The organism is Sphingobium sp. AP49 (assembly GCF_000281715.2).
GTDB lineage: Bacteria > Pseudomonadota > Alphaproteobacteria > Sphingomonadales > Sphingomonadaceae > Sphingobium.
Window position 1 is genome coordinate 625,937 of the sequence record NZ_CP124576.1, and the last position, 54,892, is coordinate 680,828.

Annotated in this window: 62 protein-coding genes, 1 tRNA gene and 1 pseudogene (2 of these 64 cut by a window edge); 47 read left to right on the plus strand and 17 right to left on the minus strand. The window is 63.6% G+C overall.

Annotation, left to right across the window (positions count from 1 at the left end; genetic code table 11):
* Positions 1-60, minus strand: partial view of a 30S ribosomal protein S13 gene (rpsM, locus tag PMI04_RS03015; protein WP_007707977.1) — the beginning only. The gene continues 309 nt to the left of window position 1, outside the view; the window shows 60 of its 369 coding nt (coding positions 1-60); it begins with the start codon at positions 58-60; its stop codon lies off the left edge, out of view.
* A 348-nt stretch (positions 61-408) separates the two neighbouring features.
* Between rpsM and PMI04_RS03020 the strand changes: the two genes are divergently transcribed.
* The gene (locus PMI04_RS03020) at positions 409-972 is read left to right on the plus strand and encodes a hypothetical protein (protein WP_007707973.1); all 564 of its coding nucleotides are present in this window, start codon (positions 409-411) and stop codon (positions 970-972) included.
* Between the two features lie 444 nt (positions 973-1,416).
* Here PMI04_RS03020 and PMI04_RS03025 read toward each other — a convergent pair whose 3' ends face one another.
* A complete protein-coding gene (locus PMI04_RS03025; RefSeq protein WP_007707971.1) occupies positions 1,417-2,088 on the minus strand; it encodes a spermidine synthase in 672 nt (223 codons plus the stop codon).
* A 142-nt stretch (positions 2,089-2,230) separates the two neighbouring features.
* Between PMI04_RS03025 and PMI04_RS03030 the strand changes: the two genes are divergently transcribed.
* Positions 2,231-2,680, plus strand: a complete 450-nt coding sequence (locus PMI04_RS03030) for a hypothetical protein (protein WP_037485919.1) — start codon at positions 2,231-2,233, stop codon at positions 2,678-2,680.
* Between the two features lie 27 nt (positions 2,681-2,707).
* Here PMI04_RS03030 and PMI04_RS03035 read toward each other — a convergent pair whose 3' ends face one another.
* Positions 2,708-2,989 (minus strand): 3TM-type holin, encoded by a 282-nt coding sequence (locus PMI04_RS03035; RefSeq protein WP_007707965.1) that lies wholly within the window; start codon positions 2,987-2,989, stop codon positions 2,708-2,710.
* A 15-nt stretch (positions 2,990-3,004) separates the two neighbouring features.
* Positions 3,005-3,544 carry an N-acetylmuramidase gene (locus PMI04_RS03040; protein ID WP_007707962.1) on the minus strand — a complete coding sequence of 180 codons (540 nt, stop codon included), beginning with the start codon at positions 3,542-3,544 and terminating at the stop codon, positions 3,005-3,007.
* Between the two features lie 372 nt (positions 3,545-3,916).
* On the opposite strand from PMI04_RS03040, the gene PMI04_RS03045 reads away from it, so the two are divergent.
* From PMI04_RS03045 to PMI04_RS03055, 3 genes are all read left to right on the plus strand, one after another.
* Entirely contained in the window at positions 3,917-4,333 is a 417-nt protein-coding gene (locus tag PMI04_RS03045) for a hypothetical protein (RefSeq protein WP_007707960.1), read from the plus strand.
* 306 nt (positions 4,334-4,639) lie between these two features.
* Positions 4,640-5,089 (plus strand): DUF1003 domain-containing protein, encoded by a 450-nt coding sequence (locus tag PMI04_RS03050; protein ID WP_007707958.1) that lies wholly within the window; start codon positions 4,640-4,642, stop codon positions 5,087-5,089.
* A 221-nt stretch (positions 5,090-5,310) separates the two neighbouring features.
* Positions 5,311-6,345, plus strand: coding sequence for a hypothetical protein (locus PMI04_RS03055; protein WP_037485894.1), 1,035 nt, complete (start codon positions 5,311-5,313; stop codon positions 6,343-6,345).
* Positions 6,346-6,493: 148 nt separating this feature from the next.
* Here the strand turns inward: PMI04_RS03055 and PMI04_RS03060 are convergent.
* Positions 6,494-6,570, minus strand: a tRNA-Pro gene (locus PMI04_RS03060).
* A 244-nt stretch (positions 6,571-6,814) separates the two neighbouring features.
* Here PMI04_RS03060 and yajC point away from each other — a divergent pair.
* Genes yajC through PMI04_RS03080 form a run of 4 tightly spaced genes read left to right on the plus strand, consistent with a single transcriptional unit; the run spans position 6,815 to position 10,161 of the window.
* Positions 6,815-7,150, plus strand: a complete 336-nt coding sequence (yajC, locus tag PMI04_RS03065; RefSeq protein ID WP_007707954.1) for a preprotein translocase subunit YajC — start codon at positions 6,815-6,817, stop codon at positions 7,148-7,150.
* Between the two features lie 7 nt (positions 7,151-7,157).
* A complete protein-coding gene (gene secD / locus PMI04_RS03070) occupies positions 7,158-8,759 on the plus strand; it encodes a protein translocase subunit SecD (protein ID WP_007707950.1) in 1,602 nt (533 codons plus the stop codon).
* A gap of 20 nt (positions 8,760-8,779) precedes the next feature.
* Positions 8,780-9,763 (plus strand): protein translocase subunit SecF, encoded by a 984-nt coding sequence (gene secF / locus PMI04_RS03075; protein ID WP_007707946.1) that lies wholly within the window; start codon positions 8,780-8,782, stop codon positions 9,761-9,763.
* A gap of 53 nt (positions 9,764-9,816) precedes the next feature.
* Positions 9,817-10,161 (plus strand): MTH938/NDUFAF3 family protein, encoded by a 345-nt coding sequence (locus PMI04_RS03080; protein WP_081490997.1) that lies wholly within the window; start codon positions 9,817-9,819, stop codon positions 10,159-10,161.
* Here the strand turns inward: PMI04_RS03080 and PMI04_RS03085 are convergent, their stop codons facing one another.
* The 3 genes from PMI04_RS03085 to PMI04_RS03095 all read right to left on the minus strand — a co-directional run bounded on the left by PMI04_RS03085 (position 10,162) and on the right by PMI04_RS03095 (position 16,116).
* Positions 10,162-10,707 (minus strand): nucleotidyltransferase family protein, encoded by a 546-nt coding sequence (locus PMI04_RS03085; RefSeq protein WP_007707939.1) that lies wholly within the window; start codon positions 10,705-10,707, stop codon positions 10,162-10,164.
* Between the two features lie 5 nt (positions 10,708-10,712).
* On the minus strand, positions 10,713-12,296 hold the full coding sequence (locus PMI04_RS03090; protein WP_007707935.1) for a Na+/H+ antiporter: 1,584 nt from the start codon (positions 12,294-12,296) through the stop codon (positions 10,713-10,715).
* A 340-nt stretch (positions 12,297-12,636) separates the two neighbouring features.
* A complete protein-coding gene (locus PMI04_RS03095; RefSeq protein ID WP_007707932.1) occupies positions 12,637-16,116 on the minus strand; it encodes an autotransporter domain-containing protein in 3,480 nt (1,159 codons plus the stop codon).
* A gap of 334 nt (positions 16,117-16,450) precedes the next feature.
* Here PMI04_RS03095 and PMI04_RS03100 point away from each other — a divergent pair, with 334 nt between their 5' ends.
* Genes PMI04_RS03100 through PMI04_RS03110 form a run of 3 tightly spaced genes read left to right on the plus strand, consistent with a single transcriptional unit; the run spans position 16,451 to position 19,793 of the window.
* Positions 16,451-17,569, plus strand: a complete 1,119-nt coding sequence (locus PMI04_RS03100; protein WP_007707930.1) for a Ppx/GppA phosphatase family protein — start codon at positions 16,451-16,453, stop codon at positions 17,567-17,569.
* Positions 17,566-18,240, plus strand: coding sequence for an RlmE family RNA methyltransferase (locus tag PMI04_RS03105; RefSeq protein ID WP_004208734.1), 675 nt, complete (start codon positions 17,566-17,568; stop codon positions 18,238-18,240). Before PMI04_RS03100 ends, PMI04_RS03105 begins: the two co-directional genes overlap by 4 nt.
* A 44-nt stretch (positions 18,241-18,284) precedes the next feature.
* Positions 18,285-19,793 carry a YifB family Mg chelatase-like AAA ATPase gene (locus PMI04_RS03110; RefSeq protein WP_007707926.1) on the plus strand — a complete coding sequence of 503 codons (1,509 nt, stop codon included), beginning with the start codon at positions 18,285-18,287 and terminating at the stop codon, positions 19,791-19,793.
* Positions 19,794-19,796: 3 nt separating this feature from the next.
* On the opposite strand, the gene PMI04_RS03115 is transcribed toward PMI04_RS03110, so the two are convergent.
* The 3 genes from PMI04_RS03115 to PMI04_RS03125 all read right to left on the minus strand — a co-directional run bounded on the left by PMI04_RS03115 (position 19,797) and on the right by PMI04_RS03125 (position 23,800).
* The gene (locus PMI04_RS03115) at positions 19,797-20,183 is read right to left on the minus strand and encodes a polymer-forming cytoskeletal protein (RefSeq protein WP_193378293.1); all 387 of its coding nucleotides are present in this window, start codon (positions 20,181-20,183) and stop codon (positions 19,797-19,799) included.
* Positions 20,164-21,354, minus strand: a complete 1,191-nt coding sequence (locus tag PMI04_RS03120) for a M23 family metallopeptidase (protein ID WP_007707919.1) — start codon at positions 21,352-21,354, stop codon at positions 20,164-20,166. Before PMI04_RS03120 ends, PMI04_RS03115 begins: the two co-directional genes overlap by 20 nt.
* Positions 21,355-21,520: 166 nt before the next feature.
* Complete coding sequence (locus PMI04_RS03125; protein ID WP_037485916.1) at positions 21,521-23,800, minus strand: EAL domain-containing protein; 2,280 nt, start codon at positions 23,798-23,800, stop codon at positions 21,521-21,523.
* A gap of 370 nt (positions 23,801-24,170) precedes the next feature.
* Between PMI04_RS03125 and rpsL the strand changes: the two genes are divergently transcribed.
* The 29 genes from rpsL to PMI04_RS03270 all read left to right on the plus strand — a co-directional run bounded on the left by rpsL (position 24,171) and on the right by PMI04_RS03270 (position 42,849).
* Positions 24,171-24,542 carry a 30S ribosomal protein S12 gene (gene rpsL, locus PMI04_RS03130; protein ID WP_007707915.1) on the plus strand — a complete coding sequence of 124 codons (372 nt, stop codon included), beginning with the start codon at positions 24,171-24,173 and terminating at the stop codon, positions 24,540-24,542.
* Between the two features lie 13 nt (positions 24,543-24,555).
* Positions 24,556-25,026 carry a 30S ribosomal protein S7 gene (rpsG, locus tag PMI04_RS03135; protein WP_007707914.1) on the plus strand — a complete coding sequence of 157 codons (471 nt, stop codon included), beginning with the start codon at positions 24,556-24,558 and terminating at the stop codon, positions 25,024-25,026.
* 164 nt (positions 25,027-25,190) lie between these two features.
* Positions 25,191-27,284: an elongation factor G gene (fusA, locus tag PMI04_RS03140; protein ID WP_007707913.1), complete on the plus strand. Its 2,094-nt coding sequence runs from the start codon at positions 25,191-25,193 to the stop codon at positions 27,282-27,284.
* A 137-nt stretch (positions 27,285-27,421) separates the two neighbouring features.
* Complete coding sequence (gene tuf / locus PMI04_RS03145; protein ID WP_007707911.1) at positions 27,422-28,612, plus strand: elongation factor Tu; 1,191 nt, start codon at positions 27,422-27,424, stop codon at positions 28,610-28,612.
* 144 nt (positions 28,613-28,756) lie between these two features.
* Positions 28,757-29,065 (plus strand): 30S ribosomal protein S10, encoded by a 309-nt coding sequence (rpsJ, locus tag PMI04_RS03150; protein WP_004208724.1) that lies wholly within the window; start codon positions 28,757-28,759, stop codon positions 29,063-29,065.
* 273 nt (positions 29,066-29,338) lie between these two features.
* A complete protein-coding gene (rplC, locus tag PMI04_RS03155) occupies positions 29,339-30,094 on the plus strand; it encodes a 50S ribosomal protein L3 (RefSeq protein WP_007707908.1) in 756 nt (251 codons plus the stop codon).
* A gap of 2 nt (positions 30,095-30,096) precedes the next feature.
* Positions 30,097-30,720, plus strand: coding sequence for a 50S ribosomal protein L4 (gene rplD / locus PMI04_RS03160; RefSeq protein WP_007707906.1), 624 nt, complete (start codon positions 30,097-30,099; stop codon positions 30,718-30,720).
* Entirely contained in the window at positions 30,713-31,027 is a 315-nt protein-coding gene (locus PMI04_RS03165) for a 50S ribosomal protein L23 (protein WP_007707903.1), read from the plus strand. Before rplD ends, PMI04_RS03165 begins: the two co-directional genes overlap by 8 nt.
* A 10-nt stretch (positions 31,028-31,037) precedes the next feature.
* The gene (rplB, locus tag PMI04_RS03170) at positions 31,038-31,874 is read left to right on the plus strand and encodes a 50S ribosomal protein L2 (RefSeq protein WP_007707901.1); all 837 of its coding nucleotides are present in this window, start codon (positions 31,038-31,040) and stop codon (positions 31,872-31,874) included.
* Between the two features lie 5 nt (positions 31,875-31,879).
* Entirely contained in the window at positions 31,880-32,155 is a 276-nt protein-coding gene (gene rpsS, locus PMI04_RS03175) for a 30S ribosomal protein S19 (protein WP_007707899.1), read from the plus strand.
* Positions 32,155-32,541: a 50S ribosomal protein L22 gene (rplV, locus tag PMI04_RS03180; RefSeq protein ID WP_004208717.1), complete on the plus strand. Its 387-nt coding sequence runs from the start codon at positions 32,155-32,157 to the stop codon at positions 32,539-32,541. Before rpsS ends, rplV begins: the two co-directional genes overlap by 1 nt.
* Positions 32,542-32,545: 4 nt before the next feature.
* Positions 32,546-33,241: a 30S ribosomal protein S3 gene (rpsC, locus tag PMI04_RS03185; protein ID WP_007707898.1), complete on the plus strand. Its 696-nt coding sequence runs from the start codon at positions 32,546-32,548 to the stop codon at positions 33,239-33,241.
* A gap of 23 nt (positions 33,242-33,264) precedes the next feature.
* Positions 33,265-33,696, plus strand: coding sequence for a 50S ribosomal protein L16 (rplP, locus tag PMI04_RS03190; protein ID WP_007707896.1), 432 nt, complete (start codon positions 33,265-33,267; stop codon positions 33,694-33,696).
* Between the two features lie 3 nt (positions 33,697-33,699).
* Entirely contained in the window at positions 33,700-33,903 is a 204-nt protein-coding gene (gene rpmC / locus PMI04_RS03195; RefSeq protein WP_007707894.1) for a 50S ribosomal protein L29, read from the plus strand.
* A gap of 12 nt (positions 33,904-33,915) precedes the next feature.
* A complete protein-coding gene (rpsQ, locus tag PMI04_RS03200) occupies positions 33,916-34,179 on the plus strand; it encodes a 30S ribosomal protein S17 (RefSeq protein WP_007707892.1) in 264 nt (87 codons plus the stop codon).
* Positions 34,180-34,347: 168 nt separating this feature from the next.
* On the plus strand, positions 34,348-34,716 hold the full coding sequence (rplN, locus tag PMI04_RS03205) for a 50S ribosomal protein L14 (protein ID WP_007707889.1): 369 nt from the start codon (positions 34,348-34,350) through the stop codon (positions 34,714-34,716).
* Positions 34,716-35,027 carry a 50S ribosomal protein L24 gene (gene rplX, locus PMI04_RS03210; RefSeq protein WP_007707886.1) on the plus strand — a complete coding sequence of 104 codons (312 nt, stop codon included), beginning with the start codon at positions 34,716-34,718 and terminating at the stop codon, positions 35,025-35,027. Before rplN ends, rplX begins: the two co-directional genes overlap by 1 nt.
* Entirely contained in the window at positions 35,027-35,602 is a 576-nt protein-coding gene (rplE, locus tag PMI04_RS03215) for a 50S ribosomal protein L5 (RefSeq protein ID WP_007707884.1), read from the plus strand. The genes rplX and rplE overlap by 1 nt, the downstream gene beginning before the upstream one ends.
* 53 nt (positions 35,603-35,655) lie before the next feature.
* The gene (gene rpsN, locus PMI04_RS03220) at positions 35,656-35,961 is read left to right on the plus strand and encodes a 30S ribosomal protein S14 (RefSeq protein ID WP_007707881.1); all 306 of its coding nucleotides are present in this window, start codon (positions 35,656-35,658) and stop codon (positions 35,959-35,961) included.
* Positions 35,962-35,973: 12 nt separating this feature from the next.
* On the plus strand, positions 35,974-36,369 hold the full coding sequence (rpsH, locus tag PMI04_RS03225) for a 30S ribosomal protein S8 (RefSeq protein ID WP_007707877.1): 396 nt from the start codon (positions 35,974-35,976) through the stop codon (positions 36,367-36,369).
* Positions 36,369-36,902: a 50S ribosomal protein L6 gene (rplF, locus tag PMI04_RS03230; RefSeq protein ID WP_007707874.1), complete on the plus strand. Its 534-nt coding sequence runs from the start codon at positions 36,369-36,371 to the stop codon at positions 36,900-36,902. Before rpsH ends, rplF begins: the two co-directional genes overlap by 1 nt.
* 1 nt (position 36,903) lies before the next feature.
* Complete coding sequence (rplR, locus tag PMI04_RS03235; RefSeq protein WP_007707869.1) at positions 36,904-37,269, plus strand: 50S ribosomal protein L18; 366 nt, start codon at positions 36,904-36,906, stop codon at positions 37,267-37,269.
* A 2-nt stretch (positions 37,270-37,271) separates the two neighbouring features.
* Positions 37,272-37,988, plus strand: a complete 717-nt coding sequence (rpsE, locus tag PMI04_RS03240) for a 30S ribosomal protein S5 (protein WP_007707866.1) — start codon at positions 37,272-37,274, stop codon at positions 37,986-37,988.
* A gap of 5 nt (positions 37,989-37,993) precedes the next feature.
* A complete protein-coding gene (gene rpmD, locus PMI04_RS03245) occupies positions 37,994-38,173 on the plus strand; it encodes a 50S ribosomal protein L30 (RefSeq protein WP_007707864.1) in 180 nt (59 codons plus the stop codon).
* A 137-nt stretch (positions 38,174-38,310) separates the two neighbouring features.
* Positions 38,311-38,844 (plus strand): 50S ribosomal protein L15, encoded by a 534-nt coding sequence (rplO, locus tag PMI04_RS03250; RefSeq protein ID WP_007707861.1) that lies wholly within the window; start codon positions 38,311-38,313, stop codon positions 38,842-38,844.
* 191 nt (positions 38,845-39,035) lie between these two features.
* Positions 39,036-40,382, plus strand: coding sequence for a preprotein translocase subunit SecY (secY, locus tag PMI04_RS03255; RefSeq protein ID WP_007707857.1), 1,347 nt, complete (start codon positions 39,036-39,038; stop codon positions 40,380-40,382).
* Positions 40,383-40,429: 47 nt separating this feature from the next.
* On the plus strand, positions 40,430-41,086 hold the full coding sequence (locus PMI04_RS03260) for an adenylate kinase (protein ID WP_007707855.1): 657 nt from the start codon (positions 40,430-40,432) through the stop codon (positions 41,084-41,086).
* Positions 41,087-41,120: 34 nt separating this feature from the next.
* Positions 41,121-41,669: an SRPBCC family protein gene (locus PMI04_RS03265; protein WP_007707850.1), complete on the plus strand. Its 549-nt coding sequence runs from the start codon at positions 41,121-41,123 to the stop codon at positions 41,667-41,669.
* A gap of 133 nt (positions 41,670-41,802) precedes the next feature.
* Complete coding sequence (locus PMI04_RS03270; protein WP_007707847.1) at positions 41,803-42,849, plus strand: acyltransferase; 1,047 nt, start codon at positions 41,803-41,805, stop codon at positions 42,847-42,849.
* A gap of 49 nt (positions 42,850-42,898) precedes the next feature.
* On the opposite strand, the gene PMI04_RS03275 is transcribed toward PMI04_RS03270, so the two are convergent.
* On the minus strand, positions 42,899-43,666 hold the full coding sequence (locus PMI04_RS03275) for a CsgG/HfaB family protein (RefSeq protein WP_007707844.1): 768 nt from the start codon (positions 43,664-43,666) through the stop codon (positions 42,899-42,901).
* Positions 43,667-43,827: 161 nt separating this feature from the next.
* Here PMI04_RS03275 and lepA point away from each other — a divergent pair, with 161 nt between their 5' ends.
* The 3 genes from lepA to PMI04_RS03290 all read left to right on the plus strand — a co-directional run bounded on the left by lepA (position 43,828) and on the right by PMI04_RS03290 (position 48,306).
* The gene (lepA, locus tag PMI04_RS03280) at positions 43,828-45,636 is read left to right on the plus strand and encodes a translation elongation factor 4 (protein WP_007707842.1); all 1,809 of its coding nucleotides are present in this window, start codon (positions 43,828-43,830) and stop codon (positions 45,634-45,636) included.
* 4 nt (positions 45,637-45,640) lie between these two features.
* The gene (locus PMI04_RS03285) at positions 45,641-46,126 is read left to right on the plus strand and encodes a hypothetical protein (RefSeq protein ID WP_238535892.1); all 486 of its coding nucleotides are present in this window, start codon (positions 45,641-45,643) and stop codon (positions 46,124-46,126) included.
* A gap of 197 nt (positions 46,127-46,323) precedes the next feature.
* The gene (locus PMI04_RS03290) at positions 46,324-48,306 is read left to right on the plus strand and encodes an oleate hydratase (RefSeq protein ID WP_007707836.1); all 1,983 of its coding nucleotides are present in this window, start codon (positions 46,324-46,326) and stop codon (positions 48,304-48,306) included.
* A 13-nt stretch (positions 48,307-48,319) separates the two neighbouring features.
* On the opposite strand, the gene PMI04_RS03295 is transcribed toward PMI04_RS03290, so the two are convergent.
* Positions 48,320-48,880, minus strand: a complete 561-nt coding sequence (locus tag PMI04_RS03295; protein ID WP_007707833.1) for a hypothetical protein — start codon at positions 48,878-48,880, stop codon at positions 48,320-48,322.
* 157 nt (positions 48,881-49,037) lie between these two features.
* Between PMI04_RS03295 and PMI04_RS03300 the strand changes: the two genes are divergently transcribed.
* The 3 genes and pseudogenes from PMI04_RS03300 (at position 49,038) to PMI04_RS03310 (ending at position 50,936) form a co-directional block, all read left to right on the plus strand.
* Positions 49,038-49,424 carry a PH domain-containing protein gene (locus PMI04_RS03300; protein ID WP_007707829.1) on the plus strand — a complete coding sequence of 129 codons (387 nt, stop codon included), beginning with the start codon at positions 49,038-49,040 and terminating at the stop codon, positions 49,422-49,424.
* Between the two features lie 213 nt (positions 49,425-49,637).
* Positions 49,638-50,320 (plus strand): annotated as a pseudogene (locus PMI04_RS21260) (hypothetical protein).
* A 61-nt stretch (positions 50,321-50,381) separates the two neighbouring features.
* Entirely contained in the window at positions 50,382-50,936 is a 555-nt protein-coding gene (locus PMI04_RS03310) for a hypothetical protein (RefSeq protein WP_283184847.1), read from the plus strand.
* A gap of 112 nt (positions 50,937-51,048) precedes the next feature.
* Here the strand turns inward: PMI04_RS03310 and PMI04_RS03315 are convergent, their stop codons facing one another.
* The 4 genes from PMI04_RS03315 to rnd all read right to left on the minus strand — a co-directional run.
* Positions 51,049-52,161, minus strand: coding sequence for a glycoside hydrolase family 43 protein (locus PMI04_RS03315; RefSeq protein WP_157178195.1), 1,113 nt, complete (start codon positions 52,159-52,161; stop codon positions 51,049-51,051).
* A 20-nt stretch (positions 52,162-52,181) separates the two neighbouring features.
* Positions 52,182-53,732, minus strand: coding sequence for an alpha-L-arabinofuranosidase C-terminal domain-containing protein (locus PMI04_RS03320; protein WP_007715147.1), 1,551 nt, complete (start codon positions 53,730-53,732; stop codon positions 52,182-52,184).
* A gap of 147 nt (positions 53,733-53,879) precedes the next feature.
* A complete protein-coding gene (locus PMI04_RS03325; RefSeq protein ID WP_037487461.1) occupies positions 53,880-54,176 on the minus strand; it encodes an I78 family peptidase inhibitor in 297 nt (98 codons plus the stop codon).
* A 34-nt stretch (positions 54,177-54,210) separates the two neighbouring features.
* Positions 54,211-54,892, minus strand: partial view of a ribonuclease D gene (gene rnd / locus PMI04_RS03330; RefSeq protein ID WP_037487458.1) — the 3' portion only. The gene runs 485 nt beyond the window's last position; 682 of the gene's 1,167 nt are visible here — the last part of the coding sequence; its start codon lies off the right edge, out of view; the stop codon is at positions 54,211-54,213.

Genomic DNA, 54,892 nt, shown 5'->3' on the forward strand with positions numbered 1-54,892 from the left:
GGTGAGCGCGATGATTACGCGCTTGTTGGTCGGGATGTTAACACCCGCAATACGTGCCATGGTAATTAAATCTCCTGCTCCACGGGGTAGTTGGCGCCACCCCATCTCAAAGCGTCCGGGCCACTTTCCTGGCATGGAAAAGTAGGCCATGATGTTGCCTCCCCAGACGCAAAAAAGACGGCCAGTGCAGGAAGCACTGCCGCTGTTACGCGTGTAGGGAACGGCGGCCTTTATCGATTCGCCCCAAAACTGTCAATATCCGGCGCTTTTTTGGCGCCGTCCGTGCGATGAACGGAGCTGTCGCCCGTCGGCGCTGGCGGGCGATGGCCGTGGCCGGCCATCTGCCTCTACTGTCGCCTTGCCCCTTTTCGGGTTGAGCGCTCCGTCCGGCTCGGGCATGGAAGCGCGATGCGCCCGACCCGTTTTCTTGTGTCCGCCCCGGCCCTTGCAGCGCCGCTGACCCTGTTGGTGGCAGGGTGCGTTGCGCCGCCCTCGGCGCCGGCGCCGGCGCCGGCGCCGCGCCCGGCACCGGCGCCGCGGCTGGCGCCCGTGCCGCCGACCGCGCCCGCTGCGCCCGCAGCGGTGGAGTGGCAATATCGACCCGCGACGCCGGGGGCCTGGACCTATCGCGCCGATCCCGCCGGACCGGTGGCGCTGTTTGGGCTGTCGGCCAATGATCCCCGTTTGACGCTGCGCTGCGATCGGGCGACGCGGCGGATCAGTCTCAGCCGGGCTGGCGGCGGGCAGGGCGCGATCACCGTGCGGACGAGCTATGGCGCGACCAATTGGCCGGCGGTGATGGCGGGTACGCAGATGCCGCAGTTGACCGCCGTGCGCGGCGCGAGCGACGCGGTGCTGGACCAGCTAGCCTATAGCCGCGGCCGTTTTGCGGTCGAGGTGCAGGGGCAGGAGACGCTGATCGTCCCGGCCTGGGCCGAAATTTCCCGTGTGATCGAGGATTGTCGGGGCTGAAACGGGCGGTCCCGCCGTTTCGGCGCGGACGGTCAAGTATGATTCCAAAAAAGAATATTACAAGTCTTGATCCTGCGATCCGTCTGATTCACAGTCCGTCTCGTGGCTGATCGCGGCGCAGACCAAAGCCGGCCACGCGGGCTTAATTAGCGAAAGGAGGTGATCCGATGTCTCATGGTTCAGCAATGGGGTCGGTCAAGTCCATTCGGGAAACGCGCCGCTGACGACGCCGGAGCGTCGGTACAAACCCTAAATGGTGTAGAGACCTTGCGTGCCGACATACAGGCCGTCTCCGCCAGGGGCTTTAGCGCGAACTTGTCTTCCTTCTGGGCGGTTTCCGGCCGCTGACCATGCACATGATGGGCCGTCGGGCATTGCCTGACGGCCCCTCTCATTTGTGGTGGGAGGGCCGTTGCCGGAGGCGGCGGCCAGCCCGCTATGCGTTCAGCGCCGTCGGGTGGCGAACCAGATGACGTGGCGCGGCCCTTTGCCATTGTCGCGTGCCTTCACGACGACCTCATCGACCGCAAAGCCCGCATTCTGAAGCCGCCGGGTGAAGGCGGCGTCCGCTCCGGCCGACCAGATGGCCAGTACGCCGCCAGGCTTGAGCGCACGCATCGCGCTGGCCAGCCCGGCGCTGGTATAGAGGCGGTCGTTGGCGTCGGCGGTCAAGCCATCCGGGCCATTGTCGACGTCGAGCAGGATTGCGTCAAAACTGCCGTTGCCCGCAGCGATCACATGGGCGACATCGTCCATCACCAGCCGCACGCGCGGATCGTCCAGGCAGCCGGCGGCAAGGTCGACCATCGGGCCGCGCGCCCAGTCGATGATTTCGGGGACCAGTTCAGCCAGCGTGATCTGCGCCCTGGCGTCGAGCTGGGCTAGCGCGGCGCGCAGCGTGAAGCCCATGCCATAACCACCGATCAGCAGGTGCGGATCGCGCCGCCCCAGCCGCTCGATCGTCATCAGCGCCAAGGCCTTTTCCGATCCGCTCATCCGGCTGCTCATCAGTTCGTTGCGGTCGAGCACGATCATGAAGTCGGCGCCCCGGCGATAGAGGCGCAGTTCCTGCCCGCCCGGAACGGCGGCGGTGCCCAGCAATTCGCGCGGTGTCATGTCGGCGGTCCTCAATAGCGACGGGGGAAACGGCCGCATGACAGGTCGCGGCCGCGCGCGCAATGTTGCGCTGCGGGCTATCCTGCTTTCGCCACCTATGGGCTGGTCAGCGGCGGCGCGCGGGTCTATCGGCACGGCCATCATGCGTTATTTTCTCGATACCGAATTCAACGGCTTTGGCGGCACGCTGATCAGCGTGGCGCTGGTGCCTGAACATGGCGACGATGATTTCTATGCGTCGCTGCCGCTGCCCGAGGTGATCGAGCCGTGGGTCGAGCGGCATGTCATTCCCTATCTGCGCCATGTGCCGCCGGGCATCGACCATGAACTCAGCCGGATCGAGGCGGCGGATCATATCGCGGCCTATCTGGATGGTGATTCCGACCCGGTGATCATCGCCGACTGGCCCGAGGATCTGGCCCATTTCTGTGCGCTGTTGGCGACCGGGCCGGGGCAGATGGCGGCGATCGACTATGGCCTGCGGCTGGAACTGATCAATGCGGCAGGCTTCAGCGCGGCGGCGAACAGCCGGGTGCCGCACAACGCCCTGCATGATGCGCGGGCGCTGCGCGACTTCTATATCAATCATTGAGGGGGAGGGCGACGCCCCCTCATCCGGTCACCGCTCCCTGCCCTTTGCCCTGCCCCAGGCATGGGCCGCCGTATAGCCGAGATAGGCGGTGCCGAAGAGGGCGTAGAGCGGTTCGGGCAGGGCGTTGAGATAGGCGCGCATCCCCGCGATGATCGCGCCCGCCACTTCGGGCTGCCAGCCCGATATCAGCCCCATCGGAATCGACCAGAGCAGCAGCGCATAGATGACGTAGAGAAAGGCCGGCCGCGACCGCTGCGTCCACAGGTCGGTCGATTCGGGGGGAGGGGGAATGTCGTCGGTTCCGATCACGCCGCGTTTCCTTGTTCAGCCGATGCGGTTGGCGAGCCAGCCATAGAGGAAGGCCTCGTTGGCCGGGCGGCTTTCGGCCAGGGCCAGATAGCGTTCGCCCTGTAGCGCCTCGATCGCCTTCATCAGCACCGCGTCGCCGGCGGGGCCGCGCAGGGCGCGGAAGGCGCGCAGCGCGGCGAGGGTGCGGGCACCGATCATGCGATCGAGCGCCAGGTCGGGATAGTCGCGTCGGTTGCGGTTGAGCGCGTTGAGCGCGCGCTGGAGAAAGCCGTTGGCGACGCCCGGCCCCATATTGACCGCAGTGTCGAACAGTTCGGCGGCGAGGCTCGGGCTCTCCCGTGCGACCAGGGCATAGCCGGGCTGTTCCCAATAGAGCCGGCGATAGATGCTGCGCGCGGTGGCAGGGGGCAGGTCGCGGATGTTGCCGGCAAAGCCGTTCGCCCGCGCCACGCCCTGCGAGATCCCCATATTGGTCGGCCCGCCGCGATCGGCCGGATGGTCGACATAGCCGCCCTCCCGCGCGATCACTTCGTCCAACAAAGTCTCGATATCCATGATGTGCCTTTCCATGGTTCGTGAAAGGCGAATCATTTATCCGATATGGTTATCTGTAGGACAGGGCGGATATAATGGCGGACGCGCCTGCCGAAGTTCACAGTGTCAACGGGCTTTTAGGGCCTTTTGCGCCTGAAACGCGCCTGTCGCGCGTCGCTGACGCGCTTGCGGCGCGTCAGTCGGGATAGGGGTGAGGTCAGGCCTTCGCGCCCGGGGCGCCTCACCGACGCGACAGAAATGCGTCGGCCATGCGTCCCTATTGCGTGTGAGTGGGTGCTGCGGCACGGTGGCGGGCAATGCCCCGCAAAGGGTAGGATGCGAAGGTCGAGTGGGAAGGAGGCATGGGGTCTCCCAAATGGTATAGGGGCATCCATGCAAGTCCGCCTCAGCCTGCTTCTGATCGCGATCCTGATCGGTTCAGCCGATTGTTCGGGGCAACCCGCCAAAATGGACGGCGTCAAGGAAGGCGGATCTGCCCCCGTCACCCTTTATGCGCATCAATATAATAGCGTGGTTCCGGGCTATCAGACGCCGGGGCTGCTCAACTGCGATCCGCTGACGCTCTATCATCACGTCAGAGAGCATCCGGCCATTGCCAAAGAAGCGGAAAGGCTGTTCCTTCCCTTGCCCGATGCAGATCATAGCGAAGGCGCGCGCTATTCGCGGGAGGAGCGGCAACGTGCAGAATCTGCCGTCCGATTTGCGCGCGCGCATAATCATGCGGCTTTCAGGACCGGGGCGGCGTACATTCTGCGCCTGTGCCCTCAAGCGCGGCTGGTCGATTATTAGCGGCAGTCGCCGACTGATGGGCGTGCATGAGATGGGCCGCCAACAACCGTCGTGCCACCTTCATCCACTTCCGTTATCCGGCATCGCTCGCCGACATGACCAAGATTTCATGATCGCGCGCCTTGATTCGGCCGGGCGTGGGGGCTAGCTGCGGCGACGTTCCAATTGGGACATTCCGTCCACCTTTTCGAGGAAATCATGTCCGACAACGACCATAGTCGAAAGACCGCGCGTTCGGGCATGGGGGCGAACTGACAGGTTCGGATCACCCGCCCGCCCCGAAGGCGCGGTCGCACGAGGTGATCCATGAATGCAGCCATCCGTTTTCTCGTCGGCTCCCTGCGCCGCGGGCCCCAAGCCCCTGATCTCAACCGCCTGTTCGATGACGGCCAGACCTATGGCGAGCGACTGGCCGACCGCGTCGCGGCGATCGGCGGTTCCTGGCGCTTCATCATCGGCTTCAGCCTGTTCCTGGTCCTCTGGGCGCTGCTGAACACGCTGGTGCTGGCGCGCCACGCCTTCGATCCCTTTCCCTTCATCTTTTTGAACCTGATGCTGTCGATGCTGGCCGCGCTGCAGGCGCCGATCATCATGATGAGCCAGAACCGCCAGGCGGCCAAGGACCGGCTGGAGGCGCGGCTCGACTATGAGACCAACCTGCGGTCGGAGGCACAAATCGCCAGCCTGCACGACAAGATCGACCTGCTGCTGGCGATGGCGGGCGAGAGGGAGGATGCGGCAGGGGCGGCTGACTGATCTTCAGGCATCGGCGCCCTTCAACGCCGCATCAAGCGGATAGAGGAAGCGGAGAAACTGGAATCGGTCCCGTTTATTATCCTGTTTTGGTCGTTTTGATGCTGGGGTGAGCGCAAGGTGCTGCCTCGCGGCCGACGACATGGTTGCGGCGTTCGCTGCCTTGTGATGCTGAGAGGAGCCATGGCAATTGACGCATTCGGCGAGCAATTGCAGATTGAGATATGCGTACGCCAAAATCCGTCCTGCCTGAATCTCTGCATGCGAAATTAGGCGATCTAGGTGCCAAGCTGGAACAGCAAATAGCCTTGGGCCGCGAGTTCGATGGAATCTTGGATGAGATGAACGGTCTCAAAGCCAGCACTATTGTTCGCGCCGATAGTGAAATTGCGTATTTCGCGAATCTACAAAAGTGGAGGCGCCAATATCCGCTAGTCGTGCGGCTATTTTCTCCCAGAACGGTGGATATCGACCAGCTTGGTAGAGTGCCGAATCTCGAATATCTTTTCCTGTTCCATCGTGATGGGTATATTCGGGAAGCGGCGCTCAACCGCATAGCGTCCGCGATACCAAGCGCGTTCCTGTTTGCGGCTATCGCATGGCGGCTCAATGATTGGGTTTTGCCGGTGAGAAAAGCGGCTGCGGAGTGTGCGTTTCGTTGTTTCCCGGTGACGTTACCCAATGTCATAGCAGAAGCCGCGATTGCACTCCTTGCGAGAGAGAACAGTTGGGGGCGCTGGTCTGAAGAACGGAGCGCATTGGCCGAAGCATTCGCTCGGCCTGATGTCGCAGAACATCTCGCTCAACTCATTTGTGCTGGTCGGACTGGTTCGATGGCAACCGTTTTAAGATATGCGCTTCGGGAAGGCAGTCTTGACGGTCATTTGGAAAGGCTGGCCTGTGAAGCTATTCAACCGGCAGTGAGAGCGACCGCCGTTCAAGCCCTAATAGATGGTTATGCGACTTGGCCTAGCGGTTGGACTTGGCGCTGGGTCAACAAGCCGATGGGAATCCGCCGTCGTGAAACGACCTACAGTAAACGGGTGCTAGAACAGCCTGCCGATCGTGCTCGCCTGATTGAGGTTGGCGCCTGCGATCGTTCTGCCATTGTGCGCCGAGTGGCGGCTTCGAGCATCATCCAATACGAGCTTGAGCTTGAGCTTGGCTTGGCGCGCAAAATGGCCGCTTTGATGATGACGGATAAATCGCCATCCGTTCGAGAACGGGCTGAGTTCTTCCTCAAACGGGCCGCCTCATAGATTGGCGAAAGGGTAGGATTCGAGCGCTTGGGCGAGTTGTTTCTCACCGACAATTGGTGGCGCTGTTAGCCATGTGCTAGATGAAGCAAGAGGAGGCCACTGGCACTGCCAGTGGATGCTCTTTAACCCATTGCTTTGCTGGTAATTTTGGTCGGGACGAGAGGATTCGAACCTCCGACCCCCACACCCCCAGTGTGATGCGCTACCAGGCTGCGCTACGTCCCGACCGGAGGGCGCCCAATAGAGGCATGAAATGGAAGTTGCAAGGGATTCGATGCAGGCTTTTTGCAGGCCATGCCAAGGACCGGCTTTCCCGCCTGTTGCCCGATCCTGTCAAAACCCCGCATTCCGGGTGCCAAAAGCCAAGCATGTTGCCTTGCCCCGGCCATCTGTGTTAGCCGCCCGCGCTTGATCCCATGCCCGCGCCCTGCGGGTCGGGGAGACCAGAAAACAAGGCGAAAGTCCCACCATGTTCATTACCCCAGCCTTTGCCCAGACCGCGGGCGGGCAAGCATCCGGCGCCGGTATCCTGGTGCAGATGGCACCGCTGGTGCTCATCTTCGTCGTCTTCTATTTCCTGCTGATCCGTCCGCAGCAAAAGAAGATGAAGGATCACAAGGGCAAGATCGACGCCGTGAAGAAGGGCGACCAGGTCGTGACCGGCGGTGGCCTGGTCGGCAAGGTCGTGCGCGTCGACGACATTTATGTCGATATCGAACTGGCCCCGAGCATGAAGGTCAAGGCGGTCAAGTCGACCCTGGCCGACGTGATCGACCCGACCAGCGCCAAGCCTGCGAACGACTGATCCCCCGATGCTGAACTTCTCGCGCTGGGCCGTCGCCGGCATCCTGTTGCCGCTGATCATCGGCATCTTCTGCGCCGTCCCGAGCTTCCTGCCCGATTCGACGGTGGCGAAGCTGCCGCCGTTCATGCAGACCCGGGTCAATCTGGGCCTCGACCTTGCCGGCGGCAGCCATCTGCTGCTGGAGGCATCGACCCAGGACGTGGCCAAGCAGCGGCTCGCCAATATGGAGGAGCAGGTCCGCACCGAACTGCGCCGGGGCGAGAGCAAGATCGCGATCGGCGACATTTCCAGCCGTGACGGGAAGCTCAGCTTCATGGTCCGCAACCCCAGCGAGGTCGATGCCGCCGTCGAGCGCATCCGCCCGCTGACCCAGGGGGCGGGCCTCACCGGCCAGCGCGACTTCAATGTCGAGGTGGTGAACAGTTCCACCATCGTCATCACGCCGACCCAGGCGGGCATCGACAATGCGGTCAAGAGCACGATGCAGGTGGCGACCGAAGTCATCCGCAAGCGTATTGACGAAATGGGCACGCGCGAGCCCACCATCCAGCAGCAGGGCGACAACCGCATCGTCGTGCAGGTGCCGGGCCTGCAGGATCCCAAGGCGCTCAAGGCGCTGCTGGGCCAGACCGCGAAGCTGGAATTCAAGCTGGTCGACATGACCGCCAATCCCAGCGAGGTGGCCCAGGGCCGCGCGCCGGTGGGCAGCGAGGTCCTGCCCTATCCGACCAATCCGGCCGGGCCGCCGATGATCGCCGTCCACCGCCAGGTGATGGTGTCGGGCGAGGAACTGACCGACGCGCAGCAGACCTACGACCAGCAGACCAACGAACCCAATGTCACCATCCGCTTCAACGGATCGGGCGGCAACAAGTTTGCCCGGGTGACATCGCAGAACGTCAACCGCCCCTTCGCCATCATCCTGGACGGAAAGGTGCTGTCGGCGCCGAATATCAATGAACCGATCCTGGGCGGCTCCGCCACGATTTCGGGCAGCTTCACCGTCGAAGGCGCGAACCAGCTGGCGATCGCGCTGCGATCGGGCAAGCTGCCGGTCAATTTCGTCGTGGTCGAGGAACGCACCGTCGGGCCGGGCCTGGGCGCCGATTCGATCCGGGCGGGCCTGACCGCTTCGATCGTCGCGGTGGTCGCGGTCGCCGTCTTCATGTTCGTGAGCTATGGCCGGTTCGGCATGTATGCCAACTTCGCCGTCGCCATCAACGTGCTGGTGATCCTGGGCGTGATGGGCATCCTCGGCGCGACGCTGACCCTGCCGGGCATTGCCGGCTTCGTGCTGACCATCGGTACGGCGGTCGATGCCAACGTGCTGATCTACGAACGCATCCGCGAAGAGCGGCGGCGCGGGCGCAATGTCGTCCAGTCGATCGAACATGGCTATAAGGAAGCCAGCCGCACCATCTTTGAAGCGAACGTGACCCACGCGATCGCTGGCGGCATCATGCTCGCGCTGGGTTCCGGCCCGGTCAAGGGCTTCGCCATCGTGCTGCTGATCGGCATCGCGACCAGCGTGTTCACCGCCGTGACCTTCACGCGCGTTCTCGTCTCGGGCTGGGTGCGTCGCACCCGTCCCACGGACATCCACATTTAAGAGGGGCGGGAGGAAAACCCATGAAACTTCTCAAGCTCGTCCCCGACAATACCAATATCGGCTTCGTCAAGCTGCGCCACTGGGCCTTTGGCCTGACGCTGCTGCTGACGGTGCTGGCGGTCGGTGCGACCTTCCACAAGGGGCTCAATCTGGGCGTCGATTTCGTCGGCGGCCTGATGATCGAGGCGAAATTCCCGCAGGCCGTGCAGACCGACAAGGTGCGGGACACCATTGCCAGCCTGCGTGTCGGCGAAAGCTCGCTGCAGCAGTTCGGCGATCCCAAGACCGTGCAGATCCGCCTGCCGCTGCCCGAACAGGGCGGCGCCGGCGCGGCCAATGCCGTGGTCGAGAAGACCCGCAAGGCGATGGAGTCGCAGTTCCCCGGCGTCACCTTCTCGCGCTATGACACGGTGTCGGGCAAGGTATCGGGCGAACTGATCCAGAATGGCGTGCTGGCCGTCGTGCTGGCGATCGTCGGCATCGCGATCTTCTCCTGGTTCCGCTACGAATGGCAGTTCGGCGTCTCGACCTTCGTCGCGATCGTCCACGACGTGCTGATGACGCTGGGCTTCTTCGCGATCACCCAGCTGGAGTTCGACCTCAACATCATCGCCGCCGTGCTGACCATCGTGGGCTATTCGATCAACGACAAGATGGTGATCGACGACCGCATCCGTGAGAATATGCGCAAGTACCGCAAGATGGACATGAAGTCGCTCATTGACCTGTCGGTCAACGAGACGCTGCCGCGTACGGTGATGACGTCGATGACCATCCTGCTGGCGCTGGGCGCGCTGCTGCTGCTGGGCGGCCATGTGCTGCGCGGCTTCACTGCGGCCATGATGCTGGGCATCATCGTGGGCACCTATTCGTCGGTCTATGTCTCCTCTTCGCTGCTGATCACGCTGGGCCTGAGCCCGCAGACCGCCGAGAAGAAGGCGAAGAAGGGCGGCATCGCCGCCCAGGCCGAGCGCATGGGGCCGCGCGATGGAGCCCAGCCCTGACCGACCGTCAAACCGGGATCGAGCTGCGCCGCGACGATAGCGGCCAGGGTCCGATCGTCACCGGCTTCCAGGGGCGTGGCTTCCGGGTGAAGGATGATGTGTTCCCGGACGGGCTGTTGCTCAGCCCTGTCCGGGCGCTGGCCTGGATGCAGGCGCCGGCAGTGTCGGCGATGAGCGTGGCTGCATTGGGCGACCTGTTCGACCATCTTGAACGGCTGCCCGAGTTTCTGCTGCTGGGTACCGGCAGCGGATTGCAGCAGCCGTCCCGCGCGTTCGTGCGCGAACTGGAGGCACGCGGCATCGGCGTCGAGGCGATGGACAGCCGCGCCGCCGCCAGAGCCTGGGGCGTGCTGCGCGCCGAGGAACGCTGGATCGTGAGCGCGCTGCTGCCGCTCTGATCAGCCAAGCTGCAACAAGGGGTAGCGCGCCAGCCAGCCTTTGGCGCGTACCCGTGCATCCAAGGTTGCCCGTCGGACGCCGAGAAAGGCGGGGCCGGGTGCCAGCCGCAGGCCGAACAGATCGTCCAGGCCGAGGGGCGCGTTGACCTCCAGCCGGTCGTCGAGCGTCAGGCGGATGCCGATGGCGGTCGCGGTCTCGGGCCAGTGGCGCATCGCATCGGCGGCATCGGCGTAGGGCGCATCATGATTGCGCTGGTGCATCCGCGCCTGATTCTTGACCGACCAGATGATCTCCGGGCGAAGCCCCGCCAGGCGGGCCTCCGTTGCGTGGTCCAGCGCCGGATCGGTCCGGGCCGGGTCGAACCAGATGATGTCGATATCGCCGACGGGTGCGGACGGGGCATGGCCGTGAAGATGGTCCCAGACCGCATCGCGCACGAAGCCGGCGGCGATCCAGCCATCGGGCAGGGCAAGCGGACGGACCAGTCGCAGAAGGTCCATCCGCCACGGGTCCGCGCGCAGCAGATTGCGTAGCTGCTCCTCCATCGCCCCTAGGACTTCATCGACCAGGCGGTCAGTTCCTCCAGATCGAGATCGCGCTCCAGTTCCTGCAGCACATGTTCGTCAATGTCACCGGCGCGGTGCAGGCGCAGCAGTTCGCTGCGGCCGGCGGCGATCGCCTCCAGCACCAGATCGAAATGGGCATGGAGCCGGTCGGCAAACTGTTCTTCCTGCCCGACATAGTTTTGGGTGAGGACGGCGCGGCGCTGATAGCGTTCGAGCAGTTGCGGATGGATGAGTTCGCCCGCGTCGTCATAGGCGAGCTGCTCGACCCGAACGGCCTGTACCCGGGCGATGGCAGCTTCGGCATCGCTCATGCTGAGACGGGGGCGATCATGAATCGGATCGGAGAGGCCGGCCCAGCGGATCAGGAGGCCAAGCGTTGTGCCCTGAATCAGGACGGTGCCCAGGATCACGCCGAAGGCGGCGACCAGCAGGAAGTCGCGGCCGGGGAAACCTTCGGGCACGCTGAGTGCAACGGCCAGCGTCACCACGCCGCGCATCCCGGCCCAGCCCAACACCGTCGCGCCGCGCGGGCCGATCGGGCTGTAGCGGCGCAGGCCTGCTGCGCGGAGCAGCATGATGATGGCGTCAGAACCAAATACCCAGACGAAGCGCGCGGCGGTCATGGCGAGCAGGATGACGAGGACCGGCACGGCCATATTGTCGAGTACCACGCCAAAGCCGCCGACCCGATCCACCACGCCGCGCAGCGACGAGCCGATCAGCATGAAGACGGTCGCTTCCATGAGGAAGATCATCACCGCCCAGAAAGCAGTGCCGCGCATCCGTACCGAGGCCGACCAGATAATATGTTGATACCAGCCGCAGATGAGGCCGGCGGTTACGGTGGCGATGACGCCCGAGACATGGATGGCTTCGCCCAGCAGATAGGCCGACCAGGGTACCAGCATGGAAGAGGCGATCATCAGATATTCGTCGCCCAGCCGTCGGACCAAGAGCACCCAGATCCCCCCGATCGCGCCGCCGACGATCAGACCGCCGACCGCAAGCAGGACGAAGCTTTCGAGGCCCGCGACGGCGCTGAAGCTGCCGGTTGCGACGGCAGCGACGGCGAAGCGGAAGAGCACCAGGCCGCTGGCATCGTTGAACAGGCTCTCGCCTTCCAGCAGCACCGACAGGCGGCGAGGGAGATGCACACGCTGGAGGACGGCGCGTGCGGCAATGGCATCAGGCGGCGAGACGATCGCGCCGAGGGCCGCGCACGCGGCCCATGGCAGGGAGGGCATCAGCGCATGAGCGACGGCAGCCACCACCAGGGTGGTGAAGATCACTGCGCCGATCGCCAGCGACATGATGCCGATCAGGTGACGGCGCAGATGGCCCAGTGCGATGAACCAGGCCCCGTCCATCAACAGCGGCGGCAGGAAGATGACCAGCACCAGTTCAGGATCGAGCGAAATGACCGGCAGGCCGGGCACGAAGGCAAGTAGCGTGCCGCCGGTCAGCAGCGCGACGGCTGGCGGCAGGCCCAGCCGTCGCGCGACATAATGAAGCGCGATGATCGCCAGCAGCATGGCCACCAGCAGTTCGAATAATTCCACTGGATGCATCGTGCGGCCCCTGTCTGTCAGTCATCCTACCCTAATCGGGTGAGCCAAGCTGTCCAGCCATCAGCAAGCCCGTTTGCGCCTGCCGGATCAGGCAGGTGGCCAGATTTTTGGCGATGGCATCGTAGATCGGCGTGGGTCTCGACATATCATGGGAAGGATTGCCGCCTGATGGCGTGTACGCGGGTCGAAGGCGGCGCGGCGCATATAGGAAAGGCGGGCCACGCCCTTTCATAATGCGGCAGGCCGATTTCCGATGCGATCCCTTCATTGCTCCAAGGTGCCGCCCAGACAAAAGGGCCGCCCCTGCGGGACGGCCCTTTCCTGCTTGCGAGGCAAGGTTTCAGAAGCGGAATTTGACCGCGGCACGATAGCTTTGATAGCTGATGTCGTCGCGCCAGGCGGTGCTGTCGGCCGAGATGCTGATATCGACATTGCCGGTGCTGACGGTCAGCCCGCCGCCCAGCTCTGCCCAGTTCTTGTCCGATCCGCCTAGCGCGAAGGGCGCGAGCGATCCGGTCCCGCCTACGAAATTGGCCAGAACATAGGCCGGCTGGTCGCGGAATTCATGGACATAGTTGGCGGTGAGATAAGGCTTGAAGCCGCCGACATCGATCTTGGCCGTAGCGCCCAGGCGACCCTGCGCGCTCTGCACGGCATGGCGCTGGATCACCAGGGCGGCGTCGCCGCCATATTCGGCGAGGTTGCCGCCGCTGATGTAAGCGCCGCGCAGTGCCGCCCGAGGGGTGATGGTGAAGGCGTCGCCGCCGAGCGGCGCACCAATCCCGATCTCGCCCGAGAGAGCCAGCTGCTGATCGCTGCCACGCAGCGTATAGGGCGTGACCCCGACGGCGAAGGCACGCTTCGACTTGCTGGTGAGCGTGCCGGCGCTGCCGACGCCATCCAGGACGATGCTGCCCAGATCCCAATTGCCGTAGATGGTCGCCTGATAGAGGCGTGCCCTGCCGGTATCGCCGATGCCGGTATTGCCCTTCAGTTCGCTATAGGAAGCGGCGAGGCCGATGACGGCATCGTCGCCCAGCATTTTTTCGATGCCGGCCGCGCCATACCAGCCATCGAACGTGTCGTGGCCAGAGGTGATGGCGCCCCGCATCGGATCGCTCTTGCCGTCAATATAGCCGCCGGCGATGAAGGCGCTGACGTCTTCGGGCAGCGCATTTTCCTGGGTGACGGTTTCGTTGCCGCCCCCCTGGTCCATGCCCAGATTGAGGTTGTTCATGCTGAGCGCGGCAAGCTGGAGCGGCTGGCCGGTCATGGTCAGCGTGCCGCCCATTGCGCCGCCCGAGATGCGAGTCAGGCGATCGCGGTAAAAGCGCGCCATATTATCGTTCAGCACTTCCGCCATGGACGAGCGCAGCGCTTCGGTGCGCGGTGCCATGGCTTCGAGCGAAGCCTGAATCGCAGCGACGCTCAACAGGTCCGCCTCTCCATAGAGGGTGGCATAATTGCCGTAGAGCGACCGATTCTGATCGAGCAAGCGGGCGTAGCTGGTCTGCACCTGCGAACCGCCGTTGACGACGCTGGCATAGGTTCCGGCGTCGATCGTGACGCTCACCGAATTGGGGCCATAGGTCAGCACGGGCTTCAGGATGGCGCTGATGTTCGCCGGGGTCTGGAAGCTGCCGTCGATCCCGCCTTCGGCCGTGACAAAGGTGTAGCGATTGCCATAACGCAGCTTGGCGCCGGTGGCGGCCCCAAACACGACCTTGCCGCCCAGGGCTGCAATGCCGTCGATCGGATCGCCGGCGGCCAGCAACGTCACATCACCATCGGCCTGTGCTGCCGTGATGCTGGCGGCTGCACTCTGCTCATTGCGGTTGCCGCTGCTGCCTTCTCCTGGAGCGCTGACCTCGGTGTCTCCGCCTTCCTCCTCCGGCACGAACTGGGTCGCCTTGACCGCCAGCAGATCGGACGTTCCGTTGGCACCCAGGTCGATATGCAGCGTGCTGCCCGAGCTCAGGAGCGCGTTGCCTTCCACCGTCAGCGTGCCGATGCCGCCGATGCCGCCGGGAGCCACAACCCCCATGACGTTGGTGAAATAAGGGGTGCGCAACGTGCCCTTGCCCGAGAGCAGGCCGGTCAGCATCATATAGTCGCCCGGCGTCTCGATCGTGCCGTCGACATTCACGATACCGGCCAGATGGCTGATGTCGATCAGGCTGGTCAGCGATCCGGCGCTGGTGACGTCCAGCGTCGCACCGGTGCCCGAGATGGTGAAGCGATCGACAGTAGCGTCGATGTCGAGCGTGGTCTTGCCCGCAGCGCTCAGCGTGACGTCATAATACCGGCCGACGACGCCCTGCGCGGCGACCGGGTCGATATTGTTCGGCACGAAATTGGTGCCGCCGGGCAGGCCGTTGGCCAGGGTCGCGGCGGGGAGGACGGCATCGCCCTCCGCCTGGGCCTCGACGATGGCCTCGTCCGCCAGGCTGGCGGCGCCATCGGACGGGCTGCGTTCGGCAATCTCGACCTTGCCCTTGTTGTTGGCGACGGTCTTGCTGCCGCTGGTGGTGGTCGCGTCGGTCGCCTCGACCGGCTCACCATTGATCAGCAGCGTGTCGGTGCCGACATCGTAACAGGCATCGTCCGACCCATCATTGGGCTGGTAGCAGATTTGGCCGAACTTCTGGGCACCATCCTCGCCAAAAGCACCCGCGCCCGGCGTGGTGGGCACGCCGTTCACCAGCGCGCCGTTGCTGTCGATGATCATGTAATTGGGATCGAGCGTGGTCACCCAGTGGCTCGGGTCGCTCCACTTGCCATCCCCGGCCTTGGCGGTCGCATAGCGATAGGGGTTGTTCTGCGCGATCCAGTCCCAGAACAGGTAGAGCGGCTGGTAGAAAGCGGAGCCGCCATAAGCGCTTTGCGGCTGTTCCAGGAAATAGCGGCTGCCACCCGACAATACGCCCAGCACCACCTTCTGGTCGAACGCCTGGTCAAGGATCAGCGGGCCGCCGGAATCGCCGCCGGCGGTGTTGCCCTCATTGGGCAAGGCATCGTCCTTGAAGACGTTGAAGTCGAATTCGTTGGTCCGGGTCGGATCGTCAAAGTCCGTCTGGTAGAGATTCTGGGTATAGCCGCTCCCTTCGCCGAACAGGAAGATGTCGATGTCGTCGAGGGCGCCGAGCATGCCGAGGAAATTCTCGGCCACCTTGCGGCGATAGTCGATGCCGACGCTGGAGCCGGTCGTGCCGCTGCCGCTGCGGCCATAGCCGGTGATGGTGACATGATAGCCGGTGCCGCTCGTGTCGCTGATGCTTTCCGGCGCAGGCAGGGCGGAAAAGAGCATCGCCCAGGTCGGCACGTCGCTGGCCGGCGTATCGAGCGTGGCCATCGCCGTGTCGCCATAGAGGAAGCTGAGCGCCGGCGGATCGAGCGAGTCCGGATTATAGGCGATATTGTTGACGTTATAGACGCTGAGCGCGGTGTTGGTGCGATAGCCGTTGCTGATCCAGTTGACGAGGCCGGGCCGGGCGTTGCTCTGTAAGGCGAAGGCGACCGGAATGCCTTCATTCACCGTACTGTAGGTGCTGGGGTCATAGTCATTGACGCAATGGGCGGCGAAAATGACGGTACGCGGATTGATCAGCGTGCCTGTGCAGACATAGCCATCGGCGCGATACATGATGCCGACGCCGTTGACGTCGGTACTGTCGACGATGTCGGCCGGTGTCGTTCCGTCGGTGGGCACAACGGCCTGTGCCGCGGGCGCGATGCTGAGTGCAGACAGGGCGGCGGACGCCAGCAGGGCAGTCCGACCAGCGCGCGCCACAAGGCCCGCGCCATTCGTATGAATGCGCATGATGTAAATCTCCCCAAAGACCGTGGGCGAGGCTAGGCAGGTTGCATTGGCAAGACAATTGTCCAGATGTGAAAGTTTATGCCATGTATCCAAAAGGACACATTGTTGTCACATCGTCATGAATTTCCGAAATGACTGCTGCTGATCTGGATCGTGGTGCAACACCGCGCGAGGTTGTTAGATCATGTCTTGCATATGCGGGCGCCGCTGCACGGATTTGAGCCGTTTTTCCGCAAGGGGGCGGCTACTTGCACAATGGCGCCGATCTGCTTAAGCATGATGGCAAGTTCCGGTCCCGACATCGTGACCGGCGATTATGAAGTGAGACACGGCCTTGGTGCAGCACAGCCGCCCATCGCCGCAGAGTTCCGGCCCCACCGGCCATATTTCGGGCAAGTCCGCCCGTTCCGGTCCGGGCAATGGGAGCAAGGCTGCGGCCATTCCGCCCCCGACAAAGCAGCGGGGCCTTTCACCCCACGCGCCGCGCGACCGTCGATCCTATGCCGCGATCGATCTGGGCACCAATAATTGTCGCCTGCTGATCGCCAAGCCCTCAGCCGACGGCTTCATCGTGGTCGATGCCTTTTCACGGATCGTCCGGCTGGGGGAAGGGCTCGCGGCGACCGGGCGGATCAGCGATGCGGCGATCGATCGGGCCATCGCCGCGCTGTCGGTCTGCGCCGACAAATTGCGTCGGCGCCATGTGACGCTGGCGCGGTCGGTCGCGACCGAAGCCTGTCGCCGTGCATCCAATGGCGCCGAGTTCATCCAGCGCGTCTATCGCGAGACGGGCATTGCCCTGGACATCATCAGCGCGCAGGAAGAGGCGCGACTGGCGGTTCTGGGCTGTCACGCGCTGCTGGAAGAAGGCGACGGTCCGGCGTTGATCTTCGACATTGGCGGCGGGTCCACCGAACTGGTGCTGGTCGATTCCCATTGCGATGGGGCGCCACGTATCGTCGACTGGGTCAGTGCACCGTGGGGCGTGGTGTCGCTGACCGAAAGCGAATTGTTCGACCATGCCGATCCGGGCGAACGGATGGCGGCCTATGGCCGGATGCGCGCGCGCGTGACGGAGGCCTTCGCCGCGCTGGCGCGGCGTCTGCCGCGCGACGAACAGGGGATTCGCCTGCTCGGCACATCGGGCACGGTGACGACGCTGGCGAGCCTTCACCTCGACCTGCCGCGCTATGATCGTCAGGCGATCGACGGGCTGATCGTACCGTGCGGGTCGATGCGATCGATTTCCGCGCGGCTGTCTACCATGCCGTTGAGCGAGCGGCAGAAGCTGCCTTGCATTGGCACGGAACGCGCCGATCTGGTGGTGGCGGGCTGTGCCATTTTGGAATCGATCCTCGACATCTGGCCGGCGGAGCGACTGGGCGTCGCGGACCGCGGCATTCGCGAGGGCATTTTGCGCGGTCTGATGGACCGCGACGGGAGAGTGATGTGAGAGGGTCTGGTGCCGGCAAGGTCCGGGTGAAATCGGCCAAGGGGCGCACCGCCCAGTCGGTCCGCTGGCTGGAGCGGCACCTGAACGACCCCTATGTCCACAAGGCCAAGCAGGAGGGCTGGCGCAGCCGTGCCGCCTTCAAGCTGATCGAGCTGGACGAGAAATTCCATTTCGTGAAGGGATCGCGCGCGGTCGTCGACCTGGGCGTCGCGCCGGGCGGCTGGGCACAGGTGATCCGCAAGATGGCGCCCAAGGCGGCCGTGGTCGGCATCGACCTGCTGCCGGTCGACCCGATTCCGGGGGTGACCCTGTTCGAGATGGACTTCATGGACGACAAGGCGCCGGACCTGCTGCGCGAGGCGCTGGGTCAGGAACCGGACCTGGTGATTTCCGACATGGCGGCCAACACGGTCGGCCACGCCCAGACCGACCATTTGCGGACCATGGGCCTGGTCGAGGCGGCGGCCGATTTCGCGGTCCAGAATCTGCGCAAGGGCGGCACCTTCGTCGCGAAGGTCTTTGCCGGCGGCACCGATGCGGAACTGCTGGCGGTGCTCAAGAAGCATTTCACCACGATCAAGCATGCCAAGCCGCCGGCGAGCCGCAAGGGCAGCGTCGAATGGTATGTCGTGGCGCAGGGATTCAAGGGACGGCCGGACGCGCAGGAATAACGGGGACAAGCAACCGGCCGCCTGAAGTGGAAGGGGCGGGGCCATTGGTAGCGACGGTTTCGACGGTGGCCTATCTGGGCCTGGAAGCACGCACGGTCGAAGTGCAGTGCCAGCTCGTTCCGGGGCTGCCCGCCTTCATCGTGGTCGGCCTGCCGGACAAGGCAGTGGCCGAAAGCCGCGAGCGGGTGCGCAACGCGATCGCCGCGATCGGCCTGTCGCTGCCGCCCAAGCGGATCACCGTCAATCTCTCGCCCGCCGACCTGCCCAAGGAGGGGTCGCATTTCGACCTGCCGATCGCGATCGCGCTGCTGGGCGCGATGGGCGTGATCGATGCCGAGACGCTGGCGGGATACATCGTCGTCGGCGAACTGGGGCTGGACGGGCGCACTGCGCCATCGCCCGGCGTATTGCTGGCGGCGCTGCATGCCGGCGAACAGGATCTGGGACTGGTCTGTCCCGCCGCGCAGGGGAGCGAGGCGGCCTGGGCGGGGCAGGTCGAAGTGGTGGCGACGCCTGACCTTCTGAGCCTGCTCAATCATTTCAAGGGTACGTCCGCCCTGTCTCCGCCCCAGCCCGGCGCGGTCGAGCCACCGCTGCGGGTGGCCGACCTGCGCCAGGTGAAGGGGCAGGAAAGCGCCAAGCGGGCGCTGGAGATCGCGGCGGCAGGGGGCCATAATCTGCTGATGGTCGGGCCGCCGGGCGCGGGCAAGTCGCTGATGGCGAGCTGCCTGCCTGGCATATTGCCGGAACTCACGCCATCCGAGGCGCTGGAGGCGTCGATGGTGGCGAGCGTCGCGGGCACGCTGGAGGGCGGAAGGATCAGCCGCGCCCGGCCGTTCCGCAACCCGCATCATAGTGCGTCGATGGCGGCTCTGGTCGGCGGTGGGCTGAAGGCACGACCGGGCGAGGTCAGCATGGCCCATCTGGGCGTGCTGTTCCTGGATGAACTGCCGGAATTCCAGCGGGCCGTGCTGGATTCGCTGCGCCAGCCGCTGGAAAGCGGGGAGGTGAGCGTGGCGCGGGCCAATGCCCATGTCACCTTCCCCGCGCGGGTTCAACTGATCGCGGCGATGAATCCCTGTCGTTGTGGCCATCTGTCCGATCCGGCGCTGGCCTGCGCCCGCGCGCCGCGCTGCGCCAGCGATTATCAGGCGAAGGTGTCCGGGCCGCTGCTCGATCGCATCGACCTGCATGTCGAGGTGCAGGCGGTAACGGCGGCGGACCTGGTGCTGCCGCCGCCGGCCGAGGGATCGGCGGAGGTGGCGGCGCGGGTCGCGGCGGCGCGCACGCTGCAGACCCGGCGCTATGCCGGCAGCAAGGTGCGGACCAATGCCGAGGTGGATGGCGAGCGGCTGGAGGATGTGGCCGGGCCGGACGAGGCCGGGCGGCAATTATTGGCGCAGGCCGCCGCCGCGATGAAACTGTCGGCGCGCGGCTATACACGGGTGTTGCGGGTGGCTCGGACGATCGCCGATCTGGCCGGCGCGGAACAGGTCGGCCGGGTGCATGTGGCCGAGGCGCTGAGCTATCGGCGCCGGGCACCGGTCAATTAGCGATCAGGCCGCGCTGTCGCTGGTGATGAGCTTGAGGTCGCCGGCCGCGACCGGACCATTATCCTTGTGCGTGAAGCGTCCTTCCACCCGGCTGCCAGCCTCGATCGTGATCCGTTCATAGGTCACGTCGCCGGTGATCCGGGCGCTGCTTTCGACCACCAGTTCCTCGGCGCTGATCGATCCGTCGACGAGTCCCGCAAGGCGCGCGCTCTGCGCCGTGACATGGCCGATGATGCGGCTGTCCGGCCCCTGGACCAGCGAGGCGCAACGGATGTCGCCATCGATCACCCCATCGACATGCAGGTCGACGGTCGCGGCGAGATTGCCGGTGATCGTCACATCGCTGCCGATCAGGGAAAAGGGGGTGTGCTTAGCCCCGGTCGCCGACATCGGCGAGACGGGCCGTGGCGATTTGCTGGACTTGGAGAACATCTTTGCGGGCCTCAAGGAAACGGCGGGGGTTGATGGGGTCTCCGTTGACGCGCACCTCGAAATGCAGATGCGTGCCGGTCGAGCGGCCGGTCGAGCCCATGCGGGCGATCTGGTCGCCGCGCGCGACCTGCTGGCCGACACGGGCGTTGAAGCCGGACAGATGGGCATAGCGGGTCATGATGCCATTGCCATGGGTGACTTCCACGACATTGCCATAGCCACTGCGCTGGCCGACATAGCTGACCTTGCCAGGTGCAGCGGCCAGGATCGGCTGGCCGTAGCGGCCAGGGAAGTCGAGCCCGGCATGGAAGGCGGCGTGGCCGTTGAACGGGTCGCGGCGATAGCCATAGGAGCTGCTGAGCATCGGCGTGCCGGTCGGCTGGCCCGAGGGAATGCGCAGCAGACTGGTTTCCAGAAATTCCATGCGCGAGAGGGCAGTGGCGAGCTTTTCCAGCTCGGCCGGCATCGCATCCTCGTCGCCATGCCAGGGGACGAACGGGCCGCCCTGGGCGCGGGCGGCGTTGCGGGCGAGCGCGTCGGGATTGAGGCCGAAGCTGCGGATCGCGGCGGCGGCCTTCTGCGTGCGGGCTTCGACGGCATTGGTCAGCAGGGCTGCGAAACGGCGCTGGCGGGCATCGACCTGCATCAGCGGCGCGGCTTCGGGCGCCATGCTGATCTTGGCGTCGAGCTTGCCCTGGCCGGCCTTGTCGGTCGCGGCATCGGCCTTGCCGACCGGGGCATCGGCCGCAGCGTCGCCGGGCTCGCCAAAATGGGTCTTGTAGAGATCGTCGATGAAATCCTGGCGCGCTTCCAGGTCATGGGCGAGGTCATTCACCGACTTGCGATAGCCATCGACCTTGCGCGCCTTGCTGGCGACGGCCGCACCCTTGGCGTCCAGCATCGCGCGGTCATGGGCGACGGCGGCGCTGCTCGCCAGCATCGACACGGTGACGGCGCCCCAGCCGACCAGGCCGGTCGACAGGATACCGAGCGCCATCAACTGGGCGCGCTTGGAGATGCGGATGAATTTTACCTGGCCGCCCGAGCGCAGGAAGATTTCCCGCTCCGGGCACAAGGCACTGAGCCTGGCCCAGAGGGTGGCGACCCCCTTCTTCTTGCGCTGCGACAATTGCGACCCCGTAACTATCTAATTCGGTGAGTCGGGCCGGTAGCAAAAGAAGATCGTGCGCGCGAATCCACGGAAGCGGACTCGTGACGAGTCGAAGCTAAACCGGGGTGAAATGATCTCTTGGGGAAATTGTTCCCTGCAGCTGAAAATTTTTTCGGCCCGGCGCCTATACCGGTTTGGCAAAGCGCTCAGGCAGGAGAAAGCTGGGTAATTGCGTAGCCGGAACGGCTGCGCCGAAATAGAAACCCTGGCCATAATGACATCCGCCCGACCGTAGATAGTCGAGCTGTTGTGCATTTTCGACGCCTTCGGCCACGGTGTGGATACCCAGGCTATAGGCCAGGTTGAGCACGGTGCGGACGATCGCGGCATCATCGGGGTCGGTTTCCAGATCCCGGACAAAGCCCTTGTCGATCTTGATGACATCGATAGGAAACTGCTTGAGGTGCGAGAGCGAGGCATAACCCGTGCCGAAGTCATCGAGCGCGATCGACATCCCGGCCTGGCTCAGCCGGTTGAGGCTGCGTTCGACGACATCGACATTCCGGCCGAGAAATACCGATTCCGTCACTTCCAGTTCGATCCGGCCGGGTTCGACGCCGATGGCTTCCAGGCGCTGCAGCAGTCGCTCCGGAAAGGCGGGATCATGCAGTTCGACGCCGGGGACATTGACCGCGACATGGCCGAAATCCAACCCGGCATCGAGCCAGCGACGGCAATCGACCAGTATCTGGTCGATCATCCGCTCGGTGATCTTGCGGCCCAGTTCGGGATGTTCGAAAGCGGCCATGATGTGATCTGGCATGATCAGGCTGCCATCGGGGCGTACGCAGCGCAGCAGTGCCTCAAACCCTATGACCCGACCATCGGTCAGATCGACCTTGGGCTGATACCATGGCACGGGCGGGGCATGGGTAAGGGCATCGCGCGCGCGTTCCAGCATGCGCGCTTCGCGTTGCCAGCGTTCCAGCAGGCCGGGTTCAAACAGGCAGGCCCGACCGCGTCCGCCATTTTTGGCTTCGTACAACGCGATATCGGCATGCTTGATCAGGTCAGCGATGTCGCCGGCATGGTCTGGAAACAGCGCCACGCCCATGCTGACGCGGCAATCGATGTCGCGCCCGCCATGTCGCAACGGCGCATGCAGGCGTCCCGTCATCCGCGCCAGTATCGCGTCCAGATCCACCAGGCCCTGCAGGCGGGTCAGGATCACGGCAAATTCGTCACCGCCCATGCGTGCCACCATGTCTGACGGACGTACCGCGTCGCGCAGCCGTTCGGCGACGGCGCACAACAGCGCATCGCCCGCATCATGGCCGGCGCTGTCGTTGATCCGCTTGAATTCGTCGACGTCGATCAGCACGACCGCCATCTGACTGCCCGAACGCCCTGATGTCAGTGCTGCCTGCGTCAACGTCGCCATGAAGTGGGAACGGTTCGCAAGGCCGGTCAACGCGTCGGTCATGGCCAGATGCGCGAGGTGGCGTTCGGCTTCCTTGCGGCCGGTGATGTCGACGATACTGGTCAGGACGCATTGTGCGCCAGCGATGACGATGGGGCGGGCCGCAAGCAGCACGTCGCGCAGCCTGCCTTCCTCGTCCGCGATACAGCATTCCTCATTGTCGATGCTGTCGCCGCGTCCGAGTCGGTCGAGTAGCGGTAACGGCCCATCCGACCGGTGATCGACGATCGCGAGCCGCGCGATGGAGTCGGGTGGGCCAAAGGCGCGGGCCGCCGCATCATTGCTATGGATGACGACGCCATCGTGACGGGTGACCAGCAGCGGCACGGGCACCGTCATGAACATGCGCTCCAGCGCTTCACCGTTGCTGGCGAGCGCGCTGCGCGCTGCGCGGGCCTCCTCGCTGGCGGTCCATTCCTGCCGCTGCAACCGATTGGTGCGGGCAATCGCGATCCACATGCCGCTATGCAGCATCAGCACGGCCATGATCATCCCCGGCGTTGTCGGGGCCAGAGGCGCCGGCGCCAGATAGCCGATCAGCAGCACGACGCCGCATCCCAATCCGCCGCCGACATTGCCGCGGAAACTGGTGGGGACGACGAGGTAGAAGACCAGGGGCAGCATCACCAGGACGAACACGGCGATGTCGCTCCGTGAGGACACGAGAAAGGCGACGCCGATCGCGGTCACGCACTGCCAGGCGAAGCAGATGCGTTCCAGCGCCTTGAAGCTGTGGATGCGGCGGGACAGCGCCAGGCAGCCGAGCGACCAGAAGATCACCACGAGTCGCGCGGGAATGGCGATCCAGAAATGGGGCGTGCCGGCAAAGCGCCAGTCGCTCAACAGGAACAGTATGTTGAGCAGGGCCGATAGGCCGAACAGCAGATAGGCATGCGCGCGCGACTCGGGCAGCCGGTTGGCCTGGAACGCTGCCTCCCGTTCGAGGCTGCGGAACTCGCCGCTGATCCTGGAAAGTGCGGTCACAATCTGTCCCTGCCGGAGCCAAGGCGGTGCAAATTGCCACAAAATTGCCGCGCCTGTTAGCAAAATGCCAAAACCGAATTCACCATGTGGGACGTGAGGGCGTTTTGTGTCGGTGATCGGCCGGGGGAGAGCCAGCTTGACCCTGGCGATGCGCATCGCTATAGGGCCGCCTGCCTTGCGGTCCGTGTCGGGAAGACCCGTTTTCCCCTCCCAGCCCATGGCAAGCACTAGAGCTGAACATTATCGGCTGTTCTTGCGGCTCCAGGTGGCTTTGTCCGCCGGGGCTTTTGCTGTTTCGGTCCGTACGGTCCTGATGGCAGGGAACGCGAGAAATGCGCGCGATAAAGTAACTGAAAAGGTGAAGGGCTTCATGCCAACAATCAACCAGCTGGTCCGCAAGGGCCGCGATCCGCAGAAGGCCAAGTCCAAGGTCCCTGCAATGGACGCAAATCCCCAGAAGCGCGGTGTTTGCACCCGCGTTTACACCACGACCCCGAAGAAGCCGAACTCGGCGCTTCGTAAGGTGGCCAAGGTTCGCCTGGTCAATCAGCGCGAAGTCATCACCTATATTCCGGGTGAAGGCCATAACCTGCAGGAACACAGCGTCGTGCTGATCCGCGGTGGCCGTGTGCGAGATCTTCCGGGCGTGCGTTACCACGTTCTTCGCGGCGTTCTGGATACCCAGGGCGTCAAGGATCGTAAGCAGAGCCGTTCCAAGTACGGCGCCAAGCGTCCTAAGTAAGGGAGACTAGAATATGTCACGTCGTCGTCGCCCCGAAAAGCGCGTCATCCTGCCCGATCCCAAGTTCGGTGATCAGGTTCTGTCGAAGTTCATGAACAGCGTCATGCAGGACGGGAAGAAGGCCGTTGCCGAATCCATCGTCTATGGCGCGCTCGAAACCGTCGAGGCCAAGGCCAAGAAGGATCCGATCGGCCTGTTCCATGACGCGCTGAACAATGTGAAGCCCGGCATCGAAGTCCGCAGCCGCCGCGTCGGCGGTGCGACCTATCAGGTTCCTGTCGAAGTTCGTCCCGAACGTTCGCAGGCCCTGGCGATCCGCTGGCTGATCACGGCAGCCCGCAACCGCAGCGAAACCACCATGGCTGCCCGCCTGTCGGGCGAGCTGCTGGACGCTGCCAACAACCGCGGCAATGCGGTGAAGAAGCGCGAAGATACGCACCGCATGGCGGAAGCGAATCGCGCCTTCTCGCACTATCGCTGGTAAAAGAAGACAGGCGGGGTGTCGGGCCACAGGGTCTGCGCCCCGTTCGGTCGCTCTGAAAATCGGTCCGTTCGCCGGGGGTCTCTACCCATGGCGGACGGATTGGTTTAGGGGCCACCCCAGACTCGAATCCCCAACCGCCGGCGCGCCGGCAACGGAGAAGCATCATGGCCCGCAGCCATCCGCTCGAACATTATCGTAACTTCGGTATCATGGCGCATATCGACGCCGGCAAGACCACCACGACCGAGCGTATCCTTTATTACACCGGCAAGTCCTACAAGATCGGCGAAGTCCATGACGGCGCCGCGACCATGGACTGGATGGAGCAGGAGCAGGAGCGTGGTATCACCATCACCTCGGCTGCGACGACCTGCGTGTGGAAGGCGGCTGAGGGCAAGGGCCCCGAGCATCGCCTGAACATCATCGACACCCCCGGTCACGTCGACTTCACCATCGAAGTCGAGCGTTCGCTGCGCGTGCTCGACGGTGCGGTTGCCGCGTTCGACGGCGTTGCCGGCGTTGAGCCGCAGTCGGAAACCGTGTGGCGCCAGGCGGACAAGTACAAGGTTCCGCGGATGTGCTTCATCAACAAGCTCGACCGCACCGGTGCCGACTTCTATTATTGCGTGCAGACGATCATCGATCGCCTGGGCGCGACCCCTGCTGTCCTGTATCTGCCCATCGGCGCAGAGTCGGACTTCAAGGGCCTGGTCGACCTGGTCGAGAACCGTGCGATCATCTGGAAGGATGAGAGCCTGGGCGCCGAATTCTATTATGAAGAAATTCCGGCTGACCTCGCTGACAAGGCTGCCGAATATCGCGAAAAGCTGATCGAGCTTGCCGTCGAGCAGGACGATGCCGCGATGGAAGCCTATCTGGAAGGCAATGAGCCCGACGTCGCGACCCTGAAGGCGCTGATCCGCAAGGGCACGCTGGCCCAGGCGTTCACGCCGGTGCTGTGCGGTTCCGCGTTCAAGAACAAGGGTGTTCAGCCCCTGCTCGACGCCGTCGTCGACTATCTGCCGAGCCCGCTCGACATCGAAGACGTCCAGGGCGTCAAGATGGACGGCGAGACCCCGGACAGCCGTGCGACCTCGGACGACGCGCCCTTCTCGGGCCTGGCGTTCAAGATCATGAACGATCCGTTCGTCGGCTCGCTGACCTTCCTGCGCATCTATTCGGGCACCCTGACCAAGGGCACGTACCTGAACTCGGTGAAGGACAAGAAGGAAAAGATCGGCCGTATGCTCCTCATGCACGCGAACTCGCGTGAGGACATCGACACCGCCTATGCCGGCGACATCGTCGCGCTGGCCGGCATGAAGGAAACCACCACCGGTGATACGCTGTGCGCCGAGCGCCAGCCGATCATCCTGGAGCGGATGGAATTCCCCGAGCCGGTCATCGAACTGTCGGTGGAGCCCAAGACCAAGGCCGACCAGGAAAAGATGGGCGTCGCCCTCAACCGCCTGGCTGCCGAAGATCCCTCGTTCCGCGTGTCGACCGATCACGAATCGGGCCAGACCATCATCAAGGGCATGGGCGAACTTCACCTCGAAATCCTGGTCGACCGCATGAAGCGCGAGTTCAAGGTCGAGGCGAATGTCGGTGCGCCGCAGGTGGCCTATCGCGAATATCTCAAGAAGCCCGTCGACATCGACTACACCCACAAGAAGCAGTCGGGCGGCACCGGCCAGTTCGGCCGCATCAAGGTGAAGCTGAACCCGGGCGAGCGCGGCGCGGGCATCATCTTCAAGGATGAGATCAAGGGCGGTAACATTCCGAAGGAATATATCCCCGCCATTGAAAAGGGCATGCGTGAAACGGCGGCCACCGGCTCGCTGATCGGCTTCCCGATCATCGACTTCGAAATCCTGCTCTATGACGGCGCCTATCATGACGTCGACTCGTCGGCGCTGGCATTCGAAATCACCGGTCGTGCAGCGATGCGCGAAGCGGCGCAGAAGTCGGGTATCACCCTGCTTGAGCCCGTCATGAAGGTCGAGGTCGTGACCCCGGAAGAATATCTGGGCGACGTCATCGGCGACATGAACAGCCGTCGTGGCCAGATCCAGGGCACCGATACGCGCGGCAACGCGCAGGTGGTCGAGGCGATGGTTCCGCTGGCCAACATGTTCGGCTATGTGAACTCGCTGCGTTCGTTCACCCAGGGGCGTGCGAACTACTCGATGATCTTCTCGCATTATGACGAAGTGCCGCAGAATGTTGCGGACGAGGTCAAGGCGAAGATGGCCTGACGATTTTCCCTATCCGGGCTGCGCGAGCGGCTCGGATAGGGGCTGGTAATCTGTGAATTTGCTGCTATGGACGCGCCTTCGCGAGGCGCGGCCGAGCGGTCAGACCCAAGCTGATTTTGATTAGAAGGTAGGATAAAATGGCTAAGGCTAAGTTTGAGCGGAATAAGCCGCACTGCAACATCGGCACCATCGGTCACGTTGACCATGGTAAGACCTCGCTGACCGCGGCGATCACCAAGGTTCTCGCCGAAACCGGCGGTGCGACCTTCACCTCGTACGACAACATCGACAAGGCTCCCGAAGAGCGCGAGCGTGGCATCACCATCTCGACCGCTCACGTCGAGTATGAGACCGAAGCCCGTCACTACGCGCACGTCGACTGCCCGGGTCACGCTGACTACGTCAAGAACATGATCACCGGTGCCGCCCAGATGGACGGCGCGATCCTGGTTGTGTCGGCCACCGACGGCCCGATGCCGCAGACCCGTGAGCACATTCTGCTCGCCAAGCAGGTCGGCGTTCCCCAGCTGGTCGTGTTCATGAACAAGGTCGATCTGGTCGACGACGCCGAAATCCTCGAGCTGGTCGAGCTGGAAATCCGCGAGCTGCTGAGCTCGTACGATTTCGACGGCGACAACATCCCCGTCATCCCGGGTTCGGCTGTTGCTGCCCTGCAGGACAAGACCCCGGAAATCGGCCATGACGCCGTTCTGAAGCTGATGGCTGCGGTTGACGAGTTCATCCCGCAGCCGGAGCGTCCGGTTGACAAGCCCTTCCTGATGCCGATCGAAGACGTGTTCTCGATCTCGGGTCGTGGTACGGTTGTGACCGGCCGCGTCGAAACCGGCATCGTCAAGGTTGGTGAAGAAGTCGAGATCGTCGGCATCCGCGACACCCGCAAGACCACCGTCACCGGCGTCGAAATGTTCCGCAAGCTGCTCGACGAAGGTCGTGCAGGCGACAACATCGGCGCGCTGGTTCGTGGCGTGGGCCGTGAAGACGTCGAGCGTGGTCAGGTTCTGGCCAAGCCCGGTTCGGTCACTCCGCACACCGAATTCGACGCTGAAGTCTATGTGCTGTCGAAGGACGAAGGTGGCCGTCACACGCCGTTCTTCGCCAACTATCGTCCGCAGTTCTACTTCCGCACCACCGACGTGACCGGCGAAGTGATCCTCCCCGAGGGCACCGAAATGGTCATGCCTGGCGACAACGTGAAGCTCGGCGTCAAGCTGATCGCTCCGATCGCGATGGACTCGGGTCTGCGCTTCGCCATCCGTGAAGGCGGTCGTACCGTCGGCGCAGGGGTTGTCGGAACGATCTCGAAGTAATATAGGACCGCAGCGGCGCGAATCATCTGATTCGCGCCGCTCGGAATTTTCACCGCCCCGGATCGCCTTTCTCCGGCTCGAACGAGCTAGAAGGGCAATGAGTGGGGCGGTTTTGTTTTTTGGCTCTTTCGCATCGGTAGGAAAATGGACAGCAACATCCGCATTCGCCTTAAGGCGTTCGATCATCGCGTGCTCGATCAGGCAACCGGCGACATCGCCGAAACCGCCCGTCGTACCGGCGCCCTCATTCGCGGTCCTATTCCTTTGCCGACGCGCATCGAAAAGTTCACGGTCAACCGTGGGCCGCACATCGACAAGAAGTCGCGCGAGCAGTTCGAGGTCCGCACCTACAAGCGTATGCTTGACATTGTGCAGCCGACGCCGCAGACGGTCGACGCGCTGATGAAGCTGGACCTGGCTGCCGGCGTGAACGTCGAAATCAAGCTGGCCTAAGCCGGCAAGTCCCTGCCTTCTCGAAAGGTTGGCAGGGTATCGGGTATTCCGGCTCTCTATTCTTTTGGGGGGCGGAAGCTCAAACGACACAAGGGATACCGCATGGCCTGAGGCCGTGGTCCTGGTCCCCCGTCGCTGTCCCCGAGAGGGGGTGGCATCCAACCCGGACGGGGTGATCTACATATTGGGTTGGGCCGCGAAGGAGAGATCCTGAGCGGTTTTTTCGTTGGATACGCCCGCTGCTATGGCGGGCCTCTATGGGAGTAATCGGTGATGCGCACTGGCGTGATCGCTAAGAAAGTCGGGATGACCCGCCTGTTTCAGGACGATGGACGTCATGTCCCCGTCACTGTCCTCGCGCTCGAGGGCAACCAGGTCGTGGCACGCAAGGAAACCGATCGTGACGGCTATATCGCCGTGCAGCTCGGTGCCGGTGTTGCCAAGGCGAAGAATGTCGCCAAGCCGCAGCGCGGCCATTTCGGCAAGGCCGAGGTGGAGCCCAAGGCCCGTCTGGTCGAATTCCGTGTCGCCGAGGATGCGCTCCTCGATGTCGGCGCCGAAATCGCCGCTGACCATTTCATCGCCGGCCAGCTGGTCGACGTCGCTGGTCACACCCAGGGTAAGGGTTTTGCCGGTGCCATGAAGCGTTGGGGCTTCGGCGGTATGCGCGCCACGCACGGCGTGTCGATCAGCCATCGTGCCCATGGTTCGACGGGTAACCGTCAGGATCCGGGCCGCGTCTTCAAGAACAAGAAGATGGCCGGTCACATGGGTGATCGCGAGCGGACCCAGCAGAATCTCGAAATCGTCCGTACGGACGTCGAGCGCGGTCTGCTGTTCGTCAAGGGTTCGGTTCCGGGCGCCAAGGGCACCTGGCTGACCGTGTGCGACGCCGTCAAGGTGAAGCGCCCCGCCGACGTTCCGTATCCCGCCAGCCTGAAGGCTGCCGCGAACAGCAACAATGCTCCGGCCGAGACGCCTGCTGAAGAAGCGGCTGCTCCCGAAGCGACCGAAGGCCAGGAGGGCTAATCATGAAGGTCAATGTACAGACCCTCGACGCGCAGGCCGCCGGCGAACTGGAGCTCAACGATGCCGTGTTCGGCCTTGAGCCCCGCGCCGACATCCTGCACCGCGTCGTCACCTGGCAGCTCGAAAAGCGTCGCGGCACCGCTCGCGGTACGCGTGAGCGTTCCGACGTTGCGCGCACCGGCAAGAAGTTCGGTCGCCAGAAGGGCGGCGGTACGGCTCGTCACGGCGATCGCCGCGCTCCCGTCTTCATCGGCGGTGGTAAGGCTCACGGTGCCCGCGTCCGCGACTTCAACCCCTCGCTGAACAAGAAGGTTCGCGCGCTGGGTCTGAAGATGGCGCTGTCGTCGAAGGTGAAGGACGGTTCGCTGTTCATCATCGACAGCCTGGACGTTGCCGAAGGCAAGACCAAGGCGCTGGTCGCGAACCTTGCCAAGCTGAACCTGAACAAGGTGCTGTTCATCGACGGCGACGCCGTGAATGTCAGCTTCGCCAAGGCTTCGGCCAACATCATCGGCGTGAACCTGCTGCCGGCCGTCGGCGCCAACGTTTACGACATCCTGAAGGCCGATTCGCTGGTGCTGACCCGCGCCGCGGTCGAAAAGCTGGAGGCCCGCTTCAATGGCTAAGAAGGAAGCAGCGACCGTCGCCAACCGTCATTATGACGTGGTTGTCGCCCCGGTCATCACCGAGAAGTCGACGCTTCTCTCCGAAAACAACGCCGTTGTCTTCAAGGTCGCGAACGACGCGTCCAAGCCGGAGATCAAGGCAGCTGTCGAGGCCCTGTTCGGCGTGACCGTGAAGGCGGTCAACACGCTGGTGCAGAAGGGCAAGGTCAAGCGCTGGAAGGGCAAGCCCTACAAGCGTTCGGACTTCAAGAAGGCGATCGTGACGCTGGCCGAAGGCCAGTCCATCGACGTCACCACCGGTATCTGAGGCGGGATAGATGGCACTCAAGCACTATAACCCGACGAGCCCCGCACAGCGCGGCCTGATCCTCGTCGACAAGTCCAGCCTGCACAAGGGCAAGCCCGTCAAGGCGCTGACCGAAGGCAAGCGCAAGACCGGTGGCCGCAACAACAAGGGTCATGTGACCTCGCGCGGCATCGGTGGCGGTCACAAGCAGCGTTATCGCATCATCGACTTCAAGCGTCGCTTGTGGGATGTCGAGGGTACGGTCGAGCGTCTGGAATATGACCCCAACCGCACCGCGTTCATCGCGCTGGTCAACTATCCCGATGGCACCCAGGCCTATATCCTGGCACCGCAGCGCCTGGCGCCCGGTGACAAGGTCATCGCGGGCAAGAAGACCGACGTGAAGCCGGGCAACGCCATGGAACTGGGCCAGATGCCGGTCGGCACCATCATCCACAATGTGGAGATGAAGCCGGGCAAGGGCGGTCAGCTCTGCCGGTCGGCGGGCACCTATGCCCAGCTGGTCGGTCGCGATCGCGGCATGGTGATGGTCCGCCTGTCCTCGGGCGAACAGCGCTACATCCGCTCGGACTGCATGGGCACCGTTGGCGCCGTGTCGAACCCCGACAATGGCAACACCAACCTCGCCAAGGCAGGCCGCAACCGTTGGAACGGCATTCGTCCGCTGACCCGCGGTGTTGCCAAGAACCCGGTCGATCACCCGCATGGCGGTGGTGAAGGCCGGACCTCGGGCGGCCGTCATCCGGTCACGCCTTGGGGCAAGCCGACCAAGGGTGCACGCACCCGCCACAACAAGGCGACGGACAAGTTCATCATCCGTAGCCGCCACGCGAAGAAGAAGAGGTAAGCGAGATGGCTCGTTCCGTCTGGAAAGGTCCGTTCGTGGACCTCAGCCTTCTGAAGAAGGCGGAAACCGCGCAGGACGCCGGTGGCCGTGCGCCGATCAAGACCTGGTCGCGTCGTTCCACTATCCTGCCGCAGTTCGTTGGCCTGACGTTCAACGTCTATAACGGCCGCAAGCATGTTCCGGTCTCCGTGAACGAGGATATGGTGGGTCACAAGCTGGGCGAATTCGCCCCGACCCGCTTCTTCCCCGGCCACGCTGCCGACAAGAAGGGCAAGCGCTAATGAGCAAGGAAAAGGCTCCCCGTCGCGTCGCCGACAATGAGGCCCTGGCCGTTGGCACGCAGATCCGTGGTTCGGCCCAGAAGCTGAACCTGGTTGCCACGCTCATCCGCGGCCGCAAGGTCGAGGACGCGCTGAACATCCTCGCCTTCTCGAAGAAGGCGATGGCGGTCGACGTGCGCAAGGTGCTGGCTTCGGCCATCGCCAACGCGGAAAACAACCACAATCTGGACGTCGACGCGCTCGTCGTGGCCGAAGCATCGGTGGGTAAGAGCTTCACCCTGAAGCGCTTCCATGCCCGCGGCCGCGGCAAGTCGACCCGGATCCTCAAGCCCTTCAGCCGCGTGCGCATTGTCGTGCGTGAAGCTGGCGAAGAAGCGGAGGCGTAAGCACATGGGTCACAAGAGCAATCCGATCGGTCTGCGTCTTCAGATCAACCGCACCTGGGACAGCCGTTGGTACGCCGAAGGCGCCGACTATGGCCGTCTGCTGCTGGAAGATCTCAAGATCCGTCAGTATATCGTCAAGAACCTGCCGCAGGCCGCGATCTCCAAGGTCGTGATCGAGCGTCCGGCCAAGCTGTGCCGCGTGTCGATCTATGCCGCCCGTCCGGGCGTCATCATCGGCAAGAAGGGCGCTGACATCGAAAAGCTTCGCAAGAAGCTGGCGCAGTTCACCTCGTCCGACGTGTCGCTGAACATCGTCGAAATCCGCAAGCCGGAAATCGACAGCCGTCTCGTCGCGCAGGGCATTGCCGACCAGCTGGAACGCCGCGTTGCGTTCCGCCGGGCGATGAAGCGTGCGGTGCAGTCGGCGCTGCGTCTGGGTGCCGAAGGCATCAAGATCACCTGCGGCGGCCGTCTGGGCGGTGCAGAGATCGCGCGTGTCGAATGGTACCGTGAGGGCCGCGTTCCGCTGCATACGCTGCGTGCGAACGTCGACTATGCCGAAGCCGAAGCCCACACCGCCTATGGCGTGTGCGGTATCAAGGTCTGGATCTTCAAGGGCGAAATCCTTGGTCATGATCCGATGGCTACCGACCGGCTGATGCTGGAGGCTCAGACCTCCGGCGTGCGCCCGGCGCGCTGAAGATAGAAGGTAGGTAAAGCGTCATGCTGCAACCGAAGAAGATGAAGTTCCGCAAGACCTTCAAGGGCCGGATCAAGGGCGACGCCAAGGGTGGCACCGCACTGAATTTCGGTTCCTACGGTCTCAAGGCCATGGAGCCCGAGCGGATCACCGCACGCCAGATCGAAGCGGCCCGCCGTGCGATCACGCGTCACATCCGTCGTCAGGGCCGTCTGTGGATCCGCGTGTTCCCCGACGTACCGGTCACCAAGAAGCCGGCTGAAGTCCGTCAGGGCAAGGGCAAGGGTTCGGTCGAATATTGGGCGGCACGCGTCGCCCCCGGCCGCATCCTGTTCGAACTGGACGGCGTTCCCGGTCCGCTCGCAGCAGAGGCCTTCTCGCGCGCCGCGATGAAGCTGCCCATCAAGACGAAGGTCGTTGCCCGCCTCGGCGACACCTCGCATCTGGAGGGTTAAGCAATGGCCAATGTTGCTGATCTGAAGACCAAGACGGACGACGAACTGTCGACCGAACTGAACAACCTGAAGCGCGAGCAGTTCAATCTGCGTTTCCAGGCGGCTACCAACCAGCTGGAAAAGCCCAGCCGGGTCAAGGAAGTCCGCCGTTCGATCGCGCAGATCAAGACCCTGCAGACCGAGCGTAACCGCTCGGCCGCGAAGTAAAGGAAACACACGATGCCCAAGCGCGTGCTGACGGGAACGGTGGTTTCCGACAAGACCGACAAGACGGTGGTGGTTCGTGTAGAGCGCAAGGTTAAGCATGCGCTTTACGGCAAGATCATTCGCCGCTCGAAGAAGTACCATGCCCATGACGAGGGCAATGTCTACAAGGAAGGCGAGACGGTCCGCATCGAGGAGACCGCCCCGATTTCCAAGCTGAAGACCTGGAAGGTCATCGAGCGCGTGGACACGCACAAGGCGCCCGAAGCGGCCGCCTGACGCAGTCACTGACCCTTCGGGTCGAAAAAGTTCGGACGCGGGGCTGGCCTTTTCCATCGGAAAGGGTTACAGGCCCGCGCTTCGTGCATTTCGATTCACCGGGTCGGCACACGAAATTCGGAACCGCCGGGATAGTCCCGGTAGGCCAAATAAGAAGGAACCGGATCCATGATCCAGATGCAATCCAATCTTGACGTCGCTGACAACAGCGGCGCCAAGCGCGTCCAGTGCATCAAGGTGCTGGGCGGGTCGAAGCGTCGCTTCGCCAGCGTGGGCGACATCATCGTCGTCTCCGTCAAGGAAGCCGCGCCGCGCGGCAAGGTGAAGAAGGGTGACGTGCATCGCGCGGTCATCGTTCGCACCGCAAAGGATATCCGCCGTGCAGACGGTTCGGTCATCCGCTTCGACGGCAATGCCGCCGTCCTGGTCAACAAGAACGAGGAGCCGATCGGCACCCGTATCTTTGGCCCGGTCGTTCGCGAGCTGCGCGCCAAGAAGCACATGAAGATCATCTCTCTTGCTCCCGAGGTGCTGTAATGAGCGCTGCCAAGATCAAGAAGGGCGACAAGGTCGTCGTGCTGGCTGGTAAGGACAAGGGCCGTACCGGCACCGTCCTGCAGATGCTCCCCAAGGACGACAAGGTCCTGGTCGAGGGCATCAATGTGCATGCCAAGCATCGCAAGCCCGACCAGTCGAACCCGCAGGGTGGCATCGAGCGCAAGCCGGCCCCGCTGCACATTTCGAACGTGGCTGTCGCCGACAAGGATGGCAAGCCGACTCGCGTCCGTTTTGAGGACCGCGACGGCCAGAAGGTCCGCGTTGCCGTCAAGTCCGGTGAGGTGCTGTAATGGCTGACAAGTACATTCCGCGCTCGAAGGCGCAGTATGACGCTGAAATCGTGAAAGCGATGACCGAGAAGTTCGGTTACCAGAACGTCATGGAAATCCCTCGGATCGAAAAGATCACGCTCAACATGGGCGTGGGCGAAGCGACCCAGGACAAGAAGAAGGTCACTTCGGCGGCCGAGGAAATGGAACTGATCGCCGGCCAGAAGCCGGTCATCACCAAGGCGAAGAAGTCGATCGCGCAGTTCAAGCTGCGTGAAGGCATGCCGATCGGTGCCAAGGTCACGCTGCGCCGCGAGCGCATGTATGAATTCCTTGATCGCATGATCAACATCGCCCTGCCGCGCGTGCGCGATTTCCGTGGTCTCAACCCGAAGAGCTTCGACGGCCGTGGCAACTATGCCTTCGGCATCAAGGAGCAGATCATCTTCCCCGAGATCAGCTATGACCGCGTCGACAAGGTGCGCGGCATGGACATCATCGTGACCACCACCGCGAAGACGGACGACGAAGCGCGCGAACTGCTGCGCCTCTTCGGCTTCCCCTTCCCGCAGGAAGAAGAGAAGCAGGCGGCCTGAGTGCAGGCCCCGCTTCTCTCCCAACGCTTTAGCTAAGGAAGAGAACTTAAGTCATGGCGAAACTGAGTTCGATCAACAAGAACGAGCGCCGCAAGAAGCTGGTGAAGAAATATGCCGGCCGTTATGCGAAGCTCAAGGCGATCGCGAATGATACCGCGGCCGATGACAGCGATCGTCTGATCGCGCGTCTGAAGATGGCGGAGATCCCCCGCAACGGCAACCCGACCCGCGTTCGGAACCGCTGCGAACTGACGGGGCGTCCCCGCGCTTACTACCGCAAATTCCGCCTCTGCCGCGTGCAGCTGCGTGATCTGGCCAACAAGGGCCTGATCCCCGGCGTCACCAAGTCGAGCTGGTAAGGATCATTTGAGATGGCATTGACCGATCCCCTGGGTGATATGCTCACCCGCATCCGCAACGGCCAGCAGGCGAAGAAGGACAGCGTTGTGTCCCCCGCTTCCAAGCTGCGTGCCCGTGTGCTCGACGTGCTGCAGCGCGAAGGCTATATCCGTGGTTATTCCGAGGAAGCCCTCGGCAAGCACCCTGGCCTGCGCATCGAGCTGAAATATTTCGAAGGCCAGCCGGCGATCAAGCATGTCGCCCGCGTGTCCAAGCCTGGCCGCCGCGTCTATTCGGGTTCCAAGGAACTTCCGGTGATCCGCAACGGCCTGGGCATCACCATTGTCTCGACGCCCAAGGGTGTTCTGTCCGACGCGGAAGCGCGTGAACAGAATGTCGGCGGCGAAGTGCTGGCGGAGGTGTTCTGATGAGCCGTACCGGTAAGAAGCCGGTCAGCGTCCCTGCGGGCGTGACCGCATCGATCGAAGGCGGTCAGCTCTCGGTGAAGGGTCCCAAGGGCACCCTCGCCATTCCGCTGGCCGACGAAGTGACCTACACCATCGAAGAAGGTTCGATCGCCGTGAAGCCTGCCAATGACGGCAAGCGTGCACGTGCGTTCTGGGGCATGCAGCGTACGCTGATCCAGAACCTGATCACCGGCGTGACCGAGGGCTTCTCCAAGAAGCTGCTCATCACCGGTGTCGGCTATCGCGCCAATTCGCAGGGCAAGACCCTGAAGCTGCAGCTTGGCTACAGCCATGACGTCGATTTCGCGATCCCCGAAGGGATCGAGATCAAGACCCCGGATAACACCACGGTCGAGATCAGCGGCATCGACAAGCAGCAGGTCGGCCAGGTCGCTGCCGAGATCCGTCGCTGGCGTAAGCCTGAGCCCTATAAGGGCAAGGGCATCAAATATGCCGGCGAGTTCATCTTCCGCAAGGAAGGGAAGAAGAAGTAAGATGGCAAAGCTTTCCCTCTTCGCGCGGCGTCGTCGCCGCGTTCGCACCGCGCTCAAGGCAGTTTCGGGCCACAAGCCCCGCCTCAGCGTCCATCGTTCGGGCCGTCACATCTACGCCCAGGTCATTGACGACGTCGCCGGTACCACCGTCGCCGCCGCTTCGACCCTGGACAAGGATGTGGGTTCGAAGGCTCTGGGCAAGACCGGCGCCTCCTCCGAAGCCGCTGCCGATGTCGGCAAGCGTGTTGCCGCTGCGGCAACCGCCGCTGGTGTTACCAAGGTCGTGTTCGACCGTGGTGGCTTCCTGTTCCATGGCCGCGTCAAGGCGCTGGCCGATGCCGCCCGCGAAGGCGGGCTGGAGTTCTGATCATGGCTGACGAAAACACCAACGAAGTCGTCGCACCCGTCGAGGGCGCCGAGGCGGCACCGACCGAAGGTCGTGGTCCTGGCCGTGGCCGTGGCAACCGCAGCGGCGGCGATCGCAACCGTGGCGAGCGTGGCGGCCGTGGCCGTCGCGACGACCGTCGCGGCAACCGCGATGAGGAGCAGGGCGAAGAGCTGATCGAGAAGCTGGTTCACATCAACCGCGTCTCGAAGACCGTCAAGGGCGGTAAGCGCTTCGGTTTCGCTGCTCTGGTCGTCGTCGGCGACGGCAAGGGCCGCGCCGGTTTCGGCCATGGCAAGGCACGCGAAGTGCCTGAAGCCATCAGCAAGGCGACCGCTTCGGCCAAGAAGGCGATGGTTCGCGTTCCGCTGAAGGAAGGCCGTACCCTGCATCATGACGGTCTGGGCCATTTCGGCGCTGGCAAGGTCACCGTGCGTTCGGCTCCGGCCGGTACGGGTATCATCGCCGGTGGTCCGATGCGCGCCGTGTTCGAAAGCCTCGGCGTCGCTGACGTCGTGACCAAGTCGAACGGCACGTCGAACCCCTACAACATGATCCGGGCGACCTTTGCCGCTCTGGGCGAACAGACCAGCCCCAAGGCAGTGGCGCAGCGTCGTGGCAAGAAGATCGCCGATCTTCTGCGTCGCGGTGGTGCCTCGGCCGAGGTTGCCCAGGCTGACGCCGAAGCGATTGCGGAGTAACTGACATGGCGAAGATCAAGATCAAGCAGATCGGTTCGCCGATCCGCCGCCCCGAAGCTCAGAAGAAGATTCTGATCGGTCTGGGCCTTGGCAAGATGCATCGCGTGGTCGAGCTGGAAGACACTGCGGAAGTCCGCGGCGCCATCAAGAAGCTCCCCCACATGGTACAGGTCGTCGAGGGCTAAGCCCTTTCGACCCGACGAATAAGAGCGAAAGAGGGGGAAACCCCTCTTTCGTTTTTTCAGCGGAGGCGCTAACGGGCGCTTCCTTTAGATGATTCCGATGGGAATCAGCGCGCCAAAAGCGAAAGCGAGTGCAACATATGAAACTGAACGAAATCAACGACAATGCCGGTGCCCGCAAGGGCCGCATGCGCGTCGGCCGCGGTATCGGCTCGGGCAAGGGCAAGACCGCCGGTCGCGGCCAGAAGGGTGCCAAGGCACGTTCGGGCGTCAGCATCAACGGCTTCGAGGGCGGTCAGATGCCGCTCCACATGCGCATTCCGAAGCGCGGCTTCAACAACATCTTCGCCAACGATTATGCGATCGTGAACCTGGGTGAAGTGCAGGTCGCGATCGACGCCGGCAAGCTCGACGCTGCCGCCGTCATCGATCATGCCGCACTGAAGGCAGCCAACCTGGCCCGTGGTGGCAAGGATGGCGTGCGCGTTCTCGCCAAGGGTGAACTGACCGCCAAGGTCAGCTTCCTCGTCGCCGGTGCCTCGAAGAGCGCCGTCGAAGCGGTCGAGAAGGCTGGTGGCAAGCTCGACGTGATCGAGGTCGTTCCTGCTGCCGAGAAGGCCAAGGCGAAGAAGGGCACCGCCCTTGCCGCCAAGAAGGCTGCTCACAAGGCCTAAGTCTCGCCCGAGACTTGCAAGCACGGCCCCGCTGCCCGATATGGGTTGGCGGGGCTATGCGTATCGGGGGGAGCAGGTTCGTCGCATCGGCGGCAACTCCCGTTCGACACGACCTTCCCGCCCCGCTAAGGGGTTAGCGATTCCGCCACGGGGCACTGGCCCCGGCAAGAATGATTTGAAGGGCAGCCACCATGGCATCGAGAGCCGACCAGCTCGCATCCAACCTCAGCCTCGCGAAGTTCAGCCAGGCGACCGACCTCAAGAAGCGCCTGTGGTTCACCCTGGGCGCACTGATCGTTTTCCGCTTCCTCAGCTTCGTGCCGCTGCCGGGTATCGATCCGACCGCGCTTGCCGCATGGTCGCAAAGATCGACCGGTGGCATCCTCGACATCTTCAACACCTTTTCGGGTGGTGCATTGTCGCGCGCGAGCCTTATCACGCTGGGCATCATGCCGTACATCACGGCGTCGATCGTGGTGCAGCTGGGCGCGTCGCTGTCGCCGCAGCTCGCCGCGATCAAGAAGGAAGGCGAAAGCGGGCGCAAGAAGCTCAACCAATATACCCGTTATGGCACGGTCGCGCTGACCGCGATCCAGGGCTATGCTGCCGCCGCCAACTGGCAGGCGCAGGGCGTTGTTGTCGATCCGGGTATGCTGTTTGTGGTTTCGGCGATCATCTCGCTGATCGGCGGCACCATGTTCCTGCTGTGGCTGGGTGAACAGATCACCTCGCGCGGTATCGGCAACGGCACTTCGCTCATCATCATGGCGGGCATCGTCGCCCAGCTGCCGGTGACGCTCAGCAACCTGTTCAAGTCGGGCAGCACAGGTGCGATCTCGGGCCTGCTGATCTTCCTGGTTCTCGTACTGGGCTTTGGCCTGATCGCGTTCATCTGTTTCATGGAACGGGCGCAGCGTCGGGTGCTGATCCAGTATCCCAAGCGCCAGACGCGTCAGGGCCTGATGCAGGCCGATCGCAGCCATCTGCCGCTGAAGGTCAATACCGCAGGCGTGATCCCGCCGATCTTCGCCAGCTCGCTGCTGCTGCTGCCGCTGACCATCTCGCAGTTCATGGGCCAGACGGTCGCCGGTGAGAGCAAGCTTGGCGATTTCGTGCTGACCCTGAACCAGTATCTGGCGCATGGCAGTCCGGTCTATATGGCGCTTTATGGCCTGGGCATCGTCTTCTTCTGCTTCTTCTACACCGCAGTGGTGTTCAATCCGGAAGAGACGGCCGACAATCTGAAGCGCAATGGTGGTTTCATTCCGGGCATCCGGCCGGGCAAGAACACCGAAAATTACCTGGATTATGTGCTGACGCGCATCACGGTGATTGGTGCCGCCTATCTGGCCTTCATCTGCCTGGTGCCGGAATTCGTCATCGCCCGGGCGGGAATTCCCTTCTACCTTGGTGGGACTAGCCTGCTGATCGTCGTCAATGTTACGGTCGACACCGTGACCCAGATCCAGAGCCATCTGCTGGCCCATCAATATGGGGATCTGATCAAGAAGGCGAAGCTGAAGGGGCGTCTGCGCTAAAGGGCGCGCAGACCGGCGAGCGCAAGAATAAGGGGAGAATGCGCGCAATGAATATCATTCTGCTTGGCCCTCCGGGCGCCGGCAAGGGCACGCAGGCCACGCGCCTGGTGGATGATCGTGGCATGGTGCAGCTGTCGACCGGAGACATGCTGCGGGCGGCGGTAAAGGCGGGCACGCCGGTCGGCCTGCAGGCCAAGGCGTTGATGGAATCGGGCTCGCTGGTCCCTGACGAGGTCGTGTCGGGCATCATCGGCGAGGCGCTGGACGCGCTGCCGGTCGATACCGGCGTGATCTTCGACGGCTATCCGCGTACCGAGGCCCAGGCCCATTCGCTGGATACCATCCTGGCCGATCGCGGCCGCAGCCTGGATCATGTGATCGAGCTGGAAGTGAACGAGGATGCGCTGGTCGAGCGCATCACCGGGCGTTTCACCTGTGCCACCTGTGGCACGGGCTATCATGACATCTTCAAGCAGCCCAAGGTCGAAGGCACCTGCGACAAGTGCGGCGGCCATGAATTCAAGCGCCGGCCTGACGACAATGAGGAAACGGTGCGTACTCGCATGGCCGAATATCGCGCCAAGACCGCACCGATCCTGCCGATCTACGAGGCGCGCGGCATCGTGTCGCGGGTCGATGGCATGGCGGACATGAACGACGTGACTGCTGCGATCGCAGCGATATTGGCCGCAGCGACGGTGTGAGCTAGTTTCTGCCCCGTTCAGGCGGGGAGGAAAGATGCGTCGTTTCTTGACATGGATGATGGCAGGCGCCGGCATGGCGCTGGCGGTGACACCCGGACAGGGGAGGGTCACCGCCAGCAGCGATGCCGGCTTTGTCGTGGAATCGAGTGTCGATGTGCTGCTGGCGCCCCAGGCAGCCTATGCGCTGATCGCGGCACCCGATCGCTGGTGGAGCAGTGCCCACACCTATAGCGGCGACGCACGGAATTTGCGCCTGGATCCCCGCGCTGGAGGCTGCTTTTGCGAGACGTGGGGGGATGGCGAGAAGGGCGGCGGCAGTGTCGAGCACGCCCATGTCGTCTATGCCGCGCCGGGGCGGCAGTTGCGGCTGATCGGCAGCCTGGGGCCGCTGCAGGCCGATCCGGTGACGGGCATATTGGATTTTCGGCTGACGCCGGCCGGGCAGGGCACGCGCATCACCCTATCCTATGCAGTGGGTGGCTATATGCGGGGCGGGAGGCAATCGATCGCGCCAATCGTGGACAAGGTTCTGTCCGAGCAAATGGCCGGGCTGAAGCGAGTCGCGGATGCGCGTCCGCATTGATGCGGACATATTCACCATATCCTGCTGGTCGAAAGTGCGATTGACGCGCGCCGAGTGATCGGAATCCGGATTTGGAGCAGGGGTTAACTACGAAAAGGGCGGATTCGTTGCTGCAATATTGCTATGCAGCATCATGATCGGTACCCCATCCAAGCGCACAAGGTTAACGGAGCTGGATGCGCTGCGGGGCATCGGCGCGCTGTGCGTGCTGGTCTTTCATTATTCGACCCGCTTCCACGAGTTGTTCCCGCAGGCCAGTCATGTCCCCTTCAGCTTTCCGGGGGGCAATTACCGCGTTCTGCTGTTCTTCACCATTTCGGGCTTCGCGATCTTCTTCACCCTCGATCGCATCGGCACGGTGGCCGATTTCATCGTCAACCGCTTCGCCCGGCTCTATCCGGCCTATCTGGTCGCGATGCTGGTCACCCTGTCGATCGAGTATCTGGCGCAGGCGACTCAGTTATTGGTCGGCCCGTTCGCGATCCTCGCCAATCTCACCATGCTCCAGGGCTTTGCCTTCATCCCGGAAGTCGATGGCGCCTATTGGACGCTGACGGTGGAGATCGCCTTCTATTTCTGTATGATATCGATCTGGAAATGGATTGGGCTCAAGCATCTGGAGCCCATGCTGGTCGCCTGGCTGGCGTTGCGCTGGCTGATGTATCTGTGGCCCGACATCGTGCCCGAACGGGTCGTGATGCTGCTGGTGCTGCGCTACACGCCCTTTTTCGTGATCGGCATGCTGGCCTACCGCATTTGGGCGGGACAACGCAGCTGGCGCCAGCAGTCACCCTATGCCGGGCTGGCGCTGCTGTCGGTGGCGACCATGGAAACATGGGATGTGACAGTCGTCGCCTGTGTGCTGATGGCGATCTTTGCCGCGCTGATCCGCAACCGGCTGCGCTGGCTGGCGCTGCGTCCGCTCGTCTGGATGGGCGGGATCAGCTACAGCTTCTATCTCATTCATCAGCATGTCGGCTTCGTCGTCATGCTGGAAATCGCCAAGGCGGGCTACAGCCCCTGGATCGGCTTTGCCGCCGCCTTCCTGGTCGCGCTGACATTGGGGACGTTGATCAACCGTCTGGTCGAGCGGCCCGCCGGCGAGATGATCCTGCGCTGGTGGAAGCGCCATCGCCCGGCGCCATCAGCGATCGCGGAGACCGCGCCGAGCGGCACCTGAAGGAACGAGGGCATTGCCGACATCGGCAATGCCCTCGTCTTGGCCTGGCTTATTGCGCGACCGGGGCGGCTGCCGCCGCATTGTCCGGCAGGCCACCCAGCTGGGTCACCAATTTGGTATAGGCGTCGAGATAGGCGAGCACGATCACCTGGCCGATCTCCGTATTCTGATAGCCCCCGCCGCCGGCCCCGGCAAAGCCGCCCCACCAGCTCGCGCCGCCGCTGGCGTTGAAGCTCAAGTCGGACTTGCGGGCATAACCCTCCGTCAGCGCCTCTTCCTCGGTCGTGCGGGCATTGACGACCGAAAGCGTGACATTGGCCTCGCTCTTCTTGACGTTGATGCCGCCGGCGAGCCGACCCCAGGTGCTGCCGCCCATGAACCCGCCCAGTACGCCGCCAAGGGAATTACCGCCACTGTTGCGGTTGGACGAGACGATGTCCGGTTCCAGGAAATAGTCCGCAGCCTTGACCTGGCCCTTGCCCAGATTGCTGCCGGCCTGCAGTTCGCCATTATCGGCCATGGCGCGTTCCATGTTGCGGTTCGCCATCGATCGGCCGCGATTGACCAGGCCGAAACAGCCCGACTGCTGGACGAAGATTTTCAGGATCGCCTCGGGGCTGCCCAGATTGAGTTCGCGCCACCACTGATTGTCGGGTTCGACGATGGCGACGGTACCCAGGCGCTTGGTGCAATGGGGAATTTCCGCCTGCTTCTTCGTCTGTTCCTGTCGGGCCGATGAGCCGGGGGCCGCCATCGCCTGCGGCAGGGGCGGCCCAAGGCAGACCGCAACTGCGGCCAACATCTTCAATACACGCATCGTAAGAACCCCGTTCCTTGTCTGATCGAGAGAAAGTGGAGCGCCCCGGATATTTTCGGCGCAGCCTATCACAGCGGCAAGAAGGGGCCAAGCAAGGGGAACCGCCCCGACGCATGCGCGATCCTGCTGACATAGCCTGAAACTGCTGCTATCGGGCGCCGATGACCGATCTTAGCCATATCCGTAATTTCTCGATCATCGCCCATATCGACCATGGCAAGTCGACCCTGGCCGATCGCCTGATCCAGCGTACCGGCGGCCTGACCGACCGCGAGATGAGCGCGCAGGTACTCGACAATATGGACATCGAGAAAGAGCGCGGCATCACGATCAAGGCGCAGACCGTGCGTCTTGATTATACCGCCAAGAATGGCGAGACCTATGAGCTCAACCTCATGGACACGCCGGGCCATGTCGACTTCGCCTATGAGGTGTCGCGCTCGCTCGCCGCGTGCGAGGGCGCGCTGCTGGTCGTCGACGCCGCGCAGGGCGTGGAAGCGCAGACGCTGGCGAACGTCTATCAGTCGATCGAGCATGATCATGAGATCGTGCCGGTGCTCAACAAGATCGACCTGCCCGCCGCGGAGCCGGAAAAGGTGCGCGCCGAGATCGAGGAAGTGATCGGCCTCGACGCATCCGAAGCGGTGCTGGCCAGCGCCAAGTCGGGCATCGGCATCGACGATATCCTGGAAGCCATCGTTACCAAGATTCCGCCGCCCAAGGGCGATCGCAACGCGCCGCTGGAAGCGATGCTGGTCGACAGCTGGTACGACCCCTATCTGGGCGTGGTCATCCTGGTGCGCGTCGTCAACGGCGTCATCAAGAAGGGCCAGGCGATCAAGTTCATGATCGGCGGCACCGAACATCTGATCGACCGGGTCGGCTGCATGCGGCCCAAGATCGAGCAACTGCCCGAACTGGCGGCGGGCGAGATCGGCTTCATCACCGCGCAGATCAAGGAAATCGCGCAGACCCGCGTGGGCGACACCATCACCACGGTCAAGAATGGCGCGACGACGCCGTTGCCAGGCTTCAAGGAAGTGCAGCCGGTGGTGTTCTGCGGCCTGTTCCCGGTCGACGCCAATGATTTCGACAAGCTGCGCGACAGCATCTCCAAGCTGCGGCTCAACGACGCCTCGTTCAGCTTCGAGATGGAGAGCAGCGCCGCGCTCGGCTTCGGCTTCCGCTGCGGCTTCCTGGGCCTCCTCCATCTGGAGATCATTCAGGAACGGCTGACCCGCGAATATGACCTCGATCTCATCACCACCGCGCCGTCGGTCGTCTACAAGATCCAGCTGACCTATGGCGCGGGCGAGATCGAGCTGCACAATCCGGCCGACATGCCCGACCCCACCAAGATCGACGAGATCGAGGAACCCTGGATCGAGGCGGTGATCTACTGCCCGGACGAATATCTGGGCAGCATCCTGAAGCTGTGCCAGGACCGGCGTGGCATCCAGAAGAATCTGACCTATGTCGGCGGCCGCGCGCAGGTGACCTATGAACTGCCGCTCAACGAAGTGGTGTTCGATTTCTATGATCGATTGAAGTCGATCAGCCGGGGCTATGCCAGCTTCGACTATCACCAGATCGGCTATCGATCGGGCGATCTGGTCAAGATGAGCATCATGGTCAATTCGGAGCCGGTCGATGCGCTGAGCATGATCGTCCATCGCGGCACCGCCGAATCGCGCGGCCGCGGCATGTGCGAGCGGCTGAAGGATCTGATTCCCCGCCATCTGTTCAAGATTCCGATCCAGGCGGCGATCGGCGGCAAGGTGATCGCGCGCGAGACGATCGCGGCGATGCGCAAGGACGTGACGGCGAAATGCTATGGCGGCGACATCAGCCGCAAGAAGAAGCTGCTCGACAAGCAGAAGGAAGGCAAGAAGCGGATGCGCGAATATGGCAGCGTCCAGATTCCGCAGGAAGCCTTCATCGCCGCGCTGCGGATGGGCGACGAAAGCTGATCCGATGGGCGACCGCTGCGTACCGATTGCGGGGCGGGTCGCACAGATAGAGCGGGCTGCCGCCTTCCTGGCGAACGGCATGTCGCTGGATCGCTGTCCCATCGCCGCTGTTCGACGGCGCGACGCCATGTCGGCCCGGCTGATCGGCAATGGGCTGCGGGAACTGGATCTGTTCCTGACCGACCTGATCGTCGAGGCGGGCCGAATTGATCGGCTGGGGGCGGCGGCGGGGCACGACCCTGGCGTGCATCCGGGACGGCGGATTTACAGCGCGGCTGAGGCCTGGCGCCGTACCGGCCCACAGTTGGGGCTGGCCGGCGACAGGCGCGCGCGCCTGCGCCAAATGCGCGCGGCCCAGAACCGGCATTGTTTCGGCCAATTGCGGGATGCGGGGTCCGAAACCGCGATGCAGCGTGCCTGCGCGGATTATGCGCGGCTGGCCGGCGAAGTGCTGACCGCCTTGCAGGGGAAACTGGCGCAACGACTCTGACGGGGCAGTGGGGCGGTCATCCCGGCACATAGGGGTTTCCACGCAGTTCCGCGCGACGACCATCATGCTAGGGCAGGGCACCCGATGCGGGCTCGCCCGTTATTGGCCTGTCATCGCAAAGCCCGGCGCGTGTCCAGCGGTGCCGAACAGGCGTCGTCGGGCGCCTCTCCGCTGCTCCAGCCATCCGAGGAGTCCCCATGACCGACAAGGCTGCCACCCCTTCCGACCAGCCGTCTTCCACGCCCTTCGTGGTTGAGGCCGATGCCACCGCCGCTTATTGGCACAATCGCGCCGACAATATGCTGCCGCCTCCGGACATGATGGGCGCCTATATGCGCAACCGCCCGGTACCCGGGCAGTCGGTGGCGGGGCGCAAGGCCTGGATCATCGGCAGCGGCATCGCGGGGCTGGCCGCCGCCTTCTACCTGATCCGCGATGGCGGCATGGCGGGTGAGGACATCACCATCCTCGACGCGTTGCAGATCGAAGGCGGTTCGCTCGACGGCGCGGGCAATGCCGAGGACGGCTATATCATCCGCGGCGGACGCGAGATGAACTGGAATTATGACAATCTGTGGGACATGTTCCAGGACGTCCAGGCGCTCGAGCTGCCCGAAGGCTATAGCGTGCTGGACGAATATCGGCTGGTCAACGACAATGACCCCAATTTCTCCAAGGCACGGCTGATGCACCGCCAGGGCGAGATTCGTGATTTCGCGACTCTCGGCCTGACCCGGTCGCAGCAATGGGAACTGATCCGCCTGATGCTCAAGCGCAAGGAGGATCTGGACGACATCACGATCGAGCAATATTTTAGCGCCGATTTCCTGGAGACCAATTTCTGGTTTCTGTGGCGCTCGATGTTCGCCTTCGAGAATTGGCACAGCCTGCTCGAAATGAAGCTCTATATGCACCGATTCCTCGATGCGATCGACGGGCTGGCCGACATGTCGGCACTGGTCTTCCCCAAATATAACCAGTTCGACAGCTTTGTGCGGCCGCTGGTCGACCATCTCAAGGCGCGCGGGGTAAAGGTGCAGTTCGGCACCCGCGCCTATGATCTCGCCATGCGGGTGGCGGGCGATACCCGTATCGTCACCGGCATCCACGCCCGGATCGACGGCATCGACCAGGTCATGCCGGTGGCGGAGAAGGATGTCGTGTTCGCGCTGACCGGATCGATGACCGAGGGCACCGCCTATGGCGACATGGATCATGCGCCCGTGCTGGAGCGGGGGCGCCATGAGCCGGGGGCCGACAGCGACTGGGCCTTGTGGAAGAATCTGGCGCAGCAGTCGCCCTTGTTCGGCAAGCCGGAGAAATTCTATGGCGATACCGACCGGTCGATGTGGGAATCGGTGACCCTGACCTGCAGGCCGTCGCCGCTGGTGGAACGGCTGAAGCAATTGTCGGTCAACGATCCCTATTCCGGGCGGACGGTGACCGGGGGTATCATCACCTTCACCGATTCCAACTGGGTGCTGAGCGTCACCTGCAACCGCCAGCCGCATTTCCCCGACCAGCCCAAGGATGTGCTGGTCCTGTGGGTCTACGCACTGCTGATGGACAAGGACGGCAATCGCGTCGCCAAGCCGATGCCTGCTTGTACCGGGCGGGAGATATTGGAGGAACTCTGCCATCATCTGGGCATCGCGGACCAGATCGAGGCCGTGGTCGCCAATACCAAGACGCGGCTGGCCCTGATGCCCTATATCACCGCGATGTTCATGCCCCGCGCGGCCGGCGACCGACCGCATGTGGTGCCGGCCGGCTGCGTCAATCTGGGCCTGATGGGGCAGTTTGTCGAAACGTCGAACGACATCATCTTCACCATGGACAGCTCGATCCGAACCGCGCGCGTGGCGGTCTATACGCTTCTGGGGCTGCGTAAGCAGGTGCCCGACATCAGCCCGACGCAATATGATATCCGCGCATTGCTGAAGGCTGCACGGGCGCTGAACAATGGCGAGCCTTTCCCGGGCGAACGGCTGCTCCATCGGCTGCTTGGCAAGACTTATTATGCCCATATCCTGCCACCGCTGCCCGATCGGGACCACGGCACGCGGGAAGCGGCGGAGCGCGAACTGGGCGCTTTGCTGGGCAAGGGCGGGCAGGCGCTGGGCGTGATCGGCGGCTGGCTGGAACGGGTCAGGGACAGTCTGGTACCGCCCAGGGGCTAGAGTCCGGCGGCGCCTATCCGCCGGTGCACCAGTCCAGTGGCGTGTTCGACCAGGGGCGAGCATAGCCCTTGAGAATCATCAGCTGGCCCAGCGACACCCCGTCGCGCATCAGCAGGCGCGCGCCGGGGTCGGTGTCGGCGGTGTCTGCGCGTGCCTCGAACGGGCCGCCGTTCAGCATCGCCTGCAAGGCGGTGCGGCCGCGCCGGGCCTGATCCGCCTCGGCCGGACAGCGTGCGCCTTCGACATGCGGGGCGCTGATGTCGGCGAGATGATAGCGACGGCCCTGATAGGCATAGCTGTCGGCCGACAATATGCAGGCCTGGCCATCCATCTCGTCGCATGCCGCAAAGCGGGTCGAGATCGTGGTCGGCGCATCGATTGCCGGCTGCGCCGCGCTGGCATCGCCGCCGGGCAGGACATTGCGCACTGTCAACAGCAGTACGGCGCCCAGGAGCAACGCGACCAGCAGCATGCGCAGCGGCAAGATGCCCGTGCGTCGCTCATCCATGTCGTTCAGCCAGGCATCCTTCCGACCCGGTGACTGGTCACCCATTTCATAGAGGCTTTGTGCCATGCGTCATTCCCCAATCGAGGCCATCCGCCTAGCATCGTTTAAGAAATTTTCAGTTAACCACATGGTGGTGCCTTCGGATCAGCCGTTGCAGATGTCTTGACGCTGGCCCGACACCATGGTGAAGAACGGGGCAGGGCCAAGGCGAAGGGACGGCGGCATGAGCGAACCATGGCTGTATGACGAGCATCCGGCGATGGTCCGGGCGCATCCCTTCCTGTTTCTGCTGCTGCTGATTTCGGTGATCGGCATCCTGGCGATCGGGGTGTGGTGGATTTTGCACAAGGGCGAGCGGCTGGCGCTCAGCGAACGTGAAGTGTTGATGGAACGCGGTTTGCTGGCCAAGCAGCGGACGGAAATCGCCCTGTCGAGCATTCGCAGTGTACGCATCACCCAGACGCTGGGGCAGCGCATCTTCGATGTCGGCAATGTCGAGTTGTTCAGCGCCGGTGACGTAGCGGAAATTGCGATCAGGAACATGCCGCGCCCAGGCCGGATTCGCGCGATCGCGGCCGCCCGCAACCTGGACCTGCTGCCTCAGCGCTGAGCGTCGATCGGCACATTTTCCGTCGCGCCATACGGATTTTGCGACGGACGATTCTATCCTAGCCCTTGACTTGGGCCGATTTATTTCAACCATAGGGCACAGGGAGCCGGCAGAGTTTCCCACCAAGCAAGAGGACGCCGTTGGAACATTGCCGGCCCGCTGTGTAGCGGACGGCACGATAAGGGGTCGTCTCGAATGGTGGGCTTGCGAGTGATGCCGTCTTTGCCGGAGTTGACGGTCGACCAGCGCGCCGAGGTCCGCCAGGCCTGTGGCTTTGCCTGTGTGCGGTGCGGGGTAACAATCTATCGTTATCTTGGGCTGCCCGACGGGCCGGGGGCGACGCTCCTGTGCCCAACCTGTCACGGCCTGGTGGAGGAGGGGCGGCTGACTCCCAATCAGGTGCATAGCTTCCACGCGAATCCGGTGGTGCGTCAGCGCCATTTCGCGCGGGATCGGCTGCCTTTTTCCAATGAATTGCCTCAGTTGATCGTGGGGGATCGCGGCTGTTGCGCGACACGCCGATCCCGATCACGGTCGAGGGCGAACCGATCCTGATCTTTGCGCCACCGCGGCGGAGCAATGGGGCCACGCGTATCAGCGTGCGGCTGGGCGCTGCGGACGGGACACCCGTCCAGCTGATCGACGGCAATGAATGGAAACCCAATGACGGAAGCTGGCACTTCCTGCTGCGCGGGGATCGCTATTCGATGATGGCCACGCGAGGCGATGGCCTGTGCGTGTTGCGGATCGTGGCGCGGAATCGCATCGCGGTCGAGCATTTGCGGACCACCATCCATGGTCGAAAGCTGGAAGTGACGCCTGACTGGTTGCAGATCGACGGCAAGCGCTATGTCGATCGTATCGGCAGCGGCACGTTGATCGGGCTGGAATTATAAGCCCCCTCCATCGGGAAAGCCCCCGATAGCGCGGCGCCGTCGATCGGTTATGGTTCCGGTCATGCCGCGCCGTGTCTGCCTGATCCTGGCCATGCTGTTGTTTGCGTCATCGGTTGCGCAGGCGCGCGCGCGCTGTGTGCCGGTGCCCCATGCAATGGAAGATGTTGCGGCCCTCAACGCTTTTTGGGGACGCACCGTCCGCCTGTGCCGCCTGCCCGATGGTAGCGAGGATGCCTATGCGGAGCCGGAGCGGGGCAGGGTGATGGTAGACCAGTCCTGGCTCGACGCGATCGCCCGCCGTTATGGCGGCTGGGCGGCGACCGGCATATTGGCCCATGAATGGGGCCATATGGTGCAGGGCGATGTCGACGGGACCGCAGCGGAACTGCAGGCCGACTGCCTGGCCGGCCTGTTCCTGCGCGGTATCGGCCAGCCGGGTTCGACGGTCGAACAATTTGCGGCATCCAACCATGTGTCGGGGGACCAGCATTGGAGCATGGATGGCCATGGCACGTCCGCCCAGCGAGTCGCCGCCGCCTGGCGCGGCTACCGCCGTTATGCCGGGGACAGAAGCCGAGTGGCGCTGCGCAGCGTCTGTCCTGCAAGTCCGCGCTAGAGCGTAATCCGTTCATACTGAATCGGATCACGCTCTATTTTTCTTTTGTTTTCCGCATTTTCCAAGCCAGCAGATGATGCCATCTGCTTCGAAAACGCGCTAGCCTGCCAGGCTATGGCGCCTTTGCGAACCAGGCGCGCAGCCGGGCGACCTCCTGCGGCGTCACGGCCATGACCGCGCCATGTTTGGGCTGGACGAAATTGGTTGCCTTCATCGGCGAACCGGGATCGTTGAACCGGCCCAGATTCCTGAAATGAACGAAGTCGGTGGTTTCGGAAAAGCCCATATTATTGACAGGCTTGGCGCCGAACACGTCATACATCAGCACATAGGTGTCGGTGCCGTGCCGGCGCCAGAGCGTGGGCGCTTCGGTCGCGACGGACTCGGGGTCGATCTTGGTCGGGTCGAAGGCATAGCCGCCGTTGATCCGCGATGACACGGCCTGGCGCAGATTGCCCGGCTTGTCATGGGCGACGTAGAAGAGATGATATTGGTCGCCGACCTTGGTGATGTCGCCGTCGATCGCGCCGATCTCCGGCTTGGGATAGTCGAACAGGTTGCGCGGCTCATCGGTCAGGGTGGTGAAGCCCTCGTCCGCATAGGAATAGACCATATGCTCCTTACCCGCGCCGGTGCGGGTGGTGTAATAGACCATCATCTTGCCACGGGCGGGATCATAGAGCGTCTCGGGCGCCCAGGCCGCGCCGATGTCGCGGGTCGAGGGGAAGAGCTGGTCGACATGGACGATATGGTGGGTCCAGTGGATCAGGTCGTAGGATTTCATGAAGATGAGCGAGCGGTTATTGCCCCAGCCATAGGCGTCGCCGGGCCGTTCCCACTGGGTGTCGCGCAGCTTTTCGCGCTGGGCGAAGATGTGCAGGTCGGTCATCGCGAGGTAGAAGGCGCCGTCCGGCCCGCGCATGATATGCGGGTCGCGAATGCCCTTCTGCTCGGCGACGGCGCGGCCTTCGAGTACCGGCTTGCCGTCGTTGACATCGGTGAAGCTGTACCCGTCGGTGGAAACGGCGAAGTGGAGCGAATGGGTCTCGTCCTTGAAATAGGCGAGCAGATAGGCGCTGCGGGCGGCGTCGCTGGGCGGCGTGCTGCCCTTGGCCGGTGCGACGGTGGGGACGATGTCGAGCTGCCGCGGGGCCGGTGCGGCGATCGCGCCGGTGGCAAGGCAAAGGGCGAGGCTGGCAAGGCCGGTACGCAGCGATAGCATCATTTCTCTCCGTGAGGCGGCAATCAGGGGGTGATTTCGACCAGGGTCACCGATTTGGACGGCACCGTCAGGTGGACCTGACCGGCGGCGAGGCGGGCGGGCAGCGGCGCGGGGACGAAGGGATCTGGCGCGTCGAAGCGGATGCGGGTGTCGATCCGGTCGGCGGTCAGCATCTGAGCGCTGGCCGTGCGCCAGGTGCCGGCCTTCAGCGCGATCTGCACCGGCCGCGCCTGCATGGGGTCGAGATTGACGATCGTCAGGTGCAGCTTGCCCGCCGCATCTTGCGACCCCGAAACGCTCAGGCCGGGCAGGCGGACATCGCCCTCGACATAGTCGGGGGCCTGCACCGCGACCGGGATCAGGGTGGCGCCCTGATGCACCTTGAACAGGTCGAACACATGCCAGGTCGGCGTTACCACCATCTTCGCGCCCTGGGTCAGCACCAGCGACTGGATGACGTTCACCATCTGCGCGACATTGGCCATGCGGACCCGGTCGGCATGATTGTTGAAGATGTTGAGGCTCATCCCCGCGATCACCGCGTCGCGCAGCGTGCTTTCCAGATAGAGTTGCGAGGGCGCGTCCTTCTCGCTGTCGAACCAGGCGCCCCATTCGTCGACGGCGATGGCCACCTGCTTCTTGGGATCATGGCGGTCCATGATCGCGGCATGGCGACGGATCAGTTCGTCGGTCAGGTGGGCGCGGGCGAGCGCTGCGGCCCATTGATCGGAGCCGAAGCCGGTATTGCGCCCCTTGTTGCGCCAGTCATTGCCGGCGAAGCTGTAGAAATGGAGCGACAGGCCCCACATCAGGGGACGTTCGGTGTTGTAGGCGAGCGGCGTCGGGTTGGGGCGCCATTGCATCGCCTGCGCCATGACCTTTTCGGTCCAGTCATAATCGTCCGTATCCGCGCCCACCGCGATCAGCTTGGCCCGCTCGCCCGAATAGGCATGCAGGAAAGCGGCATAATGGCGAAAGGCGGCGGCATAGGTGTCGGCGGTCATGTTGCCGCCACAGCCCCAGCTTTCATTGCCGACGCCGATGAAGGGCACGGCCCAGGGGGCGGCATGGCCGTTGGCGGCGCGCGCCTGTCCGGGCTGGCTGTCGGCCGGGGCGGTCATATAGCGCATCCAGTCGTCGGCTTCCTTGACGCTGCCCGACCCGACATTGACCGACACGAACGCCCTGGCGCCGATCTGATCGAGGAAATCCATATATTCATGGGTGCCGAACGCATTGGTTTCCGGCGACTTGTCCCATGCCGCATTGAGGCCGCGCGGGCGCTGGGCAGCGGGGCCGATGCCGTCGGCCCAATGATAGCCGTCGGCAAAGCAGCCGCCCGGCCAGCGGATCACCGGTACTTTTATCTGACGCAGCGCAGCGACGACATCGCTGCGGATACCGCGCACATTGGGGATGGGGCTGTCCGGCCCGACCCATATGCCTTCATAGACGCCCCGACCCAGATGCTCGACGAACTGGCCATAGATATTGGGATCGATCGTGGCGCCGGGATGGTCGACATCGACGGTCAGCACCGCCTGGCTGGCGGGCTGTGCGGTTGCTGACGCCATGAAAACTCCGAGCAATAAGCCGGTGCTCGCCAGAAGTTTCCCGATTTTCAGCCTCGCAACATGCTGCATCGCCATCCATCCCCTGTTATTTGTCGGACTATTCATGTCCGACGAGGGGGGAGGCGTCAAGGCGCTGTGGCTGTCGCTTCAGCCGCAGCGCGCGCTGGTGATGATCATCGCCTGGTCATAGCTGACGGTCAGCCGGTCGGGACGGAAATCCATCGTCATGGCCGCATTGGGGCCGCCCCAGCGCAGCGTCTTGGCGCCCGACGCCTTGAGCAGTTCCGCGCCCAGCTCTGCCGACGCCTTCTGCCCGGTGAAGCGGTCGAGCCCGTCATTCTTGCATGGGCCTTCCGCCATGGCTGGCGGTGCGGAGCCGGGGCCGTCGCTGCCTGCCGCGCCGCAGGCGGTCAGGGGCAGAAGCATCATCGCAATCACCGGCATCCGCATCGCTTGTCTCCTCAAACGGCCACTTTTGTCATTCGGTGCGCGTCATCTTGAGTCGGCCATTCTTGACCGCGAAGGCCATCCGCCCTTCGACCAGGTCCACCGCGTCCCGGCCGAACTGATCGTAGCGCCAGCCTTCCAATATGGCGAGGTCGTCGCGTACGCCGGCCGCCAGCGCTTCGATATCGTCGGTGCGGGCCAGCAGGCGCGGCGCGACATTGATGTCGCGCGAGCGGATCTTGAGCAGTAGCTTCAGCAGGTCGGCGACCAGCGCGCCATCCTTGCCCAGGCCCGGCCGCTTGGGGTCCCGTTCGGGCATCTCGTCCTTGCTCAGCGGCTTGTGGCTGGCGATCGCCGCCATCAGCCGGTTGCCGATGTCGTTCGTCTTCCAGGTGGCAGACAGGCCACGTACCTTGCCCAGATCCTCCTGCACCCGCGGCGGATGGCTGGCGATGTCGGCCAGCGTCTCATCCTTGACGATGCGGCCGCGCGGCAGATTCTTGTCCTGCGCTTCCTTCTCGCGCCAGGCGGCCAGCGCCTTGAGGCGACCCAGCACATCGGCCTTGCGGCTGGCGATGCGCACGCGCTTCCAGGCTTCGGACGGATCATTCTCATAATGGCTGGGATCGCTGATCCGCTCCATTTCCTGGTCGAGCCAGTCGCCGCGCCCGGTCTTGCGCAGTTCCTCCAGCATCTTGGGGAAGATTTCGATC

Bases quoted from the DNA above. Each gene is read 5' to 3' on its own strand.
- rplP (WP_007707896.1), top strand. From the start codon at position 33,265: ATGCTGCAACCGAAGAAGATGAAGTTCCGCAAGACCTTCAAGGGCCGG.
- rplX (WP_007707886.1), top strand. From the start codon at position 34,716: ATGAGCGCTGCCAAGATCAAGAAGGGCGACAAGGTCGTCGTGCTGGCT.
- PMI04_RS03165 (WP_007707903.1), top strand. From the start codon at position 30,713: ATGGCTAAGAAGGAAGCAGCGACCGTCGCCAACCGTCATTATGACGTG.
- PMI04_RS03020 (WP_007707973.1), top strand. From the start codon at position 409: ATGCGCCCGACCCGTTTTCTTGTGTCCGCCCCGGCCCTTGCAGCGCCG.
- PMI04_RS03315 (WP_157178195.1), bottom strand. From the start codon at position 52,161: ATGATGCTATCGCTGCGTACCGGCCTTGCCAGCCTCGCCCTTTGCCTT.
- PMI04_RS03285 (WP_238535892.1), top strand. From the start codon at position 45,641: ATGGGCGACCGCTGCGTACCGATTGCGGGGCGGGTCGCACAGATAGAG.
- rpmC (WP_007707894.1), top strand. From the start codon at position 33,700: ATGGCCAATGTTGCTGATCTGAAGACCAAGACGGACGACGAACTGTCG.
- PMI04_RS03095 (WP_007707932.1), bottom strand. From the start codon at position 16,116: ATGCGCATTCATACGAATGGCGCGGGCCTTGTGGCGCGCGCTGGTCGG.
- secY (WP_007707857.1), top strand. From the start codon at position 39,036: ATGGCATCGAGAGCCGACCAGCTCGCATCCAACCTCAGCCTCGCGAAG.
- rplV (WP_004208717.1), top strand. From the start codon at position 32,155: ATGAGCAAGGAAAAGGCTCCCCGTCGCGTCGCCGACAATGAGGCCCTG.
- rpsS (WP_007707899.1), top strand. From the start codon at position 31,880: ATGGCTCGTTCCGTCTGGAAAGGTCCGTTCGTGGACCTCAGCCTTCTG.
- rpsC (WP_007707898.1), top strand. From the start codon at position 32,546: ATGGGTCACAAGAGCAATCCGATCGGTCTGCGTCTTCAGATCAACCGC.
- PMI04_RS03325 (WP_037487461.1), bottom strand. From the start codon at position 54,176: ATGCCGGTGATTGCGATGATGCTTCTGCCCCTGACCGCCTGCGGCGCG.
- secF (WP_007707946.1), top strand. From the start codon at position 8,780: ATGAAACTTCTCAAGCTCGTCCCCGACAATACCAATATCGGCTTCGTC.
- PMI04_RS03310 (WP_283184847.1), top strand. From the start codon at position 50,382: ATGCCGCGCCGTGTCTGCCTGATCCTGGCCATGCTGTTGTTTGCGTCA.
- PMI04_RS03270 (WP_007707847.1), top strand. From the start codon at position 41,803: ATGATCGGTACCCCATCCAAGCGCACAAGGTTAACGGAGCTGGATGCG.
- rpsN (WP_007707881.1), top strand. From the start codon at position 35,656: ATGGCGAAACTGAGTTCGATCAACAAGAACGAGCGCCGCAAGAAGCTG.
- rplC (WP_007707908.1), top strand. From the start codon at position 29,339: ATGCGCACTGGCGTGATCGCTAAGAAAGTCGGGATGACCCGCCTGTTT.
- PMI04_RS03275 (WP_007707844.1), bottom strand. From the start codon at position 43,666: ATGCGTGTATTGAAGATGTTGGCCGCAGTTGCGGTCTGCCTTGGGCCG.
- rplR (WP_007707869.1), top strand. From the start codon at position 36,904: ATGGCAAAGCTTTCCCTCTTCGCGCGGCGTCGTCGCCGCGTTCGCACC.
- yajC (WP_007707954.1), top strand. From the start codon at position 6,815: ATGTTCATTACCCCAGCCTTTGCCCAGACCGCGGGCGGGCAAGCATCC.
- rplD (WP_007707906.1), top strand. From the start codon at position 30,097: ATGAAGGTCAATGTACAGACCCTCGACGCGCAGGCCGCCGGCGAACTG.
- PMI04_RS03025 (WP_007707971.1), bottom strand. From the start codon at position 2,088: ATGACACCGCGCGAATTGCTGGGCACCGCCGCCGTTCCGGGCGGGCAG.
- rpsQ (WP_007707892.1), top strand. From the start codon at position 33,916: ATGCCCAAGCGCGTGCTGACGGGAACGGTGGTTTCCGACAAGACCGAC.
- rplN (WP_007707889.1), top strand. From the start codon at position 34,348: ATGATCCAGATGCAATCCAATCTTGACGTCGCTGACAACAGCGGCGCC.
- rpsL (WP_007707915.1), top strand. From the start codon at position 24,171: ATGCCAACAATCAACCAGCTGGTCCGCAAGGGCCGCGATCCGCAGAAG.
- PMI04_RS03320 (WP_007715147.1), bottom strand. From the start codon at position 53,732: ATGGCGTCAGCAACCGCACAGCCCGCCAGCCAGGCGGTGCTGACCGTC.
- PMI04_RS03040 (WP_007707962.1), bottom strand. From the start codon at position 3,544: ATGGATATCGAGACTTTGTTGGACGAAGTGATCGCGCGGGAGGGCGGC.
- lepA (WP_007707842.1), top strand. From the start codon at position 43,828: ATGACCGATCTTAGCCATATCCGTAATTTCTCGATCATCGCCCATATC.
- PMI04_RS03090 (WP_007707935.1), bottom strand. From the start codon at position 12,296: ATGCATCCAGTGGAATTATTCGAACTGCTGGTGGCCATGCTGCTGGCG.
- fusA (WP_007707913.1), top strand. From the start codon at position 25,191: ATGGCCCGCAGCCATCCGCTCGAACATTATCGTAACTTCGGTATCATG.
- rpsJ (WP_004208724.1), top strand. From the start codon at position 28,757: ATGGACAGCAACATCCGCATTCGCCTTAAGGCGTTCGATCATCGCGTG.
- PMI04_RS03050 (WP_007707958.1), top strand. From the start codon at position 4,640: ATGAATGCAGCCATCCGTTTTCTCGTCGGCTCCCTGCGCCGCGGGCCC.
- rplE (WP_007707884.1), top strand. From the start codon at position 35,027: ATGGCTGACAAGTACATTCCGCGCTCGAAGGCGCAGTATGACGCTGAA.
- PMI04_RS03265 (WP_007707850.1), top strand. From the start codon at position 41,121: ATGCGTCGTTTCTTGACATGGATGATGGCAGGCGCCGGCATGGCGCTG.
- PMI04_RS03085 (WP_007707939.1), bottom strand. From the start codon at position 10,707: ATGGAGGAGCAGCTACGCAATCTGCTGCGCGCGGACCCGTGGCGGATG.
- PMI04_RS03030 (WP_037485919.1), top strand. From the start codon at position 2,231: ATGCGTTATTTTCTCGATACCGAATTCAACGGCTTTGGCGGCACGCTG.
- PMI04_RS03295 (WP_007707833.1), bottom strand. From the start codon at position 48,880: ATGGCACAAAGCCTCTATGAAATGGGTGACCAGTCACCGGGTCGGAAG.
- PMI04_RS03260 (WP_007707855.1), top strand. From the start codon at position 40,430: ATGAATATCATTCTGCTTGGCCCTCCGGGCGCCGGCAAGGGCACGCAG.
- rpsH (WP_007707877.1), top strand. From the start codon at position 35,974: ATGGCATTGACCGATCCCCTGGGTGATATGCTCACCCGCATCCGCAAC.
- rpsE (WP_007707866.1), top strand. From the start codon at position 37,272: ATGGCTGACGAAAACACCAACGAAGTCGTCGCACCCGTCGAGGGCGCC.
- PMI04_RS03290 (WP_007707836.1), top strand. From the start codon at position 46,324: ATGACCGACAAGGCTGCCACCCCTTCCGACCAGCCGTCTTCCACGCCC.
- rpsG (WP_007707914.1), top strand. From the start codon at position 24,556: ATGTCACGTCGTCGTCGCCCCGAAAAGCGCGTCATCCTGCCCGATCCC.
- rplB (WP_007707901.1), top strand. From the start codon at position 31,038: ATGGCACTCAAGCACTATAACCCGACGAGCCCCGCACAGCGCGGCCTG.
- rplF (WP_007707874.1), top strand. From the start codon at position 36,369: ATGAGCCGTACCGGTAAGAAGCCGGTCAGCGTCCCTGCGGGCGTGACC.
- rplO (WP_007707861.1), top strand. From the start codon at position 38,311: ATGAAACTGAACGAAATCAACGACAATGCCGGTGCCCGCAAGGGCCGC.
- PMI04_RS03115 (WP_193378293.1), bottom strand. From the start codon at position 20,183: ATGTCGGCGACCGGGGCTAAGCACACCCCCTTTTCCCTGATCGGCAGC.
- PMI04_RS03055 (WP_037485894.1), top strand. From the start codon at position 5,311: ATGCGTACGCCAAAATCCGTCCTGCCTGAATCTCTGCATGCGAAATTA.
- secD (WP_007707950.1), top strand. From the start codon at position 7,158: ATGCTGAACTTCTCGCGCTGGGCCGTCGCCGGCATCCTGTTGCCGCTG.
- tuf (WP_007707911.1), top strand. From the start codon at position 27,422: ATGGCTAAGGCTAAGTTTGAGCGGAATAAGCCGCACTGCAACATCGGC.
- PMI04_RS03045 (WP_007707960.1), top strand. From the start codon at position 3,917: ATGCAAGTCCGCCTCAGCCTGCTTCTGATCGCGATCCTGATCGGTTCA.
- PMI04_RS03300 (WP_007707829.1), top strand. From the start codon at position 49,038: ATGAGCGAACCATGGCTGTATGACGAGCATCCGGCGATGGTCCGGGCG.
- rpmD (WP_007707864.1), top strand. From the start codon at position 37,994: ATGGCGAAGATCAAGATCAAGCAGATCGGTTCGCCGATCCGCCGCCCC.